The sequence below is a fragment of the Dissulfurimicrobium sp. genome (genome assembly GCF_049968175.1).
Taxonomy (GTDB): Bacteria; Desulfobacterota; Dissulfuribacteria; order Dissulfuribacterales; family Sh68; genus Dissulfurimicrobium; species Dissulfurimicrobium hydrothermale.
This window is the reverse complement of record NZ_JBMFRG010000007.1, coordinates 1-45635: the sequence shown is the minus strand read 5'-3', so window position 1 is coordinate 45635 and position 45635 is coordinate 1. Positions and strand designations below refer to the sequence as shown.

47 protein-coding genes and 2 tRNA genes are annotated in these 45635 nt (G+C 49.3%); 28 read left to right on the top strand and 21 right to left on the bottom strand.

From position 1 onward, the window contains the following. Positions 1–928: CRISPR-associated ring nuclease Csm6 (gene csm6, locus ACP5SG_RS01700; RefSeq protein WP_428121401.1), on the bottom strand; the 928-nt coding region annotated here is incomplete at its 3' end. Between the two features lie 3 nt (positions 929–931). Continuing rightward, complete coding sequence (gene cas6 / locus ACP5SG_RS01695; RefSeq protein ID WP_428121397.1) at positions 932–1867, bottom strand: CRISPR system precrRNA processing endoribonuclease RAMP protein Cas6; 936 nt, start codon at positions 1865–1867, stop codon at positions 932–934. A gap of 338 nt (positions 1868–2205) precedes the next feature. On the opposite strand from cas6, the gene ACP5SG_RS01690 reads away from it, so the two are divergent. Continuing rightward, entirely contained in the window at positions 2206–3345 is a 1140-nt protein-coding gene (locus ACP5SG_RS01690; RefSeq protein WP_424661370.1) for a glycoside hydrolase family 99-like domain-containing protein, read from the top strand. 29 nt (positions 3346–3374) lie between these two features. On the opposite strand, the gene ACP5SG_RS01685 is transcribed toward ACP5SG_RS01690, so the two are convergent. After that, positions 3375–4505 carry a transglycosylase SLT domain-containing protein gene (locus ACP5SG_RS01685; protein WP_428121391.1) on the bottom strand — a complete coding sequence of 377 codons (1131 nt, stop codon included), beginning with the start codon at positions 4503–4505 and terminating at the stop codon, positions 3375–3377. A 254-nt stretch (positions 4506–4759) separates the two neighbouring features. Between ACP5SG_RS01685 and nrdD the strand changes: the two genes are divergently transcribed. Genes nrdD through ACP5SG_RS01670 form a run of 3 tightly spaced genes read left to right on the top strand, consistent with a single transcriptional unit; the run spans position 4760 to position 8110 of the window. After that, a complete protein-coding gene (nrdD, locus tag ACP5SG_RS01680) occupies positions 4760–6961 on the top strand; it encodes an anaerobic ribonucleoside-triphosphate reductase (RefSeq protein ID WP_237888401.1) in 2202 nt (733 codons plus the stop codon). An 11-nt stretch (positions 6962–6972) separates the two neighbouring features. Continuing rightward, complete coding sequence (locus tag ACP5SG_RS01675) at positions 6973–7323, top strand: hypothetical protein (RefSeq protein WP_237888400.1); 351 nt, start codon at positions 6973–6975, stop codon at positions 7321–7323. Positions 7324–7336: 13 nt separating this feature from the next. After that, a complete protein-coding gene (locus ACP5SG_RS01670) occupies positions 7337–8110 on the top strand; it encodes an anaerobic ribonucleoside-triphosphate reductase activating protein (RefSeq protein ID WP_237888399.1) in 774 nt (257 codons plus the stop codon). On the opposite strand, the gene ACP5SG_RS01665 is transcribed toward ACP5SG_RS01670, so the two are convergent. Together ACP5SG_RS01665 and ACP5SG_RS01660 are read right to left on the bottom strand one after the other, a co-directional pair. After that, positions 8046–9146, bottom strand: a complete 1101-nt coding sequence (locus ACP5SG_RS01665) for a hypothetical protein (protein ID WP_237888398.1) — start codon at positions 9144–9146, stop codon at positions 8046–8048. The genes ACP5SG_RS01670 and ACP5SG_RS01665 overlap by 65 nt on opposite strands. Before the next feature lie 22 nt (positions 9147–9168). Next, a complete protein-coding gene (locus ACP5SG_RS01660; protein ID WP_237888397.1) occupies positions 9169–9501 on the bottom strand; it encodes a hypothetical protein in 333 nt (110 codons plus the stop codon). 160 nt (positions 9502–9661) lie between these two features. On the opposite strand from ACP5SG_RS01660, the gene pabB reads away from it, so the two are divergent. Then, positions 9662–11557 carry an aminodeoxychorismate synthase component I gene (gene pabB / locus ACP5SG_RS01655; RefSeq protein WP_237888396.1) on the top strand — a complete coding sequence of 632 codons (1896 nt, stop codon included), beginning with the start codon at positions 9662–9664 and terminating at the stop codon, positions 11555–11557. Here the strand turns inward: pabB and ACP5SG_RS01650 are convergent. Together ACP5SG_RS01650 and ACP5SG_RS01645 are read right to left on the bottom strand one after the other, a co-directional pair. After that, on the bottom strand, positions 11552–12265 hold the full coding sequence (locus ACP5SG_RS01650; protein ID WP_237888395.1) for a metal-dependent hydrolase: 714 nt from the start codon (positions 12263–12265) through the stop codon (positions 11552–11554). The genes pabB and ACP5SG_RS01650 overlap by 6 nt on opposite strands. A 13-nt stretch (positions 12266–12278) precedes the next feature. Beyond that, positions 12279–12866 carry an HD domain-containing protein gene (locus ACP5SG_RS01645; RefSeq protein WP_237888394.1) on the bottom strand — a complete coding sequence of 196 codons (588 nt, stop codon included), beginning with the start codon at positions 12864–12866 and terminating at the stop codon, positions 12279–12281. Between the two features lie 416 nt (positions 12867–13282). Between ACP5SG_RS01645 and dnaA the strand changes: the two genes are divergently transcribed. Genes dnaA through ACP5SG_RS01620 form a run of 5 tightly spaced genes read left to right on the top strand, consistent with a single transcriptional unit; the run spans position 13283 to position 18163 of the window. Beyond that, on the top strand, positions 13283–14611 hold the full coding sequence (gene dnaA, locus ACP5SG_RS01640) for a chromosomal replication initiator protein DnaA (protein WP_424661372.1): 1329 nt from the start codon (positions 13283–13285) through the stop codon (positions 14609–14611). A 1-nt stretch (position 14612) separates the two neighbouring features. After that, positions 14613–15995 (top strand): FAD-binding oxidoreductase, encoded by a 1383-nt coding sequence (locus ACP5SG_RS01635; RefSeq protein ID WP_237888392.1) that lies wholly within the window; start codon positions 14613–14615, stop codon positions 15993–15995. 4 nt (positions 15996–15999) lie between these two features. Continuing rightward, the gene (ispD, locus tag ACP5SG_RS01630; RefSeq protein WP_424661373.1) at positions 16000–16707 is read left to right on the top strand and encodes a 2-C-methyl-D-erythritol 4-phosphate cytidylyltransferase; all 708 of its coding nucleotides are present in this window, start codon (positions 16000–16002) and stop codon (positions 16705–16707) included. 13 nt (positions 16708–16720) lie between these two features. Continuing rightward, positions 16721–17188 carry a 2-C-methyl-D-erythritol 2,4-cyclodiphosphate synthase gene (gene ispF / locus ACP5SG_RS01625; protein ID WP_330873343.1) on the top strand — a complete coding sequence of 156 codons (468 nt, stop codon included), beginning with the start codon at positions 16721–16723 and terminating at the stop codon, positions 17186–17188. Positions 17189–17203: 15 nt separating this feature from the next. Next, entirely contained in the window at positions 17204–18163 is a 960-nt protein-coding gene (locus tag ACP5SG_RS01620) for a radical SAM protein (protein WP_237888389.1), read from the top strand. 30 nt (positions 18164–18193) lie between these two features. Here the strand turns inward: ACP5SG_RS01620 and ACP5SG_RS01615 are convergent, their stop codons facing one another. The 4 genes from ACP5SG_RS01615 to amrB all read right to left on the bottom strand — a co-directional run bounded on the left by ACP5SG_RS01615 (position 18194) and on the right by amrB (position 22379). After that, positions 18194–20821, bottom strand: coding sequence for a cation-translocating P-type ATPase (locus tag ACP5SG_RS01615; RefSeq protein ID WP_428121369.1), 2628 nt, complete (start codon positions 20819–20821; stop codon positions 18194–18196). Then, positions 20814–21404, bottom strand: coding sequence for a 5' nucleotidase, NT5C type (locus tag ACP5SG_RS01610; protein WP_428121366.1), 591 nt, complete (start codon positions 21402–21404; stop codon positions 20814–20816). The genes ACP5SG_RS01615 and ACP5SG_RS01610 overlap by 8 nt, the downstream gene beginning before the upstream one ends. 33 nt (positions 21405–21437) lie before the next feature. Next, a tRNA-Gln gene (locus tag ACP5SG_RS01605) sits at positions 21438–21511 on the bottom strand. A 64-nt stretch (positions 21512–21575) separates the two neighbouring features. Further along, positions 21576–22379: an AmmeMemoRadiSam system protein B gene (gene amrB, locus ACP5SG_RS01600; RefSeq protein WP_237888386.1), complete on the bottom strand. Its 804-nt coding sequence runs from the start codon at positions 22377–22379 to the stop codon at positions 21576–21578. Between the two features lie 50 nt (positions 22380–22429). Between amrB and ACP5SG_RS01595 the strand changes: the two genes are divergently transcribed. Beyond that, positions 22430–23359: a biotin--[acetyl-CoA-carboxylase] ligase gene (locus ACP5SG_RS01595; protein ID WP_237888385.1), complete on the top strand. Its 930-nt coding sequence runs from the start codon at positions 22430–22432 to the stop codon at positions 23357–23359. 14 nt (positions 23360–23373) lie between these two features. Here the strand turns inward: ACP5SG_RS01595 and prfB are convergent. The 3 genes from prfB to ACP5SG_RS01580 form a co-directional block, all read right to left on the bottom strand. Continuing rightward, positions 23374–24469, bottom strand: a protein-coding gene (prfB, locus tag ACP5SG_RS01590) for a peptide chain release factor 2 (RefSeq protein WP_237889917.1) whose coding sequence is annotated in 2 segments (ribosomal slippage) — positions 23374–24402 and positions 24404–24469 — 1095 coding nt in all. Because the reading frame shifts where the segments join, the coding sequence is not laid out codon by codon here. Between the two features lie 40 nt (positions 24470–24509). Then, positions 24510–26078: an apolipoprotein N-acyltransferase gene (lnt, locus tag ACP5SG_RS01585; protein ID WP_237888384.1), complete on the bottom strand. Its 1569-nt coding sequence runs from the start codon at positions 26076–26078 to the stop codon at positions 24510–24512. Positions 26079–26135: 57 nt separating this feature from the next. Next, positions 26136–26663: a type I restriction enzyme HsdR N-terminal domain-containing protein gene (locus tag ACP5SG_RS01580; protein ID WP_237888383.1), complete on the bottom strand. Its 528-nt coding sequence runs from the start codon at positions 26661–26663 to the stop codon at positions 26136–26138. A gap of 158 nt (positions 26664–26821) precedes the next feature. On the opposite strand from ACP5SG_RS01580, the gene ACP5SG_RS01575 reads away from it, so the two are divergent. Then, the gene (locus ACP5SG_RS01575; RefSeq protein WP_237888382.1) at positions 26822–27535 is read left to right on the top strand and encodes an RNA methyltransferase; all 714 of its coding nucleotides are present in this window, start codon (positions 26822–26824) and stop codon (positions 27533–27535) included. A gap of 35 nt (positions 27536–27570) precedes the next feature. Here the strand turns inward: ACP5SG_RS01575 and ACP5SG_RS01570 are convergent, their stop codons facing one another. The 3 genes from ACP5SG_RS01570 to ACP5SG_RS01560 form a co-directional block, all read right to left on the bottom strand. Beyond that, the gene (locus tag ACP5SG_RS01570) at positions 27571–28011 is read right to left on the bottom strand and encodes a tetratricopeptide repeat protein (protein ID WP_237888381.1); all 441 of its coding nucleotides are present in this window, start codon (positions 28009–28011) and stop codon (positions 27571–27573) included. A 59-nt stretch (positions 28012–28070) separates the two neighbouring features. Next, a tRNA-Gly gene (locus ACP5SG_RS01565) sits at positions 28071–28145 on the bottom strand. A gap of 122 nt (positions 28146–28267) precedes the next feature. Further along, entirely contained in the window at positions 28268–28588 is a 321-nt protein-coding gene (locus ACP5SG_RS01560; protein WP_237888380.1) for a hypothetical protein, read from the bottom strand. 217 nt (positions 28589–28805) lie between these two features. Here ACP5SG_RS01560 and ACP5SG_RS01555 point away from each other — a divergent pair, with 217 nt between their 5' ends. The 4 genes from ACP5SG_RS01555 (at position 28806) to ACP5SG_RS01540 (ending at position 32979) form a co-directional block, all read left to right on the top strand. Then, on the top strand, positions 28806–29579 hold the full coding sequence (locus ACP5SG_RS01555) for a FeoA domain-containing protein (protein ID WP_428121357.1): 774 nt from the start codon (positions 28806–28808) through the stop codon (positions 29577–29579). A gap of 35 nt (positions 29580–29614) precedes the next feature. Then, positions 29615–30433 (top strand): pyrroline-5-carboxylate reductase, encoded by an 819-nt coding sequence (gene proC / locus ACP5SG_RS01550; protein WP_237888378.1) that lies wholly within the window; start codon positions 29615–29617, stop codon positions 30431–30433. Positions 30434–30579: 146 nt separating this feature from the next. Continuing rightward, the gene (gene holA / locus ACP5SG_RS01545) at positions 30580–31704 is read left to right on the top strand and encodes a DNA polymerase III subunit delta (RefSeq protein ID WP_428121352.1); all 1125 of its coding nucleotides are present in this window, start codon (positions 30580–30582) and stop codon (positions 31702–31704) included. A gap of 9 nt (positions 31705–31713) precedes the next feature. After that, on the top strand, positions 31714–32979 hold the full coding sequence (locus ACP5SG_RS01540) for a (Fe-S)-binding protein (protein ID WP_424661377.1): 1266 nt from the start codon (positions 31714–31716) through the stop codon (positions 32977–32979). 42 nt (positions 32980–33021) lie between these two features. Here ACP5SG_RS01540 and ACP5SG_RS01535 read toward each other — a convergent pair whose 3' ends face one another. From ACP5SG_RS01535 to ACP5SG_RS01520, 4 genes are all read right to left on the bottom strand, one after another. Continuing rightward, complete coding sequence (locus ACP5SG_RS01535; protein ID WP_428121348.1) at positions 33022–34032, bottom strand: prenyltransferase/squalene oxidase repeat-containing protein; 1011 nt, start codon at positions 34030–34032, stop codon at positions 33022–33024. Positions 34033–34140: 108 nt separating this feature from the next. Further along, positions 34141–34812: a hypothetical protein gene (locus ACP5SG_RS01530; protein WP_428121345.1), complete on the bottom strand. Its 672-nt coding sequence runs from the start codon at positions 34810–34812 to the stop codon at positions 34141–34143. After that, positions 34779–35537 carry a hypothetical protein gene (locus tag ACP5SG_RS01525; RefSeq protein ID WP_424661380.1) on the bottom strand — a complete coding sequence of 253 codons (759 nt, stop codon included), beginning with the start codon at positions 35535–35537 and terminating at the stop codon, positions 34779–34781. Before ACP5SG_RS01525 ends, ACP5SG_RS01530 begins: the two co-directional genes overlap by 34 nt. Before the next feature lie 107 nt (positions 35538–35644). After that, positions 35645–36052, bottom strand: coding sequence for a DsrE family protein (locus tag ACP5SG_RS01520; protein WP_424661381.1), 408 nt, complete (start codon positions 36050–36052; stop codon positions 35645–35647). 336 nt (positions 36053–36388) lie between these two features. On the opposite strand from ACP5SG_RS01520, the gene ACP5SG_RS01515 reads away from it, so the two are divergent. From ACP5SG_RS01515 to phoU, 12 genes are all read left to right on the top strand, one after another. After that, complete coding sequence (locus ACP5SG_RS01515; protein ID WP_424661382.1) at positions 36389–37147, top strand: slipin family protein; 759 nt, start codon at positions 36389–36391, stop codon at positions 37145–37147. 6 nt (positions 37148–37153) lie between these two features. Then, complete coding sequence (gene typA, locus ACP5SG_RS01510) at positions 37154–38959, top strand: translational GTPase TypA (protein WP_237888372.1); 1806 nt, start codon at positions 37154–37156, stop codon at positions 38957–38959. A gap of 95 nt (positions 38960–39054) precedes the next feature. Further along, entirely contained in the window at positions 39055–40386 is a 1332-nt protein-coding gene (gene ffh / locus ACP5SG_RS01505; protein WP_428121332.1) for a signal recognition particle protein, read from the top strand. 60 nt (positions 40387–40446) lie between these two features. Continuing rightward, a complete protein-coding gene (gene rpsP, locus ACP5SG_RS01500; protein WP_237888370.1) occupies positions 40447–40686 on the top strand; it encodes a 30S ribosomal protein S16 in 240 nt (79 codons plus the stop codon). 83 nt (positions 40687–40769) lie between these two features. After that, a complete protein-coding gene (locus tag ACP5SG_RS01495; RefSeq protein WP_237888369.1) occupies positions 40770–41000 on the top strand; it encodes a KH domain-containing protein in 231 nt (76 codons plus the stop codon). A gap of 24 nt (positions 41001–41024) precedes the next feature. Continuing rightward, entirely contained in the window at positions 41025–41537 is a 513-nt protein-coding gene (gene rimM / locus ACP5SG_RS01490; protein WP_237889915.1) for a ribosome maturation factor RimM, read from the top strand. A gap of 15 nt (positions 41538–41552) precedes the next feature. Further along, positions 41553–42287, top strand: coding sequence for a tRNA (guanosine(37)-N1)-methyltransferase TrmD (gene trmD, locus ACP5SG_RS01485; RefSeq protein WP_237888368.1), 735 nt, complete (start codon positions 41553–41555; stop codon positions 42285–42287). Then, positions 42284–42847, top strand: a complete 564-nt coding sequence (locus ACP5SG_RS01480; protein ID WP_237888367.1) for an RNA methyltransferase — start codon at positions 42284–42286, stop codon at positions 42845–42847. The genes trmD and ACP5SG_RS01480 overlap by 4 nt, the downstream gene beginning before the upstream one ends. A 76-nt stretch (positions 42848–42923) precedes the next feature. Further along, positions 42924–43271: a 50S ribosomal protein L19 gene (gene rplS, locus ACP5SG_RS01475; RefSeq protein ID WP_237888366.1), complete on the top strand. Its 348-nt coding sequence runs from the start codon at positions 42924–42926 to the stop codon at positions 43269–43271. A 132-nt stretch (positions 43272–43403) separates the two neighbouring features. After that, positions 43404–44003 carry a ribonuclease HII gene (locus ACP5SG_RS01470; RefSeq protein WP_237888365.1) on the top strand — a complete coding sequence of 200 codons (600 nt, stop codon included), beginning with the start codon at positions 43404–43406 and terminating at the stop codon, positions 44001–44003. After that, positions 44000–44398, top strand: coding sequence for a YraN family protein (locus ACP5SG_RS01465; RefSeq protein ID WP_237888364.1), 399 nt, complete (start codon positions 44000–44002; stop codon positions 44396–44398). The genes ACP5SG_RS01470 and ACP5SG_RS01465 overlap by 4 nt, the downstream gene beginning before the upstream one ends. Before the next feature lie 22 nt (positions 44399–44420). Beyond that, positions 44421–45635, top strand: a 1215-nt coding sequence (gene phoU / locus ACP5SG_RS01460) for a phosphate signaling complex protein PhoU (RefSeq protein ID WP_428121319.1), incomplete at its 3' end; no start/stop codon positions are given.

The window sequence follows — 45635 nt, the reverse complement described above, 5'->3', positions numbered from 1 at the left end:
TACTGAAGTCTATATTCTGTTTAATTTTTAGATAAATTTCTTTTATTTCATCTTCTTTACTAAAAATTGCCTCTTTATCTAGAAAACAATCGGTACAATATTTACAAGTATGTGTATTTTTACATTTCACCTTTTGTTGCACAAAAAATGCATATATGGCCATATGAATAGGAAACATGTGTAAAATTTTATTATGATAAGAAATTGTAGCATTGGATAGATGAAGAATTATAGCAGGTTCTTTGTCATAAATAGCTAAATCAGATAGTTCAGATGGAGATATTGGATGAGAAAGCATTTTTGGGTCAAGGTGTTTACGAATGGAGATGAAAGGAATGGAGATTAATTCGATCTTGGCGTATTTGGTGTTTATTACATATTCAATTCCATTGTTGTTTCGTACTGCTATATTTTTGGATATCTTGGGAGGGTACCAGAAGTCCCTACACTGTTCAAATTCAGGCGTGACCAGCACGTGATAGATACGATCTTGGGGTCTGCCATAGATTTGCGCCGCCAAGGTCAGGCAGCTGGTCATAGTCTTCCTGCCGCCAGCTACTAAAAAGAAGACCGCTGAATCGGGATCCGAGGTCAATTGATATGCAAGATCTATACAGGTTTGAAGTAAAATTTTGTTGTCTTTGGGGGTGATGATATCGTCCAGTTCATTGCCTGTTTCATCCTTGAGAACATGTATCAGATGAGGGCCGAATTCTATGTCGTTTTCAGGTATGCCGAATTCCTGCATAAATGCTAGAAGTTTGCCGTCCATCGGGGAAAAGAGTCCGGCAAGAATCCTTTCCTTGCCGGTGCGGGTGGTGATGATCTCCAGGCGTGATATAGGCCTGCCCTGATGCCAGAGGGCATAAAGGGCCTCGGTGATGACCTGGGGAGAGAGTCCTGAAGCGGCAAGGAGTATGTTCTTCAAGACTCAGCTCCATTCTATTTGGATCCTGCCCAGACCGAAGGAGGTCTGCTTGCCGAGGTTGACCACCTCGCAATAGCGCAGAAACGGCAGGAATTCCTCAAGATCCTCACCTTGGTATATGATCTTTCCCTTCAGACCGCCTATTAGCATGGGTGTCTTCTGATGGCTGCTGTAGCGAGGAATATCTGTCCAAGAACAGTATCTAAATGCAGTCCGCACCCCTTGCGCCCTCTTCACTAAGCCTTTGTAGTCCAATGCAGGCTCACCGTCGCCGTATGCCGCCTCCAGCTCAGAGATTCGACGCAGCGCCCCTCTAATGATTACATGAAAAGGAAGTTCATTTTGAAGACGATTTTCTGATTTGAGGCGTACCGGAGTTATGCAGGAAATGCTGATCTCCCGGACATGAGAGACCGGGGCCGGTTCGATTGAAAGATCAAAGGGTTGGCTTACAGGCCTGAAGTCGCCTCCTTTATATAAGATGAAGTCGCCTTGTTTGACCATATCGAGACTGAATCTCCCTGCATTCCGGGTGGAGGCGCCCCTTCCTATACCGTTTTTGCCCATTTCTTTTACCGCATAGATGATGTATGGCAGATAATCGTTGCCGCGGCCGAACAGAAGCAATGAAAAGGACATATCATCTCCCGGTTTAAAGGAGCGCTGGGTTGAATCAGGCGGTCTCAGTACATATGGAAGTGGGCGGTGGGGGGCATGATGGGTTGGCGGGCTTGATCCATGGCGGGCCTTGGCTTCAAAGATAAAGGCGTATGCGCAATTTTTAGACAACAGACATTCTGCGCAGCTTTTGAGTCGAAGGGCGCATGCAATGGCCTTCAAGGTATGGCCAAGGCCCCCGCGAATAGCCGAGCCTTTAAACTCAGGAAGTACTGCCTGGGACTCGAATAAGCAATGGAATTTATATACGCCGACGTGCATGGCAGGTCAGATCCCCCTCTCTCGAACTATCTGTTCAACTTATCAAACCATAATATTATTATAACAAAAATCGATTTTTAAAGACACCAAGGAAAGATTTGCGGATATCTTAAAGAAGGCTTGTGACCCGGATCCATTGTCCTTTTTCATATCTTTTATTTAGATCACAAAGAGCTTGAGATTTGCAATGTCATTAATTATGATGGGCAAAATTTAAGATCTGCGTCTGGTCAGAGGTCTAATTTATCCATACTTGTCCGTCGTTCAGCCGAGGCTGATTTATTTCTGGCCGAAGGGGTCTAATTTTGTTTTTTATCATTCGATCAGGATAATTTTTTATGAATGACGATAATAAGGTAAGGCCAGTTGCATTCTATTTTCCTCAATTCCATGCGATACCTGAGAATGACGAATGGTGGGGCAAGGGTTTCACGGACTGGGTCAATGTAAAAAAGGCAAGGCCCCAGTTTAAGGGTCACTATCAACCCAGGGTGCCGCTAGGCGGCCGTTATTATGATCAGTCCAAAAAAGATGTAATCGCATGGCAGATCGAACTTGCAAGATCTTACGGTCTCTATGGTTTCTGCCACTATCACTACTGGTTCGATGGAAAGCAGCTTTTGGAGACACCGACCAATATCTTTCTTGAGTCAAAAGAGCTTGATTTCAATTTTTGCCTTGCCTGGGCCAACGAGACATGGTCCCGCCGATGGGACGGCAGGGATCATCACATCCTCATTCAACAGACCCATATACCGGATAAGGACAGATGGCTCGCCCACTTCAGATACCTCATAAGGGCGTGGTCCGATGAAAGGGCGATAAAAATAGACGGCAAGCCGGTGTTCCTGATCTACAGGGCGCATCGCATAGAAAATATCGGTGAGATGTTTGACTTCTGGAGGGAGATGGCGGCTAGAGAGGGCCTGAAGGGCTTATATTTTATTGCCATCAAACAGTATGAGTTCCCTGTGCCTGAGGTGTTGAAACATTTTGATGCCGTGGTCAACTTTCAGCCTTTTGAGGCGGTCTATTCGCCCGATTTCCCTGATAAGAAGATCATGCAGACCGGACTTGTACAGCGTTTCCGCATACTGCCTGAAAAGCTCTTGGATATATTGAGATCGATAAGATATTTCTTGTTCCGTTCGCTTACTTTTTATGATTATGAAACGGTCTGGAGGCATATCCTGCAAGAGGATTTTATAGAATGCGGGCTTCCTGTCATTTCAGGTGCATTCGTGGATTGGGACAATACGCCCAGATACGGGAAAAGGGCTAGGATATTTCTGGGGGCATCGCCCGAACGCTTTGAGTTTTATTTTAAAAGACTTGTCGAAAGGGTTGCAAAGAGGCCTGTGCAGGAGCGTTTTATCTTTATAAACGCATGGAACGAATGGGCGGAAGGGGCCTATCTAGAGCCTGACGAGAGATATGGATATGGATATCTCAAAGCTGTGAAGAGGTGTCTTGGATAGGCCTGGCCGCCATTTTGGCGTCGGAGGGCTTACCCGCCGCGGTGTATGGATAGCCGTTGACCTGGGCGGAGGGGTTTTTTGTTTGAGATCCCATTCCATCTGCACAGTTCATTGACGGTTATCTTGTATTCCCGTGCTATACTGCTCAATGTATCTCCTTTTTTGACCTTATGTGTAGCCACGGCATGGATACTGTGTCCATGCCGTGCCCTGTTGTTTTCTATCCTGGCCCTTTCAATTCGTTTTTTTGCCTTGGCTTTAGGGCTGCTGTCTACTACAGGCGGCAACCACCTTGAAACGGCCTCCTTGAGGCCTTCGACCGCACCGTTCGGCACTGTAAAATTATAAGTACCCCTTGGTATAACATTGCCGATTATCCATGGGTTCAGTTTCAAAAACCATCTATACGATACACCTGCTCCATGTGCCAAGACAGAGACGGGTATGGGGCCCTTCTGGATTGTTACGGAGGCTGTGTCCGTGCACTCCGGTTCATAAAGGCGGATGCCCTTTGTATCTATACCATAGGCTGACGGGTTTTCCATGATAAGTTTCGCTGCAATAGCGCGGAATACATAACGTTCGGTTTCTCTCGGCAGTTTAAGGCCGTAAAAATCCCTTTCGCCTTGCTCCTCCATAGCCTTTAATATCCTGTTTGGGCCGGCGTTGTAAGCCGCCAATGCAAGGGACCATGAACCGAGGGATGCCTTGAGTTCTGAAAGGTGAGTAAGCGCGGCCTGTGTAGCAAGCTCCCAATGACGTCTTTCGTCTATGCAGTCCGTCTTTTTCAGGTTGCACGATTCACCAGTGGCTTCCATGAACTGCCACGGCCCGGTCGCTCCTGCGGGGCTTACTGCATCAGCCCTGAGATTGCTTTCTATTAGGGCTACGTATTTCAGGTCTTCAGGTAGGCCCATCCGCCTTGTCATGCGCTCTATCATCGGAAAATACCTCGGGCTTCGTTTGAACCAAAGCACGGCGTCGATCTGTTGTCCAAGTATGACTACAAGTTCGGTATCAAGGCGTTCCAATACATCTTCCTTGTTGAGCGGTACAGTCTCTCCGCAGAATTCAACCTTAGCTGGGATATATAAATGGAGGAGTCCTGAGATAGGGGATGTATCAGGATTGGTCGATGCTTGAACAGGTTTGATTAGCAAAGAGATTAAAAAGAGGGTGAGGCAATATGTAAAAATGAAGGAGATGACGTTGGGCCGCCACATATGTGATCTTTCCTATTTTTTTAAAAGATTAAAAATTATCTATTTTTACGTTCAAATTATTTTATCAACAAAAAATAATAGTGAAAAGTAGTTAAACCTTCGAATAAAAAATTATCTTGACAAGATACTATATATTGTGGTTTTAATAAATATTAAATACAATATTTTGAAAATAAAAGGGGGTAAATATCATGGCGACTGCTAGATCGGTGGCGTTGGGTACAGAAAGGCCTCTTATCAGGCCAGTTACAAAAGAACGGACCGCTCCTCCTGCAGCAACAGCAAAAGAAGATGAATCTACAGACAAGGCCCTCTTTGTCAGGACTTCCGATGAGAGACTTAAGGGCTGGGAGAGGTCGAGGATCGTCGATGCGCTGATTCGAGAGACGCTCATAGACAGAGATACGGCGGAAAGAATAAGCCTTGAAGTCGAAGGGTTCATCCGTTCATCTAGGATAAAGACCGTTACGGCGCCTCTTATCCGGGAGCTTGTGAATGCAAGGCTCCTTGAACACGGGCTGGAGGACCAGAGGCGTATGCATATGCGCCTCGGACTCCCGCTTTATGATGTCGAAAGGCTCATTCTTCTTCCTAACAAGGAAAACGCGAACATCCCCCATGGCCCAGAGGCTACCAATCTCACCTTGGCCGAGGGAATAAAAAAAGAATACGCCCTTTTGCGCGTATTCAGCGATCCTGTAGCCGAGGCCCACTTGAAAGGCGATATCCATCTCCACGATCTTGGCTTTATCGACAGGCCTTATTGTTCCGGCCAGTCTCTGGCCTATATCCAGAGATTCGGTCTGAATCTTCCCAATTCCCTTGCAAACGCCGCACCTGCAAGACATCCAGAGGTTCTTCTTGCGCATATGGTGAAGTTTTCAGCCGCCCTTCAGTGTCACTTTGCAGGCGCCATAGGCTGGGATGCAGTGAATCTCTTCTTTGCCCCTTATATCGAAGGCCTTTCTGACCGCGAGGTAGAGCAGCTCGCCCAGATGCTCGTATTTGAATATTCACAACAGGCCGTAGCCAGGGGCGGGCAGGCGATCTTTTCCGACATAAACATCTATTGGGAGGTACCGAAGCATTTTGAGACCGTGCCGGCCATCGGTCCAGGGGGGGAATATACAGGAAAGACCTATGGTTATTATGGGCCTGAAGCGAGGCGGTTCGCCTGGGCGCTATTCGATGTCTATAAAAAAGGCGATGCACAGGGGAGGCCCTTTTTCTTTCCAAAACCGCTTGTCCATATTACAGAAAAGTTTTTCAGGACGGAAGGTTTCGCCGATTTTCTGACTCATATATGTGAGGTGGCGGGCCTCAAGGGAAACACTTACTTTGTCTTTGATAGGGGCGAGACCGCCAAGATATCGGAGTGTTGCCGATTATCTTTTAAACTTGAAAAGACCGACCTTGAAGATGCGAAGGAACCTTGGCGCATGCGCTACTGTGCGCTTCAAAACGTAACCATAAATCTCGGACGGCTCGGCCTCGAAGCAGAAAGCGACGACGCGCGTCTCTTCAAACTCCTCACCGAACGCATAGGCCTTGCGGTCCAGGCGCACAAGGAGAAAAGGGCCTTCATCGAAAGACTGCTTTCCTATGGAGACAAGGGTCCATTGGGGCTTTTGAACATGGATCTTGATGGAGAGCCGTATCTGAGATTGAGGCGCGCCACTTATCTCATAGGCATGACCGGATTGAATGAGCTGGTTCTTGCGCACAAGGGAGAGGCCCTTCATGAATCGGATGCGGCCATGAGGTTCGGTCTTAAGGTGATAGCACATATGAATCTTGTGGCGAAACGGTTTTCAGGGCGCGAAGAGATGCGCTTTGTGCTCGAGCAGACCCCTGCAGAGAGCACTGCTTATCGTTTTGCCCGCCTTGATCTGGACGCCTTTCCCATTCGGGCTAAGAATGTGATAAGAGGGAACATCGATACTGGAGAGGTATATTATACGAACTCAACCCTGTTCGATGTGGGCGCCGATGTGAATCCATTTGATAGGGTGAGACTCGAAGGTCTTTTTCATCCGCTGATAGAGGCAGGTTCACTTACGCATATCTGGCTTGGGGACCATCGGCCCGATCCCGGGGCGCTTTCAGAGTTTGTGACCAAGATATTTCATCATACCCTCAATGATCAGGTGGCGTTTTCGCCTGAATTTACGATCTGCAATATATGCGGCAGGGTTGAGCGAGGTCTTCAAAAGATGTGTACCTTCTGTAAATCTGAAAATGTCGACTTTATTACTAGGATAACTGGGTATTTCACAAGGGTATCAGCATGGAATAAGGGCAAAAAAGGCGAGCTCAAGGATCGCTATAGAAGCTGCATAGGTACGCCTGACGTCGGTAACAACGGCTCACCGGCATTGGGTGTTAGGTTGTAAGAGGAGGACGTATGATACTTTTCACCAGTCGCAGATGCGGTAGATGCAGGGAGATAGAAGATGTATTCAATCTTGGCGCCATTGGCATAGAAAACGTTGTGCTTACCGATGACAACGCGGAAGGTCTTGCCGAGTTGGCGTGGCTCGGCCTTATTGAGAAGGCTAGGGCCTCCCTCCCGATCCTTGTCGACGACAATGGCTTAGTATGCCTGGATCTTGGCGATATAATAAACAATATATCACGTCGCGCCAGGGATGTTCTGACTGCAAGGTTGTTGAGCGGCCAGGGAGGCGGAGACGCGGCGGGGTCTGGGAACACCAGAGGCGGGTTCTGCGAAGACGGTCTTTGCATCTTTCCTTGAGAGATTTCATTCAATGGAACCAAAGGTTGAGATAAAAGGCGTTATCGACGCCTCTTTCGTGGACTGGCCGACAACCTCGGCCAGAGGCAGGCTCTGTGCGGTTGTGTTCTTGGGCGGATGCAATTTTAGGTGCCCATTTTGTCACAACGGCGCGCTTGTCCTGAATCATCGTGACATGCCGTCTATGTCATTCGATTCGGTCCTTTCAAGGCTCGAGAGGCTTAAACCTTGGGTGGAGGCCATATGTGTTACGGGCGGCGAGCCCACTACAAACAAAGGGCTCGATCGGTTTTTACGGGCGCTCAAGGCATCGGGTTTCAGCATCAAGCTCGATACCAATGGATATCTGCCAGAGATCTTAGGGAGAATCATCGAGGAAGGCCTTGTTGATTATGTCGCTATGGATGTAAAGACAATACTGCGCGCAGGACCTTATTCCAACTGCACAGGCGTTTTTGTAGATATCGGCCGGATAAAAGACTCGATAGGGATCTTGAAAGAGTCGACCATTTTTCATGAGTTCAGGATGACGGTCCTGCCGAGATTCCATTCATCGGACCTGGTTCATGAATGGGCGGCTGATCTGTACTTGGGTGTCGGCAGCGTCAGAAAGGGTTTTTTGAGACTGCAAAGATTTTCGCCTGGAGACACCCTCGATCCTGCGTTTCGAAACGAAACGCCTTTTACTGAGGAAGAATTTGCAGACCTTGTCTCCCTTATATCTAGCCAAGCGCCCCCACCCTCAGACCGCGGACGATCTTTCTCATGCGTTCACTCCTGTGGATGAGATCGGCTATATCGCTGAGTCGGTCTTGTTTGAAGAGTTGAAGGGTCTTACAGCGGGCGAGGAGCGGTTCAATGTAATCGCCTTCGAGGCCGTTTTTTTTGAGCGCTATAACCAGTGATTCGCCAGCAAGGAAACCTTTGTCTGATAGGATGTCCGAAACAGCCTCTTTGCCTTTTAAATTTATCAGCCAGACGATGGCTGCTATTATAAATGGGCTCTCCCCGATAAGGGCTATGTTCGCCTCTTTTATTGCATAGCCGTTCCCGTTGAATGAGATGGCGACACCTCCACCTTGTTTTACGATCTTGAGTACCTGGACGTCGGTGATACTGTCCCCAATATAGATGACATCGCTTAATCCGAGGCCGGTCTTTTTGAGACTGTCTTCGACGGCCTTCGCCTTTTCATTTCCGCCGACAGGGTTTACGCCGGCGAAGGCCTGTCCGATCTTCATGGCTGGTATCTCTTGCCAAAAGATGGCGTCGAGCCTTTTGAGCGTCAAAACCTTCTCTTCATCGATGATCTCCTCCCCGCCGGGCATCTTTTTGTGCCATGAGAGCAACGGCATATCTGTTATCTCGCCAGCAATATCTTTGATGCGGTTTACCTCATACGTCTCGGGCTTAAATCCATTCATGTTTATATCGGTGCAGTAAATCCGTTCGAGTGGGAAATCCACAGTCTTCGCCAAGGCCTTGAGATAGGGCCTGTAGCTCGTGCTGATTATAAAAGTAGGGCCGATGGTGGTGAGTCTCTGGAGCATGGGCCCGGCATCAGGCAGCAACGATAATGATTTTTGCGAAAATTCTTCGATCATCCTGTTTGTAGCGCCGTAAGCCTTTAGAAATGGCAGTATAAGTCTGAGTGTATCACCAGCCTTGTAGCCGGGCCTTTTTTCAACGTCTGCAAGGTAGTCGTCATATCTGCTGATCCTTGCAAAAAACTCCCCGCCTTTTGGAATGAACTCCTCACAGAGTTCAAAGGCGTTGTCATTTTGGGTTATCGGTCCTTCGCAGTCTATGTTGATCTGGATCATGTTTTTAACTCACTATTTTTAGTTAAACCGGGATATTGTTTTCGATTATGAGCTTGTCGGCGAATTCAAGTATGAAAGACCGCTGTTCTTTTGTGGCAAAGGCTACGCAGTTGCAACGGATCTTCTTGCGGCTCCTTACGAGCATCTCGAATTTGATCCACGATCCGCCGAGTTCGATGGCCGAACAAAATGGCATGCAATCTTTATGCTCGATCTGTATATTGTCCAGCAACCTTTCAGGGATATGAAACCAATAAAGACCGCCGAGCTCGGATGGTTCACAGGTAAGATTGAGGTATTCCCTGATTCTGTCAAGCTCCCCCTGCCTTAGTTCGTCCACCATGTATTGGCGCATTGATTATAACATCCTCCGCAGAAATTTTAATGAACCTTATCAGACAAAGTAGTAGTGTATAGTATAGTTCAGACCTTAAATTGATACAGCCATTAAATCCCATATCTGGTTCGGCGCCAAGGGCTTGTCTGGACCGGCAGTTGGCGCTAAAAAAGTTTTTATGTATATACCCTATATTACAGGTCTTGCATATCCGTTGGATATCTCAGAGGCGCTTTCCATGCTGGATGGAGAAGGTCCGGTGGTCCTTCTTGAGACAGGGCTCATGAGAGGGGATGAGCGGGCAAGCTATCTCTTCCGGATGCCATCCGAGATCATTACTGCAAATTCATTTGAAGACGTCGAAAGGCTCAACGTCCAGATTGAAGATGCCCTGTCCCAAGGCCGGTACCTAGCTGGTTGGTGGTGCTATGAATGGGGTTATGCCGTTGAGCCGAGGCTTAGGCCGCTCCTTGACAAAAAGAAGCCCGACTTTCCACTTGTGTGGCTGGGGGTCTTCGACGCCCCGTTTGTCTTCGATCACGGCCAAGGTGATGGTCCTTATCTACCCAAACCGACTTCAATCCCTGATTTTATGGTGGACAATTTGGAGATCGATCCGGGAAAGGATGTATATCTGTCTGCCATATCAAAGATCAAGGATCTGATTGCTGCCGGCCATACATATCAGGTGAATTATACCGTAAGGGTACGTTTTGGATTTAAGGGGGATCCAATAGGGCTGTATCTTGCGCTGAGGGCGAGACAGGCCGCTCCCTATTCGGCCTTTATAAGGTCTGGGAAGACCACCGTACTGTCGTTTTCCCCTGAATTGTTTCTAAGGCGAGATGGGGATGAAATCATGATGAGGCCCATGAAAGGTACGGCTAGGCGTGGAAGGAGCATACAAGAAGATGCAGAGATCGCCGTTTGGCTCAAGTCTGATGTAAAAAATCGGGCTGAAAACGTGATGATAGTTGATCTGATACGCAATGACTTGGGGAGGATCGCGAGGAGCGGTGGTGTTTATGTGAAAGACCTGTTTCGGGTTGAACGCTACGAGACCTTGCTTCAAATGACCTCTACCGTAAAGGCCCATGTCCCGCACAAGACACCATGGTCTGAGGTCTTTGCCGCCTTGTTTCCAAGCGGTTCTGTGACCGGCGCCCCCAAGCTCAGGACTATGGAGATCATCTCTGAGCTTGAAACCTCGCCGCGAGGGATATACACAGGGGCGATAGGCTTTATTTCGCCTAACGATAAGGCCGTCTTGAACGTGGCCATAAGATCAGTTGTGCTTGACGGTGAGGCCGGCGAGGTCGGAGTTGGGAGCGGAATAACCGCGGATTCAGATCCCGGGGCCGAATATGACGAATGTCTGCTCAAGTTCAGATTTTTGACCAGTTGTCTGAGACAAAAAGGGGAAAGTGATGCGCAGTTGCGGCAAGCGGCGCCCCTTGACTTTTCCCTCATTGAGACCATTAGGCTTGATGACGAGGGCTATGTCCTCCTTGAAAGGCACCTTGAAAGACTCTCGGCATCGGCCCATTATTTTTCATTTAGATGCGATGTCGCGGCTGTCAAAAAAGGGCTTCTTGACCTGGCAGAGGGTCTTAAAAAGGACACAGGGCCGTATAAGGTACGCCTGCTTCTTGAAAGATCGGGCAGCTTTTCCCTGGATTATTCCCCCATAGAGCCGGTCACAGGTCCTGTAAGGATTGTCCTGTCGAAAAGGCATGTAGATTCCATGGATCATTTCCTCTATCACAAGACCAACTTTCGGCCCCTATATGAAGAAGAACATGGAAAGGTTGTCCGTGATGGGTTTTTTGACTGTATCTTTACAAACGAACGCGGCGAGTTGACAGAAGGGTCTGTGACAAACATATTTGTTGAGACTGAAGAAGGGCTTTTCACCCCTCCAATTGAATCTGGGCTTTTGAATGGTGTATTAAGGGCAGAGCTCCTGGCCAAGGGCAGGGCGATAGAAAAGGTCTTGTATCCGCCTGATCTTATGACGGCCAAGGCTGTGTATGTCGGAAATTCCGTCAGGGGACTTATTCGTGCATCATTATAAGACAGAGCCCTCGCCAGGGGCGAGGGGGACTATCCTCGACCCCACCCCTATGGCATCTGCCTCCTTTTGAAATTCGGCCACGGTCCCTGTAAGGACGGGGAATGTGCTGTAGTGCATGGGTATGACGATCTCTGCCCTTATAAGTTTGGCGGCATGAGCTGCCTCTCTAGGCCCCATAACGTAGTGATCGCCTATGGGCAACATGGCGATCTTTGGGTGGTACAGCTCGCCGATCAAGGCCATATCGCCAAATAGGGCCGTGTCTCCTGCGTGATAGATAGTGGTTCCATCTTCAAATCTTATTACAAATCCTGCGGCAACGCCGCCGTATATGATCTCATTTCCGTTTTGAATGGATGAACTGTGGACTGCCTGGGTCATGGTGATCTTAAGGCCTTTGGTGGTGTATGTACCGCCTATATTCATGCCAGTTACGTTGGGAAGCCCTGATGCCAACAGATACTGCTGGACTTCGTGTACAGCTACCACCTCGGTGGATGGCGATCGGGCCAGAGATGGCACGTTCCCGATGTGATCGCCATGTGCATGGGTGATCAGTATCAGATCGGCCTGTATCTGCTTCGCATTAGCAGCCGTAGCCCTTGGGGCCGATGGGTTGTCGAGCCACGGGTCTATCCAGACGTTCAGCCCGTTTGGGCTGATGATCTTAAAGGCGGAATGTCCAAAAAAATCGATTTGCAGTACCATACAATCCTCCTAATTAAGAAGAGATTTTATGTATGTCTATAGCGTTCAGTTCGCAAAGCCTTTGAGGGCCGAAATCCAATTTTTTAAATATATATCCTTCAAGTATTTTTGTCTGCTTGTAAAGCCTGACTATCATTTCCTTCTTGCCAGGTGTTGTCCCGTAACGTTCGACCAGGTCTTCAAATCTCTCAGAGAGCAAAACGATAGATGTATGGCACACCCTTTTGTCTGCATAGTTTACTATGTGTGCCGGGGTAAGTACTGGCACGTCGTCCTTGAATACAGGTAGATCGATATGCACATGGCGGCGGACTATGCCTGAAATACTTGGATATCCGAGGCCAAAGAGGAGTCTGGCGCCGCTCTCTGCATGGTCTTCTCCTTTCCTAATAGCGTCAATCTTTGCGATGTCATGCAGCAAGGCCCCTGCCTCGACTTCCTTTACATCTATCTTATGGCCTACACATTTAAGGTTCAGCGCCAGAAAGACCCCTGCCTGGGCAACCCTCAGACTGTGTTCAATGACATGATCTGGTACGCCATGCTTCTTTAAAAGATCCAGGCAGGTATCATGATCTGGCGTCTGGATAAATTCGTTCATTTTTGTTATTCTTAAATCCCAATATCAAAATTTTATTTTGTTATTAAGTTATCTCAATCGTTGTTTTTACGGAAGTCCCGATTCATTTAAATCAAAAATCGAGAATAAAATAATTAAAAATAGCAAAAGAAAAAGAAAAAGAAAGAAATATCAAAATTAAAAGATGTTAAAAAATTGTTAAAAACTTTTATGGCTTATAACTACTTAAAATGATTATTTTTTATTTTAAAAAAACCTCTTTTGTTTTTCAGATGTTATAAAATTCTTTTTTAAAAATACTTAAATATCAAATAGATAATAATATGTTCATAACTTTTTTATTGTCTTTGGCAAGATGCTTTTAATCTGCTTTGACAGGTTATTGCAACGCGGTTATGAATTGTCATAATTAAAAATATCCGAGGTAGAGGTTGGTTATGGAAGATATATGGAATCCGCTCAAAGAGGTAATTCGTTCCAAAATGTCCGACAGCAGTTACAGGGTATGGATTGAGCCCCTTTCCTGCAAAGGTCTGGAGGACGATACCCTGATCCTTGAGTGCCCAAACCGATTCTTCGCCTCTTGGGTGCAGGAGCACTATCTGCCGCTTTTAAAAGATGATCTGGTCATTAAGGGCAAGCGGATCAAGATAAGGTTGGTTTATGAGAAAAAGGGGGTTGATTTGTCGAGGAATCAGCTTTATCTTCCCAAATTCGCCCCTGATGAGCTCCCTAAGCCCCGCTTTTCTGAGAGATTTACGTTCGATGAGTTTATTGTTGGGGAATCCAATCAGTATGCCTTTAATGCCTGCTGGGAGGCTGCGCACGAAGAGATGACCGGTCCTAGGATTGTCTATCTCCATTCCAGGGCCGGACTCGGCAAGAGCCATCTCGCGCAGGCTACAGGGCGGGTTCTTCTTGAAAGGAGGCCTGAGGCAAGGCTTTGTTATATATCCGCTAATGAGTTTACAAGCCAGGTTGTAAGGGCAGTAAAAGACGGGAATATAGACGTCGTTAAGCGCAGATATAGAGATGCGTGCGATGCATTGCTTTTTGAAGAAGTGCATTCGCTTGCAGGCAGGGAGCGTACGCAGGCAGAGCTTGCATTGGCTATCGATACCATGGCAGATTCTGGAAAGACGGTGATATTCACAGGCAACCAGCCCCCGGGACAGATCGCTAAGCTGAACGAACACCTGAGTTCCAGGCTCAGCGCTGGCCTTATCGTCTCTATCAATCCGCCCGATCGCGCCACCCGTAGAAAGATATTGGACAGGAAGGCCAAGAGGCAGGGGCTTGCGCTAAGTGACGAGGTCTTGGACTTTCTGGCGGACAGATTGAGAGGCGATATAAGACGTATAGAGGGGGCTGTGGTTGGTTTGGTGGCCAGGGCGTCATTTGCGAGGGCGCCTGTCGATTTGGATACGGCCATGCTGGTCGTAGAAAATCTTGCCGGAGAGCCTGCATCCATAGACATCGGCATGATCAAAGACCTCGTATGTAGACACTATAAGGTCACTCAGGAGGATATAAGGTCTAGGGTCAGGAAGCGTGCGGTCGCATGGCCTAGACAGGTGGCCATGTACCTCTCCAGACAATTTACTGATTGCCCCCTTGAGGTAATCGGCAGGGAGTTCAATCGTGATCATGCGACAGTCCTCCATTCGGTGAAACAGATAGCAAAATCCATAAACGAATCGGCTAAGTTGAGGGGCGAGGTGGATTATCTGATAAGCCAGATGGAGAAATACCGCTGGCAGGGTTGATGTGCATAGAGGCATTGTAAGGGAATTGTCCAGGTTGATCGGGTCTGAAAACGTCCTCTCTGACAGGGCCGAACTCCTGTGTTATTCTTATGATGCAAGCGGTCTCGAATCATTGCCTGATGTGGTTGTCCTCCCGACATCGACTGAAGATGTGACTAAAGTCATGGCCTTTTCATATGAAAAGGCCATTCCGATCTTTCCAAGAGGGGCTGGCACCGGCGTTACAGGGGCGTCGCTTCCAAGCGGTGGAGGGATAGTGCTTTCCATGACGCGTATGAATCGCATCCTTTCGATCAATCGTCCTGATCTCATGGCCGAGGTGGAGCCAGGTGTGGTTACCGGTGAGTTTCAGGATAAGGTCGCATCAATGGGGCTCTTCTATCCGCCAGACCCTGCAAGTCTTCGTTTTTGTACTATAGGGGGTAATATAGCGACTGGTGCTGGCGGTCCTAGGGCCGTAAAATATGGCGTCACCAGGGATTACGTGATGGGGCTCGAGATCGTGCTCCCAGGTGGGGATCTTACAAGGGTCGGGGTCAGGACCGCCAAAGGCGTGGTAGGTTATGATCTTACAAGGCTCATGGTAGGCTCTGAGGGGACGCTCGGCGTCATCACAAAGGCGATATTAAGGCTTATCCCAGCCCCTGAGGCCGTTGGTACGCTTATAGCCTTTTTTGAGGGCGCGGGGGATGCGGCCGATGCAGTAACAGGGCTCTTTGGTCGTGGGATACTTCCCAGATGCGCCGAACTTCTTGATAGTCTATCTCTAGATTGCATTAGAGACAATCCGGGTCTTGCAGCACCCGACCGTGCCAAGGCGATGCTGCTTGTAGAGGTGGACGGCCCCGAGAGCCAAGTCGCAGAGCAGTTAGCCATTGTCACAAGGGTGTTTACAGACAGCGGTGCCATTGAAGTCCGTGCCGCACGTAACAATGACGAGGTCGAGGCATTTTGGGATATTAGACGCTCTCTATCGCCGGCTATAAAAAGGCTGGGGTTTCCCCACAAGATCAATGAGGACATCTGCGTGCCTAGGCATGCCCTGCCTGAGATGATCGGCAGGATTGCGGATATTTCAATGGAGACCGGGCTTACGATCCTTACATTCGGGCATGCAGGTGACGGCAACCTCCACGTGAACATCCTTTTGGATAAGGGAGAGGGGTTCCAAAATGAGAGGGCGGAGGTCGCGGTAAAGGAGATATTTGAGGCAACCATTGCGTTCGGAGGTACTATCTCCGGCGAACATGGGATAGGGCTTACAAAAAAGGCTTATGTCGGCATAGAGCTTGACAAGAGGTCTCTTGAGATAATGCGGGCGATAAAGACGGTGTTTGATCCTGAAGGGTTGTTGAACCCTGCAAAGATGTTCCCCGAGGCCTGAAGTTTTGAGCGTTTCAGCCATAATAGTCGCAGCTGGTCGCGGGGTGCGATTTGGCATGGGTAGCGAGCCCAAACAGTTCATGCAGCTCGGCGGACGGCCCATTCTAGCATGGAGTGTTGCGGCCATGGCGCATTCGTCTATTATAGACGAAATAGTTGTGGTCTCGGACTATGCCCATGAAGAAAAGGCACACAATATCGCTGTTTCCTGTGCCGATGGCAAACCAGTAAAGGTTGTTCGGGGTGGTGCAATCAGGCAAGAGTCTGTGATGGCCGGCCTTTCGGCTGTGGATGACGGGATAAAATGGGTAGCTGTTCATGATGCGGCAAGGCCGCTTTTAACAACAGCGCTGCTTGAAGGGGTGTATCTACTAGCAAGGGAGGTCGGGGCCGCAATCCCTGTACTCCCCATAAATGACACCATAAAGGAGGCCGACGACAACAGGTTTATTTTGAGGACCATAGATCGTTCAAGATTGTATCTTGCCCAGACCCCGCAGATCTGCAAGAGGCTTGATCTTGCCAGGGCGTTTGAAGAGGCCCAGATGTTAAATTTAAAGGCGACCGACGAGGCGTCGCTCCTTGAATTTATCGGTATAAGTGTTGGCATGGCAGAAGGGAGCGCTCTGAATATTAAGATAACGTTTCCCGATGACCTTCGTCTCGCCGAGGCGATCATAGCTGCCTGGGGAACGTCTTGGATGCGGGGGTGATACGTTGTTTCGCGTGGGTTTCGGCTACGACGTCCATCGCCTTGTCCCGGGTCGTAGGCTAGTACTGGCCGGGGTAGATATCCCGTTCCATTTGGGGCTGTCGGGCCACTCCGACGCCGATGTCTTGACCCATGCCTTGTGCGATGCGATTTTGGGTGCAGCCGGCTTAGGCGATATTGGGCGACATTTCCCAGACGCCGATATGCGCTACAAAGATATATCGAGCCTGATATTTCTTGAGCGCATAGCTGAGATGATTGAAGACAGAGGTCTTCTGCTTGGGAACGCAGACGTCACGGTCGTAGCCCAGGCCCCAAAGATTACCCCTTTTGTCCCAAGGATGCTTGACAATCTCGCCTCAACGCTGAAGATCAGGACCTCGCTGGTCAATATAAAGGCCACTACTACTGAAGGACTTGGATTTACAGGGACAGGGGACGGCATCGCGGCGTATGCTGTCGCATGTCTTATCGCGTCATGAGCTGCAGCGAGCGAGATGCAGATTGAAGGGCTGCGTGCGCAGATGATAGCTGGGAGGGCTGAGGCCTTAAGGAAGGTCTTGAGCTCGTGCATGCTCTGTCCAAGGAGGTGCAAGGCCGACCGTCTGCGCGGAAAAATGGGTTTTTGCCACATCGGGACCACGATAAAAATTGCAAGGGCGGTGCCTCATATAGGCGAAGAGCCAGTCATATCCGGCACACACGGCGCCGGGACGATCTTTTTCTCCGGCTGTCATCTTGGATGTGTCTATTGTCAGAATTTTCAGATAAGTCATGAAGGCCTTGGCAGCGATTTTACAGTAGATGGGCTTGCCACAGTCATGCTTGGATTGAAAGAGAGGGGTTGTCATAACATTGAGCTAGTCTCGGCCACACATGTCTTGCCTTTTGTGCTCGAGGCCCTGGCGATAGCGGTCGATCGAGGCCTTGACCTCCCAGTTGTGCTGAATTCAGGTGGCTTTGAGGCCCCTGAAACCATAGCCATGCTGGACGGCATTGTTGATATATATCTTCCTGATGCCAAGTACGCCTTGGCCGACGTCGGGCTTGACCTCTCTGGCGTATCGGCATACCCACACTGGAACGAGCTTGCGTTGGATGAGATGGTGAGGCAGGTTGGAACGAGCCTTGAGATCAGAGACGGTGTGGCTGTCAGGGGGATTATTGTAAGGCACCTGATCCTGCCAGGCTATATTGAAAATTCAAAGGCCGTGTTGAAATGGCTGGCTGATCGTTATGGGACTGATGTGCACCTGAGCCTTATGTCCCAGTATTTTCCTGCCTATAAGGCCGGAAATCATCCTATTCTGTCGCGCCGTCTTAGGAAAAGGGAATATGAAGAGGTGGTCGGATATGCCCTGGAGCTTGGATTCAAAAATGGCTGGATACAGGAATTCGATGATAGATGGCCGTTGGAGTATCCTGATTTCAGGTTGGAGGTAGACACCATGGAGTAGCGGCACCGCTTTTGTTTCGAGACTGTTTGTCTAGATGCATCTTTTTCGTCTTTTCAGCATCTTTTCTGCCTCCACCGCCCAGAATACCAGCGATGAAGCTGCAAGACAGATGATGAGCTCCCATGGTCCAAGGGCCTGTGTTTTAAAGACGGACTGCAATAAAGGGACATAAACAGTAGCGAGCTGCAGGACAATGGTAAGTGTCACCGCCCCGGCAAGGGATAGGTTGGAGCACAGTCCTTGGCTGAAGAGAGATTGCCACTCTGAGCGGATAGCCAAGACATGGCCCATTTGACTCAGGCAGAGTACAGTGAACACCATAGTCTGCCAGTGCATGTCGCTGAGGTATATAGAGGCGGCCTGCAGACATAGACAGACAAAGGCCATTAGGAGCCCTACCCAGACGGCATGGATGCCGAGTCCCTGCGCTAAAATACCTTCTTTTGGCGGCCTGGGCGGACGCTCCATCACATCTTTTTCGCCTGGCTCGACCGCCAAGGCCAGACCTGGGAGCCCGTCCGTCACGAGGTTTATCCAAAGGATGTGAATCGGTAAAAGTGGAATGGGGAGGCCTAGAAAAGGCGCCAGGAAGATGGTCCATATCTCCCCTGAATTACTGGCAAGGATGTATTTTATGAACTTTCGGATGTTATCGTAGATGCGACGGCCTTCGTGTACCGCCTTTACGATGGTGGCAAAGTTGTCGTCAAGGAGGATCATATCTGCGGCCTCCTTGGCTACGTCGGTCCCTGTGACGCCCATTGCTACACCTATATCGGCTTTTTTGATGGCAGGGGCGTCGTTTACGCCATCTCCGGTCATGGCTACAAATTCACCCCTGTCCTGCAAGGCCATTACAATCTTAAGCTTTTGTTCGGGTGAAACCCTGGCATAGACTTTGATCTCTTTCGCCATGGTCTCATACCTATCAAGCGTGAGCTCGGAGAGCTCATCACCTGTCATAACCTCCCGTCGGTCTTGGGCTATGCCGAGTCTCCTGGCTATGGCAAGGGCTGTAGCCGGATGGTCGCCTGTGATCATTATCGGTGTTATGCCAGCCTTTTTGCACTGCCTTATTGCATCAAAGGCCTCAGGTCTGGGTGGGTCCATTAGGCCTACAAGGCCCAAGAAGACTAGTTCATTTTCAACTATCGACAAGTTTGCAGGTACTGCATCGTGGTGTTTCATGGCAAATGCCAGCACCCTCAGACCTGATTCCGAGATCTGTTCGGCTTTTGTCAAGATCAATTTGCTGTCCAAGGCGGTTTTGCCGTTCTTGACCAGCGCCGCGGAAGAGCAGGCCAAAACAGACTCCACCGCACCTTTTGTGAAAGATACAAGGCCTCCATGCGGCATAGTATGGACAGTAGTCATGAGTCGTCTGCTTGAATCGAATGGTATCTCAGCCATCCTTTCATATGTTTTTCTTATCGCTTCATGGTCCAGACCAGTCTCGTCAAGGGCAGCCAACAGGGCCGTTTCAGTTGGGTCGCCCATGATGCTGTTGCGGACCAGGGATGCATCGTTACACAGGGCCATGGCTACAGCCAGCCAGCGCCATGCAATATCTTCTTCTACTGCTGAGATGGGCAGTGCTTCCAATGCATCCGATGTCTGTACCGTCCAGAATCGTTCGCAGCGCATGCTGTTTTCAGTCAGCGTCCCGGTCTTGTCGGTACAGATGGCCGTTACTGATCCAAGTGTCTCAACTGCAGGAAGGCGGCGGACTAATGCATTGATTTGTACCATGCGTTTGGCACCCAAGGCCAGGGCTATTGCAGCCAGGGCGGGTAACGCCTCTGGTACGGCGGCCACGGCCAGACTTACCGAAGTGAGAAACATGAGCAGCAGGTCCTCGCCCCTGAGCAGCCCTATGACAAAGACTATTGCACATATGGCAAGGGCGATGAGGCCGAGTTGGCGTCCGAAGGCAGACAAACGTTTCTGAAGGGGTGTCTTTGTGTCCTTCTGTTCGGCTATGAGGCCCGCGATCCTGCCGAGTTCGGTGGCGGCCCCTGTAGCCACCACTATGCCTAGTCCACGGCCCAGCACCACCTGTGTCCCTTTGAAGACCATGTTCTGCCTGTCTCCTATCGGGGCATTGGATGCGAAGACCTTATCGGGTCGTTTGTCAACAGGTATGGATTCGCCCGTAAGTGCGGCCTCCTGTACCTTGAGCATGGTGCCTTCTATTAGTCTCAGATCGGCTGGGACTATCCTGCCTGCATCAAGGAGCACTAGATCGCCAGGCACCAGCTCGGAGGTGGGTATTTCAATTACCGCACCGTCCCTTTTCACCAGGGCATGGGCGGCTGCCAAGGATTTCAAGGCCTCGATGGCCTTCTCTGCCTTGTATTCCTGCACAAGCCCTATGACAGCGTTTATGGTTATGATGACTACAATGGCCGCTGCGTCTACATATTCGCCCAGGGCGCCGGAGACTGCTGCTGCGGCGATGAGTAGGATGATCAAGAAGTCTTTGAACTGGTCGAGAAAAAGCTCTGCAAGCCCGCGTCTTTTTTCCTCGGGGAGTGCATTTGGACCTATATCTTCCAGCCTGCGTTTGGCCTCATCGACTGTAAGCCCTTGATTTAGATCGGTCTTGAGTTTTTTTGCCACGACGATTGTATCGAGGCAGTGGGCGTCATCCCTAATCAAATTTTATCATCTCCATGATTTCTTTCCATGAGGTCACTCTTAAAAATGGCGTATGACCCCTGTTCCACGGTTGATCAAATACAATAGCATTGATGCCCTCTCTATATAGGCTGTCACATGTATCAAGATTGTCTTCTACAAAATAGGAGACGCCGATGGCCTTCAACACATCCACTTTTTTGGCATGTTCACCAGTTGCGATGACGTTCAGTCTGTGCCGCGTTGCTTCAGGCAGGATGGAATGGAGCCATTCGGTTATAGGGCCACTGTCAGGTCTTGCCGTGACAAAGGTCAAGGAAGAGTGAGGGATGAGGGTCGAAAGGGCCTCCCTTGCCCCTTCGATCGGGGTCAGCGCCGTGCCGAAAGGGTCTTTAACAAGGCGGTCTATTATAGCGTGGGTAATATGGATGGGTATAGAAATGCAATCTTCAAGCCAATAAGAGGTGATGTGATCTTTTTTAATGTGTGTTATGCCGAATTCCTTCCTGGCGATATTTAAAAATGACTCCATCGTGTCAGCAATGACGCCGTCTATATCAAATGCAATCTCTGAAGGGGCGATCGGTTTGGGCAGACGGATCATTTAATGTTCCAGGTAGAATAGAGTTGGATTGTTTGGCTGGGGGACAGGGATTCGAACCCCGATAAGCAGATCCAGAGTCTGCGGTCCTGCCGTTAGACGATCCCCCATGAGAACACTGGCATCTTTTATAAAGTTAGACAGGCAAAAAGTCAAGTATGCCGCCAAAGGATGTCATTCGATGACACATCCCGCATAGCCCACAACGTTACGGTAGTCGCCAGTTATGTCCCCGCTTGTCGTATATTTGACCAGAGAGGCCTTTGAAGCGCCGAGAGAGATGGCGGCCGTGAGGGCCGCTGCAGTAGGTATTACGCCGCACATAGATATCCCTCTTGCACGGACCGTGTTATAGAGGCCTTCCGGATCGAGGTTCAGGATGTATTTTAATGCCTCTTTATCCTTCGACTCGGCGGAATCCCTCGGTTCATAATGGCTCATATCCGTACTTGCAACCAACAGGACTGGTTTCGAGAATCTCACGATCGCCCTTGCAATCGCAAGACCTATCTCTTTGCAGATTTGGTAGCTGAGCACGCTCAGGCAGATCGGGACGATCTTTAAATCGGGCTGGCGATATTGTAAGAAAGGCAACTGCACCTCAATGGAGTGTTCATAGACGTGGGCGTTTGCATCGTCTGCAAGGTATCCGGATTCTTTGATCAACTCCGCCGCCAGCGATTCTTCTATAGGTATAGTCCCCATCGGCATGGCCCATGAGCCGCTTGTCATTACTGCTGCTGGCTCTCCAAGACCTGTATGGTTCGGACCAAGAATAACGCAGGTCTCTGGCACATCTATCATTCTGAACACCGCCCCTGCCACATGGCCGGAATACATATAACCTGCATGTGGAGAAACGACCATCAATGCCGGCCTTGGTCCTGTTATGCGTCTTATAAGTCTGCCCACCTCATGGTGCAGTCTCAATGGATCGCCGTCATAAAACTGGTTTGCAACAGCAGGTTTTCGTATCATAATATCCACCTCAATGGCTTATTTTTTAAAATATGGGTGTTTATCAATCGATGTCAAGGAACGAGGAAAGGGCTGCGGCCTTAAAGAGGCTCATCGACTGTTATATGGCGCAGGATGTCGCCATTATGTCCAGTACAAGAGAAGATGCGGTCGAACTTGCATCAAGGGCCAAGGACATCGTAGGTCGTGAGATTATCTGCCTTGAAAGGGCTCCGCGCCTTATGCCTCTGGCAAAAGAGGCCATTTTAAGGGCCGACGAAACCGGCTTGAGCCATCCATCAGGCTGTATTTGGTGGGCTGAGAGTCTGGCCCAGGCAAAGGGCCGCATGGGGCGCCAGTGGTGGTCGCCTGCAGGCGGAATCTATCTTTGCATCGCTATTTATCCGAGGCTTTCCAAGCAGTTTTGGTCTTTCTACAGTCTTGGTATAGGCGTTGCCATAACCCAGGTCTTGAGGGAGTGGGGGCTGTCAAGTGTATCAGTAAGGTGGATAAACGACGTCCTGGTGCACGGCAAGAAGGTGGCCGGCACGCTTACGGAGGTGATAACGTGCCCAGGCTCAAGCGAAAGTTATATACTTTTCGGTATAGGATTGAATATAAACATCGAGGCCTTTCCGTCGCATCTCCCACAGGCCGCATCCCTTTTGACCGCAACAAAAAGACCGTGGCCGGCCGTTTCCTTAGCAGCGCATCTCCTTTCGAGGATAGGTTTGGTGTTCGCCGACCTCCACAAGTGGGAGTTGTCAAGGCTGGATATTATTGATGATACCTGGGCGCCCAATCCCGTGCTCAGGGCCTTTGTCCTTGCAAGCGATACGATCGGCAGGAGGTGTGTGTTTGGATTTGATGCTGACAATGCCCCTGAATTTGTTGCCACTGCGGTCGGCGTGACAGACGACGGCGGTCTGCTGCTCGCACTTGATGATGGGGAGGAGGTCACGGTGAATACTGGCGAGATACGTTACCTTGATTTGCCATGAAGTAGGACAGCTGGCTATGCAGCGTTTTGTTTAAGATAGGCGTTTATGAATGGATCTATATCGCCGTCCAGCACCGCTCCGACGTTTCCTATTTCAAGCTCCGTCCTGTGATCCTTTACCAGTTGGTAGGGCTGAAGGGTGTATGAGCGGATCTGACTGCCCCAGGCTATCTCCTTTTTGTCGCCATGGATTTTTTGTTTCTCGGCCTCTTTTTTCGAGCGTTCAAGCTCATAGAGTCTCCCCATGAGTATCTTCATTGCGATGGCCTTGTTCTTGTGCTGCGAGCGTTCGTTTTGGCACTGTACAACGATCCCAGTCGGGATGTGCGTTATGCGGACAGCTGAGCTTGTCTTGTTTACGTGTTGCCCCCCTGCACCGCTTGCCCTGTAGGTGTCTATACGCAGATCTTTTTCATTTATCTCAATCTCTATGGACTCGTCGAGCTCAGGGGCCACAAATACGGAAGCAAAGGATGTATGTCTCCTTCCTGAGGCATCAAACGGCGATATGCGGACAAGACGGTGGATGCCGGCCTCTGATTTGAGATATCCGTAGGCATAAGCACCTTCGGCGAGGAAGGTTGCGCCTTTTATCCCTGCTTCATCACCGGGCATAAGGTCCAGGAGCTTTACAGAAAAACCCCGCCGCTCAGCCCATCTTAGATACATCCTCAAAAGCATTTCCGCCCAGTCTTGGGCCTCCGTGCCGCCTGCACCGGCATGGATGGTCACAATCGCATTCAGATTGTCGTGCGGACCTGAAAGCAGCCTGGATATCTCGGCCCTTTCAATCTCCTCTTTCAGTGATTCAAGGCCTTTAAAAACCTCTTTAAGCGCCTCGTCGTCACCCTCGTCCTCGGCCATCTCAAACAGCAGTACGAGTTCCTCGTGTGTAGTTGAAAGACGTTTGATTAGTTCTTTCTGGCTGGCAAGGGCAGAGCGCTCCCTTAAGAGTTCTTTTGAGGCTGGATCGTCCCAAAAACCTGGGCTGAGCATCTCATGTTCTATTTGGGAGAGGCGCTCGTTTATCTCTTCTTCATCAAAGATAACCTCTCAGGTGTTCAAGCCCGCAGCCAGTTTCCTGTAGATATCTCTTAATCTTTTCAAGCATGAGCGTCTTTGCGCTCGGGTCTTCTTTTTTCATTTGGTCATCACCTCTTTTTTTCTTTAAAATACAAAAACGGCATAATAGCGGCAACAAAAAATATGGCCAAGACCCAACCCGCCCCATGTCTGACGAAGAAGGTGAGGTCGTCTCTCAGATGCACGACGCCTGTCGTGTAGCACGGGAGAAATATCTTTGTATAGGAGGATCTCTCTCCCCACGGCGATATGATAGAGCTCACGCCTGTATTGGCGGCCCTGATCACCCATCTTCTGGTCTCAACCGCCCTCAAGACCGCCATTTCTTCATGCTGATAAGGGGCTCCGGTATGTCCGAACCATGCGTCGTTTGTAATGATTGCGATCAGGTTGGCGCCATGCCTGACAAGACCTGCCCCCAATCCAGGGAATATGCTTTCAAAGCATATAAGCGTTCCTATATGGACGCCATCCCACGAAATTGGTTTAAGTGAACTTCCGGCCTGAAATTCCCCTGCAGTAGGTATAAACTCCTTTGCCCAGGCGGTTACCCATCCGAAAGGCATATATTCTCCAAATGGCACCAGATGGATCTTGTCATATCTGCCTGCGACCATGCCGTTTGGGGTGACGGCATAGGCACTGTTGAAGAATTCCGTGTCTCCGCTGCCTTTGCGAAGGCTATAGGAAGGGCTTCCGAAGAGTATAATGGCCTTCAACTCCTTGGCAAGAGAGAGTACTTGTCTACTTAACGGACTGCCATCCTGGAAATAAAATGGGGCAGCGGTCTCCGGCCAGATAATTATTGGATTTTTAGGATTATTTTTATTGAACGCTCTGGCGTTTTCTACGGCTTCTTTGCTCAGGCGTTTGTAGATCCCGATTGTCCCTTGTTGAAAGGCTGGATCCCATTTTTCATCTTGCGGGATGGAGCCTTGAATGGCTGCGGCAAAATGGGCTGGGTAGAGGGCATCTTTGCTTGCGATGCGATTTATTTGCATCTCGCCATAATACCACAAAAAGGCAGTGCCGAAGATCAGGAGAGCGGCCTCTCCCGCTATGGTAGGTTTTTTGAGGTCTGAAATGCCGTTTGTCTTTATTGTTTCCCCCAGATCCCAGAGGATCATGTTGGCCAGGACGATCAGAAATGAGAGGCCATAAGGGCCGTAGATGTCGGCCGTTTGTATGAAGGATGGGTTCGGCACAAGGCTGTAGGCAAGACTCCCCCACGGAAAGCCGCTCAGAAAATGTCCCCTGATCCATTCAAGGATGACCCAGGCCGCTGGGACAGAGATGATGAGATGGATGGGGTGCCTTTTGCTCGAAACAATGGAGATATAGGCCGACCACGCGGCCGGATAGACAGCTAGGTAGCAGGCGAGGAGTCCGACCACTGGCCATGAAGCCCACAGCGGGAGTTTGCCATATCTGGCGATAGTGGGGGCTATCCACCAGAGAAGCGTGCCGAAATGGCAGATACCGGCTGCGAAGCCGTATCTAAACGCTTCTTTCCATGTCTTTTTTTTAATGGTGCACAGGAGCGGCACAAGGGCCACTGGTATCAAGACACCGATGGAAAAGGGTGGAAATATTGAGGTCAGAAGGAGACCTGAGATGATTGGGAGCAGCCAGTCCAATGCCGTTTCTTTTTATTTACAGATCAAGACGTCACCTGACGCCTGGAGTCTGTTGTGTCAGCCGTGGCTGTCGTATGAGTATAGTATTTGCCTCTCTATCGGGATGCGTTTTTCCGGGAGTTTCGGCGGAGGCCAATCAGAGGTCATGTCGAGGAGCCTTTGTCTTGAGGGAATGATATCCCAGCCGTAGCCGACGGACTTTTTTAGTCGTACATCAATGAGCGCGGCGTCGAACAGATTCGCCTGCACAGCCCATGGCACTATATAGTCCGGTTCTATAAGACGGGCCGCGGCAATGGTCCCGGACTCCCTTGTCACGACAGAGCCTGGGCCTCCTCTGAGTATCATGAGTGAACGGTTGTTGATCTTTACTGTCATATCTATCAGTGCTATGAGTTTTCGGCCGTCTATTTCAAGAAGGATCTCTCTGTCAAGCATGAAGTCGTCTATCCTGTATCCGCGTTCATTGATGAGAAATTTGGCAAGCTTCTGTCTTATGCGCTCCCTGTCTGTATCCAATACAAGACGACCTGTAAGATAACAAGGAATCTTTATAAATATCGGCGAACCACACTTGGATGTCATGGCCTTCAACCCACAATAAGATTATCAATATGCTGATTTTAATCCATTCTTTACGGATGTAAACAATTCATGTCGGTCGTTGCAATATGGCCTGCACCTTGTCTTGCGTCTTGGCCTGGTCGACATTTGTGTTATTCTATGCCACCATGAGTGCAGTTATGGAAAATATAGGCGTGGTGCTGGTCGAGCCTAAATACCCAGAAAACATAGGGGCTGCTGCAAGGTGTTGCAAGAATATGGGTATATGGCGTCTTGTCTTGGTGCGCCCTCATGACCTCAACCGTGAGAAGATGCTCAAGATGGCCACACATGAGGCGGCTGAAATAATATATGGCATGTCAGTCCATGATAGTCTTGAAGAGGCGTTATCATCATTTAATTATGCCGTCGGTTCCACGGCGCGTACAGGGAGGCGGCGTAGGCCGACCGATACCCCGCGGGAAATGGCCGCATCCGTTGCGGCATTGAGCCACACGAACAAAGTGGCGCTTGTGTTCGGTTCGGAGAAATGGGGGCTTACCAACGAAGATCTGTGCCTATGCCAGTCCATTGTAACCATACCTACAGCCGGTTTTTCATCTATTAACCTTGCGCAGAGCGTGATGATATTGTGTTACGAGATATTTGCCGCCGACATCCAGGAGCCTGGCTTCAAACCCAGGCTTGCTTCATTGAAAGAGCTTGAAGCGATGTACGAACATCTGAAGGAGGCCTTTTTGGCCATAGGCCTTATAGATCCCAAAAATCCGGATTATTGGATAAGAAACGTTAGAAGGCTCTTCGCCAGGGTCGAGCTGCGGTCAAGGGAGGTAAGGCTAGTAAGAGGTCTTTGCAGACAGATACTCTGGGCGACCGGACGCAACAGGACCTAGGTGGAGGCCGCCTCTAGGGCGGAAGTCAACATCTCTTACCAGTCGACCATCTTGGTGGTCTCTTTTTTCAGCATCATCGCATGGCTCATATCAGCGGCGGCCTGTTCGTTGTCCCCGAGTTTTTCGTAAATCTTTGACCTCAAGACATAGGCGGCCGGATAAGTCGGGTCTATTTCCAGTGCATGATTGACGGAGTCAAGTGCCTCCTGGATATCGCCCTTTTTAAAGAGAATGATGCCTTTTCGATATATGTAGCGCACATTTTGGGGTTCACACGATATGGCCGAATTTATGTCGCTTACGGCCGCATCTATATTATCAAGTTTCATATATGCAACCGCTCTCGCCTGATAGGCCTGTCCGGCCTCGGGATCTTTCTCGATTATTTCACAAAAGATCTTGATGGAACCGTTAAGATCCCCGTCCATGAGCTTAAACTGTCCTTCGATAAACAGGTCTTCCAATTCCTTTTTCATGTTTCTCCAAAAAAATAAAAGGGACAGTTATTATTGCCGCCCCTGATGTGCATGCTATCTGGAGCGGGAAACGGGATTCGAACCCGCGACTTCAACCTTGGCAAGGTTGCACTCTACCACTGAGTTATTCCCGCCGAGAATTTTGTGCCATAATATAAAGAGCATCGTTTCTCTGTCAAGATATAATTTGAAGATCCTTAAGGCATTGGTCCAGCCGAAGGCTGCCTCAAGATTCAAGACCCAATGACGGCCGTGATTATGGCGCAGAGGTGTTGAAAGTATATGACTCAACGATATTATTGGCATTGAACCTTATGACTAGGTCGTATGTATTGCTGCTCCCGATCAAGGAATAATTATAATGCCCATATGTCCAGATTGTCTTTCCGTCTTCCAGACCTGTGCGCCAGGGCGGTCCGAACATACGGACTATGTCTTCCTTCGTGGTTTTTCCTATCTGGATCTTCGGCACCGCATCGACCGGAAAGTCCCTACCCATACTGACACAGCCGTTTGTAAAAAACATGCATGCGACCAAAACCGCCAAATAGGGGATGATTTTTTTTATTGTTGCCATACGCACCTCTTACAGGATGGATGAATCATGTTTTTTTATAATGCCAGCAACGAAAAAAAGCAAATGTTTTTAATCGTTCTATTTTGACGGCGGATGCCCGATACGGCCAAGGCAAGGTCTGATGATCGCGGTTGCTTTTTTGTATTGACGCAAGCCGTTTTTTATAGTTCATAGGTCTGAAGCATGTCCAGGCAATCTTGAGGTGGAGATATTTGAAATGTGGTTTTGTGAAATCGGCAAAAAGAGGAGATGCAGTGTAAAAAGCAATTCCGAGCCGTGCGCACGCTGTGAGGGTGAGGGCATCCGTAGGTTCCATATGAGCGAAAAGGACGAATTGTTCAGGCTCTTGAGAGAGATGGAGGAGCCATTACCTGACGGCGGGGATTTGATACTTAATTATTTTTTGGATACCGAAGGGCATATCTCCACATCGGCCATTCAGGAAGGCCTGAAGAAGGCTGGGCATAAATTCGACATAGAGTTTATAAATAAGGTGCTCGACATACTCTGTCGTTACGGTATAGCCCAGCGTATATACCTTGACGGGGATGTGCCGTGGTATGAACATCTGCATCTCGGTTCGAAGCATGATCATCTCTTGTGTCCAAAATGCGGCAAGGTGACGGAGTTCAACAGTCCGGAGATCGGCGAGCTCATCAGGGAGATATCGGGCGGATATGATTTTGAACCGCTTTCCCACAAGTTGACGATTATCGGACTCTGCCCTGCATGCAAAAGGGCCTCGCGCGCTGGGCCAGGTATGCCCCTTTCTATGGCAGCAAGCGGGGAAAAACTCAAGGTGGAGCGGCTGATAGGCGGTTATGACATTAGGCACAGGCTTACGGCGATGGGGATCTCGCCGGGCGAGGAGATAGAGGTGGTCAGCAATTGTGGCCCGATAATTATAAATTTGAAGGGGAGTCGTCTGGCCGTAGGGCGCGGCCTAGCGCAGAAGATCATGGTAAGCCAGACGGAAAGCAGGGGTCATTAGTTTTTTATAGTTCTCGTCGATTTAAGGGGTTGCATATGGCTGTTGAGAAAGGTATCGGATTTATCGGCGGCGGGCAAATGGCCGAGGCCCTTATAAAAGGGCTCATATCCGCTGGCTTTGTATCAAAGGAAAAGGTCATCGCCTCTGATCCAGCGGTAGGTCGCAGGGACCACCTCGCCAAGACATACGGCGTAAGGGCGACAGACAGCAACAAAGAGGTGGTGTCGAGTTCCGACATCATTGTGCTTGCAGTAAAGCCGCAGGTCATTTCAAGGGTGCTCGAAGAGATCAACGAGTATGTAACGATGGATCACCTTGTCCTGTCCATAGCAGCAGGCATACCGCTCAGACTGCTTCAAGACGGTCTTCCACGCGACACCAGGGTCGTCCGTGTCATGCCCAATACACCGGCCCTTGTGGGATATGGTGCGGCGGCCTTGTCTCCCGGGAGCTTCGCGAGGGAAGAAGACATTATGCTTGCAAGGGATATAATGGGTGCGGTCGGTATAGTCGTTGTGTTGCCTGAGCATCTCATGGATGCGGTAACCGGCTTGAGCGGCAGTGGGCCGGCATATGTATTCGCATTTATAGAGGGATTGATAGATGCAGGGGTCAGAGAAGGCCTGTCAAGGCCTGTGGCGGCCGAGCTTGTCTTGCAGACCGTTATTGGTTCAGCTGTCATGTGCAAGGAGACTGGAAGGCATCCATCCGAGCTTGCATCCATGGTGACGAGCCCGGGCGGCACCACCATCGATGGGCTTTATATGCTTGAAAAGGGGGCGTTTAAAGGGCTTTTGATGGATGCCGTGAGGGCGGCAGTCAGGCGTTCAATGGAACTAGGCGGGCATACCTGATTCATTCCTATCAGAGGCATTAGCGGGTTGCAGGCAAATGATCACCACCCAACCCAGCGGATGCGAGGCATCTTCGTGGCCTGTTTAAAGATGGCATATAAGGGCACATCAGTGTTGGGATGAAAAGGCAAATAAATAATGGTCATTTGCAGGGCGGTGAAGATTTTGTCCAGTCGGTATCAAATGATGAGATCTCACCTTGCTATCTGTTTATCGGACAGCACCCGTTGACAGCGCCGTTGGTGCAGCGTCTGATAACAGCGCTCATCGGTGAGGCCTCTCTGGAATTCAATCTCGAGACTATTGCCCAGGAGGCGTGTACGGCTGGGGCAGTCCTTGAGGCAGTTAAGACCAGGCCTTTCTCCCCAGGCAGAAAGGTGGTCCTTTTACAGGATCCGCCGTTTTTGACCAGTGCCGGCGCAGACGGCCGCTGGGAAGCCGAGGCCCAGGACTGGGAGAAGGTTTTTTTATGGCTTTCGTCCCAGAAGGACATCCGGTCTATTCTAGTCATCGAGAGCGATTGCGTTGACAAAAGGATCGGCGCCTTTTCAAGGTTTAAAAGACTTGGCCCTGTAGTAATAGATGTAGGAATAGGTGGGGATAGCTCGAAAGATACGAAAAATGCGGCCTCCGCCTATGTCAATGGATTATTGCAAAGGGCGGGGAAAAAGGCTGACAAGGGGGTTGTAGACTTGATCTTGGATCAAGTGGGCCACGATCCTGTCGCGCTTGGCATTGAAATTGACAAATTAATAAGCCTTGCAGGCCCCAGGGAACGGATCGGTCTGGACGATGTAAGAGAGGCGATCTCGAGACAGAGGGAGGAGGAGGTCTTTAGACTTGCCGATGCAATCTTGAGACGCGACAAGGCCTCAGCGTTCGAGGTAATTTCCAGGCTATTGGCCGATGATGTCCATCCTCTTATAATATTGCAAACAATCGCCAACTTCCTTAGAAAGATGGCGCTTATCCTTGCTGCACTTTCAGATAAGCAGGGCGTCTTGTCGATGCAAGGCATGACCTATCAAGTCTTTCAGAAGGAAATTCTTCCAAATCTCAAGGCCTTTTGGGGAGAGCCCGCTCCTCATGCATTAAAAGGCCTTCATCCCTATGCACTTTATATTATGTACAGGGATGCACACAGGTTTAGGCTTGAAAAGGTACTTGAACTGTTTGCCAGGCTCCCTGATGTCGATCTTGCCCTAAAGGGCGGACAGTGCCCTTCAAGGGTTATACTTGAACGACTGATCCTTGAGATAATTGAAAGATAGCGGGTCATCATGGCTACGGGTTTGGATAATGGCAAATGCACCCGTTGTGGGGCATGCCTTTCTGTCTGTCCTGTATATGATCTTACCAGGCATGAATTGTTTTCTCCCAGGGGAAAGGCAAGGCTTTTTCAGGGAGGGGCCTCCGTCTGCTTTGGGCCAGCCTTTCTAAAAAAGGAGAAGGTCTTCGAGACGTTGAATGCATGCCTCCAGTGCGGTGGATGCAGTTTTGTCTGTCCTGCCGGGGTTGAAGTGGACGATATCGTTCGAGACGCCAGGCGGCGCTTGGGTAGTCCTGGCTCTTTTTTTTTACGGACTATTTTGAATAGACCTTATTTTGCGTTGCGCCTAGCCCGATTTTTATCAGGCATCTCCCGAATACTTCCGATGGAGAGCGGCCTCATATTGAGGCTTTTGGGTTTTCTGGATATGTCAGAAGGTTTGACGCAGATCTCCTTGCCGGATATTTCGCCAAGGCCTGCGGTCTTGCACTTGTCTCGCGGATTTTATGATGTTAAACGAGGCATTTATGGACTGACTGAAGGAAAAAAGACGGTGTTTTTCATAGGTTGCATCCAGAATTATATCTATACAGATGTGGCTGAGGCTATAGCAGGCCTTTTGGGTGGCGCTGTTATAGTACCCGCCGCCCAGGTCTGTTGTGGGATGCCGGCCTTTGCGTCTGGCCTTATGGATCAGGCAAGGGCCCTTGCGCTTGCAAACATCCGTGCGATTGAGGATGCAGGTATCTTTGATGCGGTAGTTACGGGCTGCGCCTCATGTGCGGCCATGATAAGGCGATGGCCGGTTCTTTTTGAACATGGCCCTGATAGAGATGCAGCACTAAAGATAGCATCTAGCGTGATGGAGTTTGGCGATCTCCTTGTTAGGGCCGGCCACGTGCTCAAGATATCCGAATGCTATGCCGGTCTTGTGATGACATATCATGCGCCTTGTCACGAGCGTTTCGCATCGGGCGGGAAGGGTAAGGCAGGGGCGATGGAAGGGTTTTTGGGACGGCTTAGCCCTGCCGGTTTCAGATCAACCCGCAGTGGTTGCTGTGGACATGGCGGTGTATTCAGCCTCAAGCACGCCGGCCTTTCAAGAAAGATCTTTGAGAGGAGGCTTGAGGCCGTGGTAGGAAAGGACAAGGGCGTGGATCTGGTTGTAACAACGTGTTCAGGGTGTCTATTGCAGTTCAGGATGAATACCCCGTCGTCTTTGAACCTAAAGGCTATACATATAGCCGAGGTGTTTTATTCGAACTATAAGATTTAATTAAATTATTATGCCCCAGTTGTGTTTTGACCGGATGATTTCTTAGAATGAAAAGAAACCAGACATGCCGGTCATGTCGGCTGGCTTTAACCTGCCCAGTTCGACTAGGCAGAATAGACCATAATACGTGCTGGGCGGTGTAGTCCCAAGCCCTGGTTCCGGTCCGAATCCCCCATTTTCCGGTATATAGAGCGATCTTACAAACTCTGATATCTTTTGGGGATCTGCTATTTTTTTGTCTGATGATCCAACAAGCCTGACCGTTGCAAGGAATTGCGCCATCTCTTCCATGGATGGCAGGGTCTTGAACCTCTTTTCTTTGATCAGTCCGGAATATCGGCTTTGACTAAGGAAGCATATCACATCTTTCTTTATGTCTCCAATGGCGTTCATTGATTTTAAGGCCGCAACCGCCATGGCCGTGGCCCTTATCGAAGAGACCTTGTTGCCGACCAGCCCGAAACCATCATCCCGCGTCTTGTATTTCAGGATATAGGCAGTTGCGAGCCTCTTTTCTCGATCTGTCAAGTCGGATAGCCTGTTTAGAAGTACAACACCCAAGGCGGTTCCGGCCAGCGACGCCTCTTTGGTGTTGCTGCTCAGGCGCATCCCTCCCTCCTTAGTGAACATGGAATGGAGAAATCCGGCTAGTCTTTTTTCGTTCACCAAATGCGGTTCTTTGAGCATGTCAAGGGCCTTTATTGCATAGAAACTGCTGATGATATTGCTGTCTTTGTCAAATTTTGGCTCCGACACAAAACCGCCATCTTTTGTCTGGCAGTCTTTTATGAAATTCAGTAGTTTATTTCGCTCATCTTTTGAAATTTCCAGGCCCAATGCCCTTTTCGAATAGACAAAATAATAGGCGAATGATATGGAGTCAGGGAAAGTTGGCCTTTTGGACCAGGCTTCAATAAAGTTTTTAGTTTTTGACCAATCATAGGTCCAGTTGTCTCTTGCTGGGCTGTCGGCTCCGAGCAAAGGGTGCGCGGGGTCCAAAGACCAGAGAAGTAATGTCAAAAATGCCGAAAAGGTGATTAGGAGATTTTTCATGTATGTCCCGATCGTTTGAGGTTTTTATTTAAAAGAATTAAAGGGCGGCAGGATGTCGCCTTGCCGCCCCTGTTTTTTAACGTTAGCCGTTGTTGGTCCGATCGTGCATTAATGCGGAGGCATGCCCCAGCTGCTGCTTCTATCCGTATGACAGACGCTGCATTTGCCGACGGCCCTTGGGTCGCCTTGGATTGTCATTGGTTCGGCATTGTCTTTTGCAAGCGTGGATGGATAAAGGGCATGAGGTTCGCCGTGGCATGATGAACATAGTATCTTGTGGTCTTTATGCCCTCTGCTATTTAGGAATTTGCCGAACAGCCCTGTGTTCAAGTATCCTTCGCCCTCTCCGGTGTTTGAATGACACTTGGAACATGTCGGCAGGGTCTGATCCGACCAAGGTTTCAGCAGCTGTCCGCTCGCCACGCGCTGGTTGAGGTCTCCATGACAGTCGCTGCACCAGATGTTGTGACCGTTTATAGTTTTTGTACGATGGGTGTCCCTGTAACAGTTCACTCCGTTGCCGGGATGACAGTCATAGCAGTTGTTGGCGATATTCGGGTCATATACTTGGACGGCTGCGCTCTGGACGTGGAATCTGTGAACTACGTCGGAAAAGGTATATTTGGATGTCGGATATCCAGCGTAACCGGGTGGAACGGATTCGCCCATTGCCGGGTCGAGATGACACCTGGAACATCTGATCGGTCTGCCGATTCCATCGCCATCAGGGTCGATTTTTGAAAAATCTATCCCTGAGCTGCGGGCATGGAGCATCCCCATGACCTCAAGGAGTCTCTTGGTGTAGGGTTGACCCTGCCATAATCCTGTGCGACCCTCAGATGGCAGCTGCAACAACCGCCAAATGCGACGGGAACGACCGTGTTGACTTGCGTCAGAAGCGCACCGTTTGATTTGCTGTAGACTTTTATCTGGCCTGTGAGATAAGGATTGCGATTCGGACCGCCTAGTGGGTCTATCATGACACCGTTTGGGTCCAGGGCAGGGTATGCCGGTATGCCGGCCACTTCCCAATAGCCGCCAGGCATCGGGACCATGTTGCCGCTCAACGTGGCGCCGGTCAGGCCCTGTATTCGGCCGTCGGCCCTGATTGGCTGAAAGCCTGGAAAGATCTTGGGGGAATTGTTTATCCAGCTTTGAAAGTACGGATCAGCCTTTAGGGAGGCATCTGTATTTTCAAGGATGCTGTAGGTAACGGTGATTTGATTCGGATCGGTGATTACCTCCGGATCGTCACCTCTACGGATCACTTGGGCCCTAAGGGTGTTGAACGGCGGAAGTAACAGAAATGTATCTGCCCCTGGGCATGCACAGTGCATGCCCAGGTCGTTTGTTGCGAATACTACGTAATTGCTGCTGGTTGTACTGGAACTGCTAGTTGAGGTTGCTGTACCTTCGTTTTGATGGTGCCTATCCGAGTCGGCATAGGCCATGCCTACCATGACCGCCATGCATACGATTACAAACGACAACCACGACTTTTTCATAAGCTATTCCCTCCCTGCTAAAATTTAGAACCCTAATGCTTGCAGGTATAAAATAAAATTAACAGGAAGTCAAGAGAAACGCCGTCAATCGTTATTTTTAAATATAATTAAAAGGTAAGTACCTTGTTATTGGACATAATGAGGCTATAGAGGTCTTCCATTGTTGAAACAGGGCATGTTTCCGACGGTTCGAGCTTGTGTAGTTTGAGACAGACCTTGCAGGCGTAAACCTTACCTCCGGCCTTTACAAGGTCTTCGGCCTGTTCCTTAACATTAAAAGTTTCATTTGTTTTTTGAGCACCCACTACGCCTTTTCCAAGAAAAAATACGCTTACCTCATCCCCTTTTTTCATGGAGAAATTGGCAAGCCGTAAGGCGTTCCATGCAGTCTCTGCATCGTCGGAATAGATGATGATCCCGAGTTTTTCCCCTGCAAGGGCTGATTGCACAAATCCTCCGGCGCATGCCAACAACACTGCTGCCAGAACCGTCATTAAAAAAATTTTAATCTTCATTTTACAAACCCTCCTTGTTTGATTTTTAAAAGGCAAGATAGCTGTGTTTTCATTGAAAAGTCAAATAGTTAATATTTATGGGAAAATGATTCATTATAGAGAAAAATTATGAGCTGTTTCTTTACCCTTGAAGTTTCTTGAATATGCTGGTCTTGTCAGGTATATTTTAAAAGATTATTGAATTTTTCAGACCTGCCTGCGTCTTCGCCTTCCTGATTGACCGTTTTATTTAAACGGTGGTGGAATTTAAGGCGTTTAGTCTCTGCGATATTCAGGTATGTCCTTATTTTTCACAACAGTGGACCTTACGGTTCAATTTACTGAAAGGGGGTAATCATGGGGTTTTTTATCCTTTTTTTGATCTTTTTGACGGTAAGTTTCCTTGCATCGGCCATTCGGATCATGAATGAGTACGAGCGGGCGGTGGTCTTTCGTTTGGGCAGGGTGATAAGAGCCAAGGGGCCGGGTATTATCCTACTCATTCCGGTCATCGACAAGATGCAGAAGGTGGACTTGAGGACAGTCACCTTGGATGTCCAGCCTCAGGACGTAATCACAAGGGACAATGTCTCCGTCAAGGTGAGTGCAGTGGTCTATTTTAGGGTGGTTGACCCTGTAATGGCCGTTGTTGAGGTGGAAAACTACCTTTTTGCAACGTCTCAGCTCGCCCAGACCACATTGAGGAGCATCTGCGGTCAAGCCGAGATGGATGAACTCTTGTCGGAGCGCGAGAAGATCAATACAAGGATACAGGATATATTGGATATTGATACGGCGCCGTGGGGGATAAAGGTCATAAAGATCGAGGTCAAGGATATAGATCTCCCTGCAGAGATGAGGCGTGCCATGGCGAGGCAAGCTGAGGCGGAAAGGGAGCGCCGGGCTAAGATAATAAATGCGGAGGGTGAGTTCCAGGCGGCTGAAAAGCTGTCGGAGGCCGCGGCCATAATAAGGAAGTTTCCCGAGGCCCTGCAGCTTCGCTATCTCCAGACGTTGCGGGAGGTGGCGGCTGAAAACAACTCGACCACCATTTTCCCTGTGCCGATAGATATTTTAAGGCCATTTATGGGGGCTCATTATAAAGGAGATGGTTAAAAGATTATGAGTGGACTTCCTTACAGGAATGTGGCGATTATAGCCCATGTCGACCACGGTAAGACTACACTTGTAGACGCCATGCTTTGGCAGAGTGGGGTCTTTAGGGAGAATCAGCTGGTCGAGGAGCGTGTGATGGACTCAAACATCCTTGAACGTGAACGAGGGATTACGATCCTTGCCAAAAATACCGCAATTCATTATGGGGGCATAAAAATAAATATCGTCGATACCCCAGGTCATGCGGATTTCGGCGGAGAAGTGGAGCGCACGCTCCAGATGGTCGACGGGGTCATCCTGCTGGTCGATGCGGCGGAGGGACCGCTTCCCCAGACGCGCTATGTCCTTAAGAAAGCCCTCGAATTAGGGCTTCCGCCTATCGTTGTCATAAACAAGATCGACCGTTCTGACGCCAGGCCGGGCGAGGTCTTAAATGAGATCTACGATCTTTTTATCGACCTTGATGCCACGGATGAACAGTTGGATTTCCCTGTGCTTTATACGAATGCAAAAAAAGGCTTTGCCTTGAAAGAAATGGGCGGCGATCCAGATGATCTCAAGCCCTTATTTGACGAAATAATAAAGACCATTCCACCCCCTTCCGGTGATCCAGGGGTCCCTCTACAGATGCTCATCACGAACCTTGAATATAGTAGCTTTGTGGGGAAGCTCGCCGTTGGGCGCATCTTCAACGGCAGACTGAAGGCTGGCAGCGTAATAGGTTTGGCACGTGAGGATAGCCTCATCCAAGTCAAGGCCGGTCTTATCTACAGCCACGACGGCCTTAGAAGGATTGAGGTGGGCGAGGCCATGGCCGGCGATATAGTAGCTGTTTCCGGTATAGAAGAGGTCTCTATAGGAGACAGCCTTGTCGACCTCGAACGGCCTACGCCCATGAAGCGCATCGTCGTAGATGAGCCCACGATCGCCATGGTCTTTTCTGTGAATACGTCGCCGTTTGCAGGCAGAGACGGATCATATGTCACATCCAGGCATCTTAGGATGCGTCTTGAAAAGGAGATGCTGCATAACGTAAGCCTCAAGCTTGAACCCCTTGCCATGGATGCATTCAGGGTAAAGGGGCGCGGAGAGCTGCAGCTTGCAATCCTTATTGAGACCATGCGCAGGGAAGGCTATGAACTGAGTGTCTCAAGGCCTGAGATACTTACGAAAGAGATAGACGGCGTTATGTATGAACCGATGGAGCTTGTTGTTGTGGATTGCCCTGAAGAGTTTATCGGTGTGGTGACCCAGGGATTAGGGCCGCGGCGCGGCAGAATGATAAAGATGACAAATCACGGTCACGGCAGGGCCAGACTGGAGTTTGAAATACCCTCGAGGGGTCTTATAGGCTACAGGTCACAATTCCTTACAGATACCAAGGGCTCAGGTATCATGAACAGCCTTTTCAACGGCTATAAACCTTGGCAGGGCCATATGCCGGAGCGTACCTCCGGTGCATTGGTTGCAGACCGGCCTGGCAGGACCACGACCTATGCCCTTTACCACATACAGCCGCGTGGTGCATTGTTTTTAGGTCCCGGCATAGATGTCTATGAAGGCATGATAGTCGGGGAAAACAGCAAAGGAAATGATCTCGATGTCAATGTAACCAAGGAGAAGAAGCTTACGAATATGAGGGCATCGGGTTCGGATGAGGCATTGCGCCTCATTCCGCCTGTAGCGATGACGCTTGAGCGTGCGCTTGAATGGATATCGGCGGATGAGTTTGTGGAGGTGACCCCTTGCAATATACGTCTCAGAAAACGCATACTAAAGGCAAACGATAGACCGAAGAGACGACAGCTTTGAAAGGTTTGGGACGAAAACTTAACATTGACATATATCTCTTGGTTAAGTAATTTAATTTGATTTTATATTAAAGTTGAAGATTGGTATGTGGACATATGTTTGACAGCCTGAGCGAACGGTTGAATCTGATTTTCAAGCGCCTCAAGGGCCATGGGAAGCTTTCTGAAGAGAACATCCAGGAAGGACTTCGTGAGGTGCGCCTTGCCCTCCTTGAAGCAGATGTGAACTTCAGGGTGGTTAAGGATTTCCTCTCAAGGATCAAGGAAAGGGCTGTTGGGCAGGATGTGATGGAGAGCCTTACCCCTGCCCAGCAGGTGATCAAGATAGTCCGTGACGAGCTGGTCAGCCTGCTGGGCGGCCACAATCAGGGGCTTAATTTGGCCGGGCGTCAGCCAGCCGTTATACTCCTTGTGGGCCTTCAGGGTTCAGGCAAAACCACAACTGCGGCAAAGCTAGCCCGTTGGTTGCGGGCAAAGGGCAGGAGGCCATATCTGGTACCTGCTGATGTTTACAGGCCGGCGGCTATAGAACAGCTCAAGGCCTTAGGTGCCCAACTCAAGATAGATGTGTATCCATCAAACGCCTCACAGTCTCCGGTTGAGATAGCAAGACAGGCGGTCTTGATGGCAGATGCGGCACACAAAGATACCGTTTTAATAGATACGGCCGGTAGACTACATATCGATGAGGCCCTGATGCAGGAGCTGAGAGATATAAAAAACGTCCTGTCGCCTCAGGAGATCCTCCTGGTGGCCGATGCCATGACCGGCCAAGACGCGGTAAATATGGCCAAGAAATTCGACGAGACGCTCTCCATAACCGGTGTGATTCTTACAAAACTAGAGGGCGACGCCAGAGGTGGAGCGGCATTGTCTATACAGGCGGTTACGGGAAAGCCCATAAAGTTTGTGGGTGTTGGCGAAAAGGTTGACGCCATCGAGCCGTTTCATCCGGACCGCATGGCAAATCGTATACTTGGTATGGGCGATGTTCTTACCTTGATCGAAAAGGCAAGAGAGACCATAGATCAGAAAAAGGCATTTGAGTTTCAGAGCAAACTCAAAAAGGATACCTTCACGCTTGAAGATTTCAGGGAACAGCTCAGGCAGGTGAAGAAAATGGGGAGTATCGAACAGATTATTTCCATGATCCCTGGCCTCAATAAGATAAAACAGCTTAAGAACTTTGCACCTGATGAGAAAGAACTCGTCCGCATTGAGGCGATTATAGACTCTATGACCCCTAAAGAGCGGCGTGACTATACCATAATAAATGCTAGCCGTCGTAGACGAATAGCCGCTGGTAGCGGTACAACGGTACAAGACGTAAATGCCCTTCTCAAAAATTATGCAGAGATGCAAAAAATGCTTAAAAAAATGAAAAGGACGAGATTCAGGGGCTTTTCAAAAGGGGCTCCCCCATTTTAAAAAAAAGCATGCAGTTCTGATGCGCAGTGGATGAGGTCTTAAATCAATAAGGAGGTATATATGGCTGTAAAGATACGATTGACAAGATGCGGCCGCAAAAAAAGACCCTTTTACAGGGTGGTGGCGGCTGAATCGAGTGCAAAACGTGACGGAAGGTTCCTCGAGATCTTGGGTACGTATGACCCACTCAAGGATCCGTTTGATTTTAAGATAAATACCCAGAGGCTTGGATATTGGCTTGGTCAGGGTGCCCAGACAAGTGGAACGGTTGGCAATCTATTGAAAGGGCGAAAGGCCTGAGGGCCGTTCCTGTTTAGGGCGTCTTGGATTAGGGATAAGATGGCGTCCAGTCGTCGGTCATATCTCTTCTTGAGAGGTGCTGAGTGAAAGACTTGATTGAATATATTGTAAAGGCGTTGGTTGATAATCCAGAGGCCGTTCAGGTAAATGAGATCGAGGGTGCACAGACGGCGGTCATCGAATTAAGGGTGGCCAGAGACGATCTTGGCAAGGTGATAGGCCGACAGGGTCGTACAGCTAGGGCCATCAGGACTATATTGAGTGCTGCGTCTGCCAAGCTGAAAAGGAAATCCGTGCTCGAGATACTTGAGTAGTTTATGGAGGTGGATTTGTCCCAAGTGGTCGCCGTGGGCAAGATAACAAAGGCGCATGGCAACAAGGGAGAGGTCCAAGTCTATCCTTATGTGAGAGATAAGGGTATTTTTTTTGATCAAAAGATATTTTTGATTCGCGGCGCCGCAAAGTGGATAGGTTCTTTAAATATAAAGACTGCTAGGTTTGCTGATTCAGCCAGGGTGATCCTGGGTATCGAGGGTATTAAGGATAGGGGACAGGCAGAAGGGCTCGTAGGTCTCGAACTTTTTTTGGAAAAGGTGAAACTGCCCAAATTGCCCGAAGGCGAGTATTATTGGCATGAGATAATAGGTCTTCAGGTTATGACTTTTGATGGCGGAAGGCTCGGGGTGGTGTCTGACATCATTGAGACGGGCGCAAACGATGTCTATGTCGTCAAGACATCCGGGAAAGATGTCTTGATACCAGCCATTAAAGATGTAGTCAAGGAGATAGACTTGGAGGCCGGTATAATAAAAGTTGCTTTGATTAGTGGGCTTTTGGACGACTTAGGATAATCAAGAAATAATTTGATGCTCTTTGATATCTTGACTATCTTTCCCGAGTTTTTCAGTTCTCCCTTGCGCGAAGGCGTACTTGGCAGGGCGATCGAGCGCGGGATCGTAAAGGTTAGGATTGTCAATTTAAGGGATTTTGCCCTTGACCGGCACCGAACGGTAGACGACAGACCATATGGCGGTGGCGAGGGGATGGTATTGAAGCCGGAGCCTATATTTAGGGCGGTTAAGATGCTTAGGTCGGAACCCCCGTTGCCGAAGGTGTTGCTCTTAAGTCCAAGAGGCAGGGTGCTCGATCATGCCTTTGCCTGTGAATTGGCTGACATGGAAAGGCTCGTGTTCATTTGCGGCCGTTATGAAGGGGTTGACGAACGCATTCATAGATGCCTTGCAGATATTGAGTTGTCGATCGGGGACTATATCCTATCGGGGGGTGAGCCTGCCGCTCTTGTGGTTATTGATGTTCTGAGCAGGTTAATACCTGGTGTGTTGGGTTGCGAAACATCGGCATGTAAAGATTCATTCAGCGATGGATTGTTGGAATATCCTCAGTATACGCGGCCTCTTGAATATATGGGGATCAAGACGCCCGAGGTGCTTATTTCAGGCGACCACGCCAGGATTGCGAGGTGGCGCAGGGAGCAATCGTTGGCCTTGACTATGGAGAAAAGGCCTGACATGCTTGCCAAGGCGAGACTTAATGAAGAAGACATGGTCTTCTTGAATAAGATCGGCTGGAGAGGCAGGTGATCCATCTCGCTCTTGTCCATTATCCTGTTTTAAACCGTAGAGGTGAGGTTATAGTCTCTGCAGTGACCAATCTAGATATACATGATATAGCAAGGGCCTCAATGACTTATGGCGTGGATGGTTATTATGTCGTGACACCTGTCGGCGAGCAGCAGGCATTGGTCAAGGAATTGGTAAGGCACTGGTCTGACGGCGTCGGATCGGCGATAAGTCCTGATAGACGGACGGCCCTCGAATTAGTAAGGGTGGCTGGTTCCTTGAAAGACGTTTGTGATGATATTGCTCTCAAGACAGGCGGGCGTCCGGTGGTCTATGCAACTACGGCCCGAGAGGTCATTGGTTCCATAGGATGGAGGTCTTTAAGGGAGAAGCTTCGGGATAAAGGGTTCAATCTCCTCTTGATCTTTGGGACCGCTTTTGGTCTTGCCCCTGAGGTGTTCGATCTGGTTGATGGTGCATTGGCGCCCATAGAAGGTGTAGCCGGATATAATCATCTTTCCGTAAGAAGTGCTGCGGCCATAGCCCTTGACAGGCTATTTTCAAACTATATGGACATATAGCCTTTTGATGGTATATTTTTAATTTTTTTTATGAATTGGTGGATGTCAAAAAATTAAGTCAGCCAGGAGGAAACAGATGGAAATCGTTAGAAGATTGGAGCTTGAAGAGATGCGTATGGACATCCCGCCATTCAGGGCTGGAGACACTGTGCGCGTTCATGTGAAGATACAGGAGACTGAGGAAAGGGAGCGTATTCAAATATTTGAGGGCGTGGTTATCAGTAGGAAGGGGAGCGGCCTCAATGAGACATGCACTGTAAGAAAAATCTCCTATGGAGTTGGTGTTGAACGTATATTCCCCATACATTCGCCGCGCATAGAGAAGATAGAGGTCACCTCTAAGGGGCGCCATGGTCGCTCTAAACTCTTTTATCTCAGAAATCTCAAGGGCAAGGCGGCCAAACAGAAGGTCTGTCGGCGATAAGGCCTTTTATCTTTAGTTATGGCTACAAGTCATTCCGGATGTCGCGGGCTATTCTTGAGTGAGGGACTTCGGGGTAGTGGCCTGTCTGTCGCCTGTGATGACCTCAATGATCCCCTTTTTTTTGAGAATTCAATGCAGACCATCGGTCTTGGACCTGTTGCAGGGGTTGACGAGGTGGGGAGGGGTTGCCTTGCAGGGCCGGTGGTGGCTGCAGCAGTTGTATTTCCACGCGGTTCCTTTATACCTGAGGTAAGGGATTCGAAGGTCCTTACGTCGAATGGGCGGATAGCAGTTGAAGGATTTATAAGGAAGGCTGCAAGTGCGATAGCCACTGGCGTAGTCTGGCCTGACGAGATAGATAGGATCAATGTCCTCAGGGCCAGTCTCAAGGCGATGGCTATAGCTGTAGATAGACTGAGGATTAGGCCCGGTGTCCTGCTTATCGACGGGAATCAGCCTATACCTTATCCATTGCCTCAAAAGACAATAGTCAAGGGAGACAGCCGTTCCTTCACCATTGCTGCAGCGTCGATAATTGCAAAGGTCTTAAGGGATACGATCATGGAGAGATTGTCTTCTAAATATCCGCAATATGACTTCGCCAGGCACAAAGGTTATCCAACGAGGGGGCATATTTGCGCTCTAAAACTCTATGGTCCCTGTCCGATGCACCGTAGGACGTTCAAGGGGGTCAGGGAGTTCTTTACAGAAACTGACCATGATCTTTCATGAAGACTGGCTTAAGGCCTGACTCATCGAGGGATGCAGGCATATTGGCAGAGAAGCTTGCTGCGGATTTTTTTATTAAAAAGGGCTATACTGTCCTTGAAAGGAACTATCGCGTCTCCTGTGGAGAGATAGATCTGGTCTTGACCATTGGAGATATTTTGGTATTTGTGGAGGTTAAGGCAAGATGGGGTCGGGGCTGTGGGCTTCCTCAAGAGGCGGTTACACTGCGGAAACAGCGCCAGATTTTAAAGGCGGCTCAACATTACCTCCAGGGACGCGGATGGCTTGACAGGGACGTGCGTTTCGATGTGCTGGCAATCAATTTTTTCAGAGATGGACGGTCTGAGATAGAACATATAATCTGTGCATTTGACGCTGCAGCAATAATAAAGAATTGAAGGCAACGGCCAGGGGTATTTTATGACCACACGAATGAAGCGTGACATAACAGCGATTAAAAATATGCTCCTTGAGATGTCAGGTCTTGTGGAAGAGGCTGTGCGTTCAGCGGTTTTGGCCTGCCAGAAACAAGATGTCGAACTTGCAGACAAGGTCATCGATGCTGACCACGAGATCAACAAGATGGAACTTGACATAGACAATTTCGTCCTCAAGACGTTGGCGCTTCAACAGCCTATGGCTGTTGATTTGAGGTTCCTGACGTCGGCCATGCAGATAGCCGAGCAGTTGGAGCGTGTCGGAGATCATGCGGTCAATATGGCCGAGCAGCTTGTATCCCTGATTCGAAAGTCTGATATTATAGATCTTTCCTCTTCAGCCTTGAAGGACATGGCTAATTCAGCGATCAAGATGCTTGGAAGTAGCATCAACGCCTTTGTCTATAGCGATTCGGGCATGGCCTACGAGGTCCTTAAGAAGGACAAGGAGGTCGATGATCTCTACGCCTTGGTCCTTAAGGAAGAGATCGAATCTATGGGCCTGAATAAAAGCGATATAAGGTCTGGCGTCTATCATATAATCCTTGCGCTTAATATCGAAAGGATCGCGGATCTTGCAACTAATATTGCGGAGGACGTGATTTTTCTCGTGGAGGGGAGGCTTGCCCGTCACGGCGAAGGGCTTCCTTTGTCTGTAGGTGGCGCTAGTGAAGGCGAAGTCGGTCTTTCTGAGGTGGATGCGGTAGGCACTTGTTCGGCCAAGCTGGGCAAGAGGCGCGAGCCGCTCGAATGTCTCGAAAACCATGCGAAGCAGGTTGTGCAGTGTATGGAGCAGGCCGTGGCAGGCGTGACGGCCTATATAAATGACGATGAAGAGCTCTTTAAAAAGGCGATCGCGGATGTGAGCGAGATAGAGCATGCAGCCGACCTGATAAAGCGCAATGTGCGGGCCCATCTGCCAAAAGGCATCATTATGCCCATAGATAAGTTTGAACTGTTTCTATATCTTAATGAACAGGATTCCATCGCCGACACGGCTGAAGACGTCCTTGAATGGTTGACATATAAAAAGATGGAAATCCCTTTGGTCTTGCGGAGTGGCCTCGATGACCTCCTGAATAAATGCCTTGAGGTCACAAAGATGCTTCCACCGATTATAAACGCCGCGCGCACGTTTTTTGAGACAGGTGACGAAGATGTCAGGAAGCATATCAAGGAAAACATATATAAATTGAGG

What these genes read in the sequence shown, in the direction of transcription:
- cas6 (WP_428121397.1), bottom strand. Translation starts at nt 1,867, where the DNA reads ATGCACGTCGGCGTATATAAATTCCATTGCTTATTCGAGTCCCAGGCA.
- ACP5SG_RS01690 (WP_424661370.1), top strand. Translation starts at nt 2,206, where the DNA reads ATGAATGACGATAATAAGGTAAGGCCAGTTGCATTCTATTTTCCTCAA.
- nrdD (WP_237888401.1), top strand. Translation starts at nt 4,760, where the DNA reads ATGGCGACTGCTAGATCGGTGGCGTTGGGTACAGAAAGGCCTCTTATC.
- ACP5SG_RS01675 (WP_237888400.1), top strand. Translation starts at nt 6,973, where the DNA reads ATGATACTTTTCACCAGTCGCAGATGCGGTAGATGCAGGGAGATAGAA.
- ACP5SG_RS01670 (WP_237888399.1), top strand. Translation starts at nt 7,337, where the DNA reads ATGGAACCAAAGGTTGAGATAAAAGGCGTTATCGACGCCTCTTTCGTG.
- ACP5SG_RS01665 (WP_237888398.1), bottom strand. Translation starts at nt 9,146, where the DNA reads ATGATCCAGATCAACATAGACTGCGAAGGACCGATAACCCAAAATGAC.
- ACP5SG_RS01660 (WP_237888397.1), bottom strand. Translation starts at nt 9,501, where the DNA reads ATGCGCCAATACATGGTGGACGAACTAAGGCAGGGGGAGCTTGACAGA.
- pabB (WP_237888396.1), top strand. Translation starts at nt 9,662, where the DNA reads ATGTATATACCCTATATTACAGGTCTTGCATATCCGTTGGATATCTCA.
- ACP5SG_RS01650 (WP_237888395.1), bottom strand. Translation starts at nt 12,265, where the DNA reads ATGGTACTGCAAATCGATTTTTTTGGACATTCCGCCTTTAAGATCATC.
- ACP5SG_RS01645 (WP_237888394.1), bottom strand. Translation starts at nt 12,866, where the DNA reads ATGAACGAATTTATCCAGACGCCAGATCATGATACCTGCCTGGATCTT.
- dnaA (WP_424661372.1), top strand. Translation starts at nt 13,283, where the DNA reads ATGGAAGATATATGGAATCCGCTCAAAGAGGTAATTCGTTCCAAAATG.
- ACP5SG_RS01620 (WP_237888389.1), top strand. Translation starts at nt 17,204, where the DNA reads ATGCAGATTGAAGGGCTGCGTGCGCAGATGATAGCTGGGAGGGCTGAG.
- ACP5SG_RS01610 (WP_428121366.1), bottom strand. Translation starts at nt 21,404, where the DNA reads ATGATCCGTCTGCCCAAACCGATCGCCCCTTCAGAGATTGCATTTGAT.
- amrB (WP_237888386.1), bottom strand. Translation starts at nt 22,379, where the DNA reads ATGATACGAAAACCTGCTGTTGCAAACCAGTTTTATGACGGCGATCCA.
- ACP5SG_RS01595 (WP_237888385.1), top strand. Translation starts at nt 22,430, where the DNA reads ATGTCAAGGAACGAGGAAAGGGCTGCGGCCTTAAAGAGGCTCATCGAC.
- ACP5SG_RS01580 (WP_237888383.1), bottom strand. Translation starts at nt 26,663, where the DNA reads ATGACATCCAAGTGTGGTTCGCCGATATTTATAAAGATTCCTTGTTAT.
- ACP5SG_RS01575 (WP_237888382.1), top strand. Translation starts at nt 26,822, where the DNA reads ATGGAAAATATAGGCGTGGTGCTGGTCGAGCCTAAATACCCAGAAAAC.
- ACP5SG_RS01570 (WP_237888381.1), bottom strand. Translation starts at nt 28,011, where the DNA reads ATGAAAAAGGAATTGGAAGACCTGTTTATCGAAGGACAGTTTAAGCTC.
- ACP5SG_RS01560 (WP_237888380.1), bottom strand. Translation starts at nt 28,588, where the DNA reads ATGGCAACAATAAAAAAAATCATCCCCTATTTGGCGGTTTTGGTCGCA.
- ACP5SG_RS01555 (WP_428121357.1), top strand. Translation starts at nt 28,806, where the DNA reads ATGTGGTTTTGTGAAATCGGCAAAAAGAGGAGATGCAGTGTAAAAAGC.
- proC (WP_237888378.1), top strand. Translation starts at nt 29,615, where the DNA reads ATGGCTGTTGAGAAAGGTATCGGATTTATCGGCGGCGGGCAAATGGCC.
- ACP5SG_RS01540 (WP_424661377.1), top strand. Translation starts at nt 31,714, where the DNA reads ATGGCTACGGGTTTGGATAATGGCAAATGCACCCGTTGTGGGGCATGC.
- ACP5SG_RS01535 (WP_428121348.1), bottom strand. Translation starts at nt 34,032, where the DNA reads ATGAAAAATCTCCTAATCACCTTTTCGGCATTTTTGACATTACTTCTC.
- ACP5SG_RS01530 (WP_428121345.1), bottom strand. Translation starts at nt 34,812, where the DNA reads ATGGGGATGCTCCATGCCCGCAGCTCAGGGATAGATTTTTCAAAAATC.
- ACP5SG_RS01525 (WP_424661380.1), bottom strand. Translation starts at nt 35,537, where the DNA reads ATGAAAAAGTCGTGGTTGTCGTTTGTAATCGTATGCATGGCGGTCATG.
- ACP5SG_RS01520 (WP_424661381.1), bottom strand. Translation starts at nt 36,052, where the DNA reads ATGAAGATTAAAATTTTTTTAATGACGGTTCTGGCAGCAGTGTTGTTG.
- ACP5SG_RS01515 (WP_424661382.1), top strand. Translation starts at nt 36,389, where the DNA reads ATGGGGTTTTTTATCCTTTTTTTGATCTTTTTGACGGTAAGTTTCCTT.
- typA (WP_237888372.1), top strand. Translation starts at nt 37,154, where the DNA reads ATGAGTGGACTTCCTTACAGGAATGTGGCGATTATAGCCCATGTCGAC.
- ffh (WP_428121332.1), top strand. Translation starts at nt 39,055, where the DNA reads ATGTTTGACAGCCTGAGCGAACGGTTGAATCTGATTTTCAAGCGCCTC.
- rpsP (WP_237888370.1), top strand. Translation starts at nt 40,447, where the DNA reads ATGGCTGTAAAGATACGATTGACAAGATGCGGCCGCAAAAAAAGACCC.
- trmD (WP_237888368.1), top strand. Translation starts at nt 41,553, where the DNA reads ATGCTCTTTGATATCTTGACTATCTTTCCCGAGTTTTTCAGTTCTCCC.
- rplS (WP_237888366.1), top strand. Translation starts at nt 42,924, where the DNA reads ATGGAAATCGTTAGAAGATTGGAGCTTGAAGAGATGCGTATGGACATC.
- ACP5SG_RS01470 (WP_237888365.1), top strand. Translation starts at nt 43,404, where the DNA reads ATGCAGACCATCGGTCTTGGACCTGTTGCAGGGGTTGACGAGGTGGGG.
- ACP5SG_RS01465 (WP_237888364.1), top strand. Translation starts at nt 44,000, where the DNA reads ATGAAGACTGGCTTAAGGCCTGACTCATCGAGGGATGCAGGCATATTG.